The organism is Paenibacillus sp. 3LSP (assembly GCF_032465655.1).
In the GTDB taxonomy this organism is placed as follows: domain Bacteria; phylum Bacillota; class Bacilli; order Paenibacillales; family Paenibacillaceae; genus Fontibacillus; species Fontibacillus barengoltzii.
The window spans coordinates 1-55,756 of record NZ_JAWDJI010000260.1 but is presented as its reverse complement, the minus strand read 5'-3'; the positions used below and the strand labels follow the sequence as shown (position 1 = coordinate 55,756).

General features: G+C 50.9%; 69 protein-coding genes, 2 pseudogenes and 1 other annotated feature (1 of these 72 cut by a window edge). Of the genes and pseudogenes, 60 read left to right on the top strand and 11 right to left on the bottom strand.

Annotated elements, in window-relative coordinates; genetic code table 11:
- The 9 genes and pseudogenes from RW092_RS22760 to RW092_RS22720 form a co-directional block, all read right to left on the bottom strand.
- A protein-coding gene (locus tag RW092_RS22760; protein WP_016313568.1) for an ABC transporter permease crosses the window boundary here: on the bottom strand, positions 1–727 show its 5' portion. 272 nt of this gene lie to the left of the window's left edge; the window shows 727 of its 999 coding nt (coding positions 1–727); it begins with the start codon at positions 725–727; its stop codon lies off the left edge, out of view.
- 97 nt (positions 728–824) lie between these two features.
- A complete protein-coding gene (locus RW092_RS22755) occupies positions 825–2,795 on the bottom strand; it encodes an ABC transporter substrate-binding protein (protein ID WP_316011368.1) in 1,971 nt (656 codons plus the stop codon).
- 464 nt (positions 2,796–3,259) lie between these two features.
- The gene (locus RW092_RS22750; RefSeq protein ID WP_016313570.1) at positions 3,260–4,288 is read right to left on the bottom strand and encodes a LacI family DNA-binding transcriptional regulator; all 1,029 of its coding nucleotides are present in this window, start codon (positions 4,286–4,288) and stop codon (positions 3,260–3,262) included.
- 90 nt (positions 4,289–4,378) lie between these two features.
- The gene (iolB, locus tag RW092_RS22745) at positions 4,379–5,215 is read right to left on the bottom strand and encodes a 5-deoxy-glucuronate isomerase (protein WP_028538047.1); all 837 of its coding nucleotides are present in this window, start codon (positions 5,213–5,215) and stop codon (positions 4,379–4,381) included.
- A gap of 4 nt (positions 5,216–5,219) precedes the next feature.
- Positions 5,220–6,269 carry an inositol 2-dehydrogenase gene (gene iolG, locus RW092_RS22740; protein ID WP_316011367.1) on the bottom strand — a complete coding sequence of 350 codons (1,050 nt, stop codon included), beginning with the start codon at positions 6,267–6,269 and terminating at the stop codon, positions 5,220–5,222.
- A gap of 29 nt (positions 6,270–6,298) precedes the next feature.
- Positions 6,299–7,750, bottom strand: coding sequence for a CoA-acylating methylmalonate-semialdehyde dehydrogenase (locus RW092_RS22735; RefSeq protein ID WP_028538049.1), 1,452 nt, complete (start codon positions 7,748–7,750; stop codon positions 6,299–6,301).
- A gap of 48 nt (positions 7,751–7,798) precedes the next feature.
- Entirely contained in the window at positions 7,799–8,815 is a 1,017-nt protein-coding gene (iolC, locus tag RW092_RS22730; RefSeq protein ID WP_316011366.1) for a 5-dehydro-2-deoxygluconokinase, read from the bottom strand.
- Positions 8,812–9,729, bottom strand: coding sequence for a myo-inosose-2 dehydratase (gene iolE / locus RW092_RS22725; RefSeq protein WP_316011365.1), 918 nt, complete (start codon positions 9,727–9,729; stop codon positions 8,812–8,814). Before iolE ends, iolC begins: the two co-directional genes overlap by 4 nt.
- Before the next feature lie 28 nt (positions 9,730–9,757).
- Positions 9,758–10,663, bottom strand: a pseudogene (locus RW092_RS22720) (thiamine pyrophosphate-dependent enzyme); the annotation flags it as partial.
- On the opposite strand from RW092_RS22720, the pseudogene RW092_RS22715 reads away from it, so the two are divergent.
- From RW092_RS22715 to RW092_RS22435, 57 genes and pseudogenes are all read left to right on the top strand, one after another.
- Positions 10,657–10,896: pseudogene (locus RW092_RS22715) on the top strand (ribonuclease III domain-containing protein); the annotation flags it as partial. The pseudogenes RW092_RS22720 and RW092_RS22715 overlap by 7 nt on opposite strands.
- Before the next feature lie 31 nt (positions 10,897–10,927).
- Entirely contained in the window at positions 10,928–11,680 is a 753-nt protein-coding gene (rlmB, locus tag RW092_RS22710; protein ID WP_127576772.1) for a 23S rRNA (guanosine(2251)-2'-O)-methyltransferase RlmB, read from the top strand.
- 5 nt (positions 11,681–11,685) lie between these two features.
- Positions 11,686–12,207 carry an NYN domain-containing protein gene (locus tag RW092_RS22705; RefSeq protein ID WP_016310701.1) on the top strand — a complete coding sequence of 174 codons (522 nt, stop codon included), beginning with the start codon at positions 11,686–11,688 and terminating at the stop codon, positions 12,205–12,207.
- Positions 12,208–12,365: 158 nt separating this feature from the next.
- Positions 12,366–13,019, top strand: a complete 654-nt coding sequence (gene sigH, locus RW092_RS22700) for an RNA polymerase sporulation sigma factor SigH (RefSeq protein WP_016310702.1) — start codon at positions 12,366–12,368, stop codon at positions 13,017–13,019.
- A 401-nt stretch (positions 13,020–13,420) separates the two neighbouring features.
- The gene (rpmG, locus tag RW092_RS22695) at positions 13,421–13,570 is read left to right on the top strand and encodes a 50S ribosomal protein L33 (RefSeq protein WP_009226622.1); all 150 of its coding nucleotides are present in this window, start codon (positions 13,421–13,423) and stop codon (positions 13,568–13,570) included.
- 21 nt (positions 13,571–13,591) lie between these two features.
- Positions 13,592–13,783 carry a preprotein translocase subunit SecE gene (secE, locus tag RW092_RS22690; RefSeq protein ID WP_009226623.1) on the top strand — a complete coding sequence of 64 codons (192 nt, stop codon included), beginning with the start codon at positions 13,592–13,594 and terminating at the stop codon, positions 13,781–13,783.
- Between the two features lie 23 nt (positions 13,784–13,806).
- Complete coding sequence (gene nusG / locus RW092_RS22685) at positions 13,807–14,340, top strand: transcription termination/antitermination protein NusG (RefSeq protein ID WP_009226624.1); 534 nt, start codon at positions 13,807–13,809, stop codon at positions 14,338–14,340.
- A gap of 90 nt (positions 14,341–14,430) precedes the next feature.
- Positions 14,431–14,856: a 50S ribosomal protein L11 gene (gene rplK / locus RW092_RS22680; protein ID WP_016310704.1), complete on the top strand. Its 426-nt coding sequence runs from the start codon at positions 14,431–14,433 to the stop codon at positions 14,854–14,856.
- A 149-nt stretch (positions 14,857–15,005) separates the two neighbouring features.
- A complete protein-coding gene (gene rplA / locus RW092_RS22675) occupies positions 15,006–15,698 on the top strand; it encodes a 50S ribosomal protein L1 (RefSeq protein ID WP_016310705.1) in 693 nt (230 codons plus the stop codon).
- A gap of 81 nt (positions 15,699–15,779) precedes the next feature.
- Positions 15,780–15,934: a sequence feature (ribosomal protein L10 leader region), on the top strand.
- 44 nt (positions 15,935–15,978) lie between these two features.
- Positions 15,979–16,482 carry a 50S ribosomal protein L10 gene (rplJ, locus tag RW092_RS22670; RefSeq protein ID WP_016310706.1) on the top strand — a complete coding sequence of 168 codons (504 nt, stop codon included), beginning with the start codon at positions 15,979–15,981 and terminating at the stop codon, positions 16,480–16,482.
- A 67-nt stretch (positions 16,483–16,549) separates the two neighbouring features.
- Positions 16,550–16,918: a 50S ribosomal protein L7/L12 gene (rplL, locus tag RW092_RS22665; RefSeq protein ID WP_016310707.1), complete on the top strand. Its 369-nt coding sequence runs from the start codon at positions 16,550–16,552 to the stop codon at positions 16,916–16,918.
- 145 nt (positions 16,919–17,063) lie between these two features.
- On the top strand, positions 17,064–17,663 hold the full coding sequence (locus tag RW092_RS22660) for a class I SAM-dependent methyltransferase (protein ID WP_316011364.1): 600 nt from the start codon (positions 17,064–17,066) through the stop codon (positions 17,661–17,663).
- 331 nt (positions 17,664–17,994) lie between these two features.
- On the top strand, positions 17,995–21,540 hold the full coding sequence (rpoB, locus tag RW092_RS22655; protein ID WP_316011363.1) for a DNA-directed RNA polymerase subunit beta: 3,546 nt from the start codon (positions 17,995–17,997) through the stop codon (positions 21,538–21,540).
- A gap of 45 nt (positions 21,541–21,585) precedes the next feature.
- Positions 21,586–25,200 carry a DNA-directed RNA polymerase subunit beta' gene (gene rpoC, locus RW092_RS22650; RefSeq protein WP_316011362.1) on the top strand — a complete coding sequence of 1,205 codons (3,615 nt, stop codon included), beginning with the start codon at positions 21,586–21,588 and terminating at the stop codon, positions 25,198–25,200.
- A 175-nt stretch (positions 25,201–25,375) separates the two neighbouring features.
- Complete coding sequence (locus tag RW092_RS22645) at positions 25,376–25,627, top strand: ribosomal L7Ae/L30e/S12e/Gadd45 family protein (RefSeq protein WP_028539488.1); 252 nt, start codon at positions 25,376–25,378, stop codon at positions 25,625–25,627.
- A 143-nt stretch (positions 25,628–25,770) separates the two neighbouring features.
- On the top strand, positions 25,771–26,190 hold the full coding sequence (gene rpsL, locus RW092_RS22640) for a 30S ribosomal protein S12 (RefSeq protein ID WP_009226633.1): 420 nt from the start codon (positions 25,771–25,773) through the stop codon (positions 26,188–26,190).
- Between the two features lie 64 nt (positions 26,191–26,254).
- Positions 26,255–26,725 carry a 30S ribosomal protein S7 gene (rpsG, locus tag RW092_RS22635; protein ID WP_009226634.1) on the top strand — a complete coding sequence of 157 codons (471 nt, stop codon included), beginning with the start codon at positions 26,255–26,257 and terminating at the stop codon, positions 26,723–26,725.
- A gap of 47 nt (positions 26,726–26,772) precedes the next feature.
- Positions 26,773–28,851 (top strand): elongation factor G, encoded by a 2,079-nt coding sequence (gene fusA / locus RW092_RS22630; RefSeq protein ID WP_016310712.1) that lies wholly within the window; start codon positions 26,773–26,775, stop codon positions 28,849–28,851.
- Positions 28,852–28,934: 83 nt separating this feature from the next.
- A complete protein-coding gene (gene tuf, locus RW092_RS22625; RefSeq protein ID WP_016310713.1) occupies positions 28,935–30,125 on the top strand; it encodes an elongation factor Tu in 1,191 nt (396 codons plus the stop codon).
- 259 nt (positions 30,126–30,384) lie between these two features.
- Positions 30,385–30,693, top strand: coding sequence for a 30S ribosomal protein S10 (gene rpsJ, locus RW092_RS22620; protein ID WP_009226637.1), 309 nt, complete (start codon positions 30,385–30,387; stop codon positions 30,691–30,693).
- Positions 30,694–30,738: 45 nt separating this feature from the next.
- Positions 30,739–31,362 (top strand): 50S ribosomal protein L3, encoded by a 624-nt coding sequence (gene rplC / locus RW092_RS22615; RefSeq protein WP_016310714.1) that lies wholly within the window; start codon positions 30,739–30,741, stop codon positions 31,360–31,362.
- Positions 31,363–31,390: 28 nt separating this feature from the next.
- Positions 31,391–32,014: a 50S ribosomal protein L4 gene (gene rplD, locus RW092_RS22610; RefSeq protein ID WP_016310715.1), complete on the top strand. Its 624-nt coding sequence runs from the start codon at positions 31,391–31,393 to the stop codon at positions 32,012–32,014.
- Positions 32,014–32,304, top strand: a complete 291-nt coding sequence (gene rplW, locus RW092_RS22605; RefSeq protein WP_016310716.1) for a 50S ribosomal protein L23 — start codon at positions 32,014–32,016, stop codon at positions 32,302–32,304. The genes rplD and rplW overlap by 1 nt, the downstream gene beginning before the upstream one ends.
- A 28-nt stretch (positions 32,305–32,332) precedes the next feature.
- Complete coding sequence (gene rplB / locus RW092_RS22600) at positions 32,333–33,163, top strand: 50S ribosomal protein L2 (protein WP_016310717.1); 831 nt, start codon at positions 32,333–32,335, stop codon at positions 33,161–33,163.
- 74 nt (positions 33,164–33,237) lie between these two features.
- Positions 33,238–33,516, top strand: a complete 279-nt coding sequence (gene rpsS / locus RW092_RS22595) for a 30S ribosomal protein S19 (protein ID WP_009226642.1) — start codon at positions 33,238–33,240, stop codon at positions 33,514–33,516.
- A 38-nt stretch (positions 33,517–33,554) separates the two neighbouring features.
- Entirely contained in the window at positions 33,555–33,887 is a 333-nt protein-coding gene (gene rplV / locus RW092_RS22590; protein ID WP_009226643.1) for a 50S ribosomal protein L22, read from the top strand.
- A 13-nt stretch (positions 33,888–33,900) separates the two neighbouring features.
- Positions 33,901–34,569: a 30S ribosomal protein S3 gene (gene rpsC, locus RW092_RS22585; RefSeq protein ID WP_009226644.1), complete on the top strand. Its 669-nt coding sequence runs from the start codon at positions 33,901–33,903 to the stop codon at positions 34,567–34,569.
- 2 nt (positions 34,570–34,571) lie between these two features.
- Positions 34,572–35,006: a 50S ribosomal protein L16 gene (rplP, locus tag RW092_RS22580; protein ID WP_009226645.1), complete on the top strand. Its 435-nt coding sequence runs from the start codon at positions 34,572–34,574 to the stop codon at positions 35,004–35,006.
- On the top strand, positions 34,996–35,196 hold the full coding sequence (gene rpmC, locus RW092_RS22575) for a 50S ribosomal protein L29 (protein WP_009226646.1): 201 nt from the start codon (positions 34,996–34,998) through the stop codon (positions 35,194–35,196). Before rplP ends, rpmC begins: the two co-directional genes overlap by 11 nt.
- Positions 35,197–35,248: 52 nt before the next feature.
- A complete protein-coding gene (rpsQ, locus tag RW092_RS22570; RefSeq protein ID WP_009226647.1) occupies positions 35,249–35,512 on the top strand; it encodes a 30S ribosomal protein S17 in 264 nt (87 codons plus the stop codon).
- Positions 35,513–35,548: 36 nt separating this feature from the next.
- The gene (rplN, locus tag RW092_RS22565) at positions 35,549–35,917 is read left to right on the top strand and encodes a 50S ribosomal protein L14 (protein WP_009226648.1); all 369 of its coding nucleotides are present in this window, start codon (positions 35,549–35,551) and stop codon (positions 35,915–35,917) included.
- A gap of 52 nt (positions 35,918–35,969) precedes the next feature.
- Entirely contained in the window at positions 35,970–36,323 is a 354-nt protein-coding gene (gene rplX, locus RW092_RS22560) for a 50S ribosomal protein L24 (protein WP_009226649.1), read from the top strand.
- Between the two features lie 33 nt (positions 36,324–36,356).
- The gene (gene rplE, locus RW092_RS22555) at positions 36,357–36,899 is read left to right on the top strand and encodes a 50S ribosomal protein L5 (protein WP_009226650.1); all 543 of its coding nucleotides are present in this window, start codon (positions 36,357–36,359) and stop codon (positions 36,897–36,899) included.
- Between the two features lie 43 nt (positions 36,900–36,942).
- Positions 36,943–37,128, top strand: coding sequence for a type Z 30S ribosomal protein S14 (locus RW092_RS22550; protein ID WP_009226651.1), 186 nt, complete (start codon positions 36,943–36,945; stop codon positions 37,126–37,128).
- Between the two features lie 31 nt (positions 37,129–37,159).
- A complete protein-coding gene (gene rpsH / locus RW092_RS22545) occupies positions 37,160–37,558 on the top strand; it encodes a 30S ribosomal protein S8 (protein WP_009226652.1) in 399 nt (132 codons plus the stop codon).
- A gap of 30 nt (positions 37,559–37,588) precedes the next feature.
- Complete coding sequence (gene rplF, locus RW092_RS22540) at positions 37,589–38,131, top strand: 50S ribosomal protein L6 (RefSeq protein ID WP_009226653.1); 543 nt, start codon at positions 37,589–37,591, stop codon at positions 38,129–38,131.
- A gap of 84 nt (positions 38,132–38,215) precedes the next feature.
- Positions 38,216–38,584, top strand: a complete 369-nt coding sequence (rplR, locus tag RW092_RS22535; RefSeq protein WP_028539490.1) for a 50S ribosomal protein L18 — start codon at positions 38,216–38,218, stop codon at positions 38,582–38,584.
- A gap of 29 nt (positions 38,585–38,613) precedes the next feature.
- Positions 38,614–39,111: a 30S ribosomal protein S5 gene (gene rpsE / locus RW092_RS22530; RefSeq protein WP_009226655.1), complete on the top strand. Its 498-nt coding sequence runs from the start codon at positions 38,614–38,616 to the stop codon at positions 39,109–39,111.
- A gap of 12 nt (positions 39,112–39,123) precedes the next feature.
- Positions 39,124–39,309 carry a 50S ribosomal protein L30 gene (rpmD, locus tag RW092_RS22525; protein WP_009226656.1) on the top strand — a complete coding sequence of 62 codons (186 nt, stop codon included), beginning with the start codon at positions 39,124–39,126 and terminating at the stop codon, positions 39,307–39,309.
- Between the two features lie 53 nt (positions 39,310–39,362).
- The gene (rplO, locus tag RW092_RS22520) at positions 39,363–39,803 is read left to right on the top strand and encodes a 50S ribosomal protein L15 (protein WP_009226657.1); all 441 of its coding nucleotides are present in this window, start codon (positions 39,363–39,365) and stop codon (positions 39,801–39,803) included.
- On the top strand, positions 39,803–41,104 hold the full coding sequence (gene secY, locus RW092_RS22515; RefSeq protein ID WP_316011361.1) for a preprotein translocase subunit SecY: 1,302 nt from the start codon (positions 39,803–39,805) through the stop codon (positions 41,102–41,104). Before rplO ends, secY begins: the two co-directional genes overlap by 1 nt.
- Positions 41,105–41,202: 98 nt before the next feature.
- The gene (locus RW092_RS22510; protein ID WP_016310721.1) at positions 41,203–41,847 is read left to right on the top strand and encodes an adenylate kinase; all 645 of its coding nucleotides are present in this window, start codon (positions 41,203–41,205) and stop codon (positions 41,845–41,847) included.
- A 5-nt stretch (positions 41,848–41,852) separates the two neighbouring features.
- Positions 41,853–42,605 (top strand): type I methionyl aminopeptidase, encoded by a 753-nt coding sequence (map, locus tag RW092_RS22505; RefSeq protein ID WP_316011360.1) that lies wholly within the window; start codon positions 41,853–41,855, stop codon positions 42,603–42,605.
- Between the two features lie 3 nt (positions 42,606–42,608).
- The gene (locus RW092_RS22500; RefSeq protein ID WP_009226661.1) at positions 42,609–42,923 is read left to right on the top strand and encodes a KOW domain-containing RNA-binding protein; all 315 of its coding nucleotides are present in this window, start codon (positions 42,609–42,611) and stop codon (positions 42,921–42,923) included.
- A gap of 2 nt (positions 42,924–42,925) precedes the next feature.
- Positions 42,926–43,141 (top strand): translation initiation factor IF-1, encoded by a 216-nt coding sequence (gene infA, locus RW092_RS22495; RefSeq protein ID WP_007132547.1) that lies wholly within the window; start codon positions 42,926–42,928, stop codon positions 43,139–43,141.
- Positions 43,142–43,306: 165 nt separating this feature from the next.
- Positions 43,307–43,420: a 50S ribosomal protein L36 gene (gene rpmJ, locus RW092_RS22490; protein WP_003333770.1), complete on the top strand. Its 114-nt coding sequence runs from the start codon at positions 43,307–43,309 to the stop codon at positions 43,418–43,420.
- Positions 43,421–43,441: 21 nt separating this feature from the next.
- Positions 43,442–43,810, top strand: coding sequence for a 30S ribosomal protein S13 (gene rpsM / locus RW092_RS22485; protein WP_016310723.1), 369 nt, complete (start codon positions 43,442–43,444; stop codon positions 43,808–43,810).
- Positions 43,811–43,829: 19 nt separating this feature from the next.
- The gene (gene rpsK / locus RW092_RS22480; protein ID WP_009226663.1) at positions 43,830–44,225 is read left to right on the top strand and encodes a 30S ribosomal protein S11; all 396 of its coding nucleotides are present in this window, start codon (positions 43,830–43,832) and stop codon (positions 44,223–44,225) included.
- 133 nt (positions 44,226–44,358) lie between these two features.
- Positions 44,359–45,303, top strand: a complete 945-nt coding sequence (locus RW092_RS22475; RefSeq protein WP_009226664.1) for a DNA-directed RNA polymerase subunit alpha — start codon at positions 44,359–44,361, stop codon at positions 45,301–45,303.
- 37 nt (positions 45,304–45,340) lie between these two features.
- Positions 45,341–45,706: a 50S ribosomal protein L17 gene (gene rplQ, locus RW092_RS22470; RefSeq protein ID WP_009226665.1), complete on the top strand. Its 366-nt coding sequence runs from the start codon at positions 45,341–45,343 to the stop codon at positions 45,704–45,706.
- Between the two features lie 116 nt (positions 45,707–45,822).
- Positions 45,823–46,608, top strand: a complete 786-nt coding sequence (gene truA, locus RW092_RS22465; RefSeq protein ID WP_016310724.1) for a tRNA pseudouridine(38-40) synthase TruA — start codon at positions 45,823–45,825, stop codon at positions 46,606–46,608.
- A 273-nt stretch (positions 46,609–46,881) separates the two neighbouring features.
- Entirely contained in the window at positions 46,882–47,319 is a 438-nt protein-coding gene (rplM, locus tag RW092_RS22460; protein ID WP_009226667.1) for a 50S ribosomal protein L13, read from the top strand.
- Positions 47,320–47,339: 20 nt separating this feature from the next.
- A complete protein-coding gene (gene rpsI / locus RW092_RS22455; RefSeq protein ID WP_009226668.1) occupies positions 47,340–47,732 on the top strand; it encodes a 30S ribosomal protein S9 in 393 nt (130 codons plus the stop codon).
- Between the two features lie 211 nt (positions 47,733–47,943).
- Entirely contained in the window at positions 47,944–48,636 is a 693-nt protein-coding gene (locus tag RW092_RS22450) for a phosphoadenylyl-sulfate reductase (RefSeq protein ID WP_016310725.1), read from the top strand.
- Positions 48,637–48,673: 37 nt separating this feature from the next.
- Positions 48,674–49,846 carry a sulfate adenylyltransferase gene (sat, locus tag RW092_RS22445; RefSeq protein ID WP_316011359.1) on the top strand — a complete coding sequence of 391 codons (1,173 nt, stop codon included), beginning with the start codon at positions 48,674–48,676 and terminating at the stop codon, positions 49,844–49,846.
- A 94-nt stretch (positions 49,847–49,940) separates the two neighbouring features.
- Positions 49,941–50,711 (top strand): N-acetylmuramoyl-L-alanine amidase CwlD, encoded by a 771-nt coding sequence (gene cwlD / locus RW092_RS22440; protein WP_316011358.1) that lies wholly within the window; start codon positions 49,941–49,943, stop codon positions 50,709–50,711.
- 44 nt (positions 50,712–50,755) lie between these two features.
- Positions 50,756–51,871 carry an Mrp/NBP35 family ATP-binding protein gene (locus RW092_RS22435; RefSeq protein WP_016310728.1) on the top strand — a complete coding sequence of 372 codons (1,116 nt, stop codon included), beginning with the start codon at positions 50,756–50,758 and terminating at the stop codon, positions 51,869–51,871.
- Positions 51,872–51,918: 47 nt separating this feature from the next.
- On the opposite strand, the gene gerD is transcribed toward RW092_RS22435, so the two are convergent.
- The gene (gerD, locus tag RW092_RS22430) at positions 51,919–52,689 is read right to left on the bottom strand and encodes a spore germination lipoprotein GerD (RefSeq protein WP_316011357.1); all 771 of its coding nucleotides are present in this window, start codon (positions 52,687–52,689) and stop codon (positions 51,919–51,921) included.
- A 138-nt stretch (positions 52,690–52,827) separates the two neighbouring features.
- On the opposite strand from gerD, the gene RW092_RS22425 reads away from it, so the two are divergent.
- On the top strand, positions 52,828–53,436 hold the full coding sequence (locus RW092_RS22425; RefSeq protein ID WP_016310730.1) for a KinB-signaling pathway activation protein: 609 nt from the start codon (positions 52,828–52,830) through the stop codon (positions 53,434–53,436).
- A gap of 21 nt (positions 53,437–53,457) precedes the next feature.
- Here the strand turns inward: RW092_RS22425 and pdaB are convergent, their stop codons facing one another.
- Positions 53,458–54,267 (bottom strand): polysaccharide deacetylase family sporulation protein PdaB, encoded by an 810-nt coding sequence (pdaB, locus tag RW092_RS22420; RefSeq protein ID WP_085170593.1) that lies wholly within the window; start codon positions 54,265–54,267, stop codon positions 53,458–53,460.
- A 123-nt stretch (positions 54,268–54,390) separates the two neighbouring features.
- On the opposite strand from pdaB, the gene RW092_RS22415 reads away from it, so the two are divergent.
- Together RW092_RS22415 and RW092_RS22410 are read left to right on the top strand one after the other, a co-directional pair.
- Entirely contained in the window at positions 54,391–55,005 is a 615-nt protein-coding gene (locus RW092_RS22415; RefSeq protein WP_085170594.1) for a stage II sporulation protein M, read from the top strand.
- Positions 55,006–55,147: 142 nt separating this feature from the next.
- The gene (locus RW092_RS22410) at positions 55,148–55,378 is read left to right on the top strand and encodes a hypothetical protein (protein ID WP_016310733.1); all 231 of its coding nucleotides are present in this window, start codon (positions 55,148–55,150) and stop codon (positions 55,376–55,378) included.
- Positions 55,379–55,756 lie beyond the last annotated feature (378 nt).

The following is a 55,756-nucleotide window of genomic DNA, read 5'->3' as shown; positions in this document are numbered from 1 at the left end:
TGAACAGGATTTTCAGATTGGATACGCCCTTGGCGCGGGCGGTGACGATGCTCGGCTTGTTCAGCTCATCGAGCATCTGGCCTCTCATGACGCGGATCAAATCCGCGGTATGCGCAATCCCGATGACGATCACAGGGATGATCAAATGCTTCATCAAATCCACCACTTTGTCCATCGACCACGGCGCATTGACGTACTCGGGCGAGAACAGTCCAAGCAGCGGGTCCCCAAACCATTTGTACGAGAAGAACATCAGAATGATAGCCAGCAGGAAGTTGGGAGTCGCCATGCCGATAAAACTGAGACCTGAGAAGAAATAGTCCCCGGCGGAATACTGTTTAACCGCGGTATAAATGCCAATCGGAATCGCAACGATATAGTGAAAAAACAACGTGACAAACGAGACCACCAACGTCAGCCCCATATACTGCTTAATCACGTCTAACACCGGTTTGTTGTAGCTAAAGGAAAAGCCAAAATCACCGTGCAGCACGATTTTTTTGATCCAGACCGCATACTGCTCGTATACGGGTCCGCTAAGCCCCAGATTTTCCCTCATCTCCTCCATTTCCTCCGCCGTCATGTTGTCGCCCGCGGCTGCCATTTGCGCCGCATAGGTGGACACGTAGTCCCCGGGAGGAAGCTGAATAATATAGAAGACGATGAACGAAATCAGGATCACGACCGGAATGGCCAATACAATCCGCTTGAGTATATATTGAAGCATCTGTCATCAGTCCCCTCCAATGCGATTAACGCGTGCCTTCAGGATGGAAGAACGGCACGGGGAGTCCTTCATTCCCCGCCGCCGACTCCCTACCGAGTTACTGCTTCAGGAAAAACTGCGCCGGATGCCCGTGTCCTAAGGAACGGAATTCGTCGGCCCACACTGCTTTCTCCGGAACATTTCGCATCTTGTTGCTGGCGACAACCAGCGCTGGCGTTGGTCCGGCGTAACCGATGACCCACTGATTATCCATATGAACCTTGTAGATTTCATTCGCAATGCGATTGATGTCATCCTTGGAATTGCTAGCCTTGAGCTGTGCCCAAAGATCCAAAATTTTGGCGACATCCCCTTCCGGCTTAAAGCCCTCTTTGCCGCCGGACTCCGTATACAGACCGTAATGACCAAACCACGGTGTGATCACACGCAGCGGCACAAGCGTATCTGGGCGGAACGAGATGTTCACGACAGAAATCGCTTCCGTGTTTATCGGGACCTCGTTGGCATATTTCAGATCGTTATATGCACCGGATTCGACAACCTTCACATTGAACTTGAGTCCCATATCCTCAAAATACTTCTTCAAAAGTTCCAAGAAGGAGTCGGCGTTTGTACTGGATTCGATGTCCGTTAAGGTCAGATCCGAGCCGTCCGGGAACGTGCGGAAGCCGTCCTTGCCGCGTTTTAGGCCGATTTCATCCAGCAACTGGTTCGCGCGCTCGGGATCATACTCCGACCATTTCTGCGCCCAGCCCTCTTGGTATCCGAACACTCCTTCAGGAACGGACGCTTGCACCGGGTCGGCGATGCCGTTCGTCACGATTTCGGTGATCTCGTTGCGATCCACCCCGATCGACAGCGCCTCGCGGAAACGAATATCCCGGAACAGCTCGCGCAGCTTCGGATCTTTCGTCGTCTGATTGAGCTGAATCCCCGCACTCGTCCAGCTGGGTTGGGTCCATTGCAATACGCGGAAATCGCCCTTCTTCTCGTTTTCCTTCAGAATCGTAAAGTCTTTAGCCCCGAAGGTTGCCAGATTGTAGTTGCCAGCCAGCGTACCAAGCAAAATCTGGCTCGGATCCTGAATCTTGGTCACGACAATGCGATCCAAGTAAGGCAGTTGACGACCTTCGGCGTCAGTTTTCCAATAATAGGGGTTACGCTCCATCACGAACTGGTCGCTGTTTGGATCCGTGGCGGCAACCCAAGGGCGCAGCGTTGGAATTTGCGGATGCAGCCAGTAATAGTAGCCGGTGTCGACGAGGAACGCCTTCACATCCTCATAGCCCCACTCCCTGGCGATTTCGGCTGTTTTCGCCTCGCCAACAAACTCTGGAAGGATCGTCTTGTGGAAGTGCGCCGGTGCAAAAAACCACTTATTATCAATCGCAACCCGCTCAAGGAACTGTACATTCGGATACTTGTGCGTCACTGTGAAGGTGTAGTCGTCGACCTTCTTCACTTCTGCGAGCGCTCTTTCGCCTGTGACTGGATCTACCGAGTAATAGGCGTCATAGATCTTTTTGCCAAACGTTTCTTTGGTCAGCATGTGCTCCCAATAAAACAACACATCATCGGCTGTAAATGGCACGCCGTCCGACCATTTCATGCCTTCCCGCAGATGGATCGTAAACACCGTAGAGTCCTCGTTCACTTCGTAGCTCTTCGCTACGTTAGGCTCCACCCCGGTGCCGTCCGCATTGAAGCGGAACAACGCCTCCTCTGTTGGCTGCCCGACAGCCCATTTATCGCCCGGCCCCGTCCAGGCCATCGTCCAGTCTCCACCGTATTGACCAAGTTCCTCCACGACCGGCTCGACCATGATGTCTTCAGCCTTCGGGAGTCTCTCCTCCAGCTTCGGCAGCTTGCCCTCTGCCACGAGTTTCGCGAGCTCGGGAGCTTCCTTGCTGTCCGTGTTGACTCCGCCTGCCACGGGCTTCGACTGTTCGCCCTTCGATGAATTGTTGGACTTCGCTGCATCGGGCGCCGCCGCATTATTCCCGTCGCATCCTGCGAAAATGACAGCTATCGTTAAAAGAAGCGTCCCTAACATTCCGGACTTTTTCACGATTAACCCCTCCATTAATGATTTGGCATCCTGTTCTGCCCTTCTGGCTGTCATTTGGCACTCCAAGTGCCCCGGCCTCACCCCCCCCCGCAAGAATCAGCGGCTTCCCATGGCGCCTATCACCCATGGACACGAGATTTCCGCCCTCCATTTTGTAAGCGCTTAATATTGTTTCGGATGAAAAAGTTGGAAATCTGAAGTTGCAGTTGTATATCGGTCCCATATCTGAAGAGTTTTTTATTCAATTTCTTGCGAAGATGAGTCCTGATTTTTGGCGGTAAGAGCTGTGTTTGGAGGTAGTGCTGGTATCTGGATAGATGCAACGGTGAGTAATGATTACGATGGATTTATATGCGTTGGTTGTGTGGAATTTAGGACAAGGATGACTAAAGCGTTGGTAGGTAAGAACTGCGATACGGTTGCAAAGAAGCGGCATACCTGCGGCACGATGCTGCGAGCCGGCCTTAACAGCCGGCAGCTTCGTGTTGCACAGGTCCCGTAGATTCCCGTTCGATCAGCTTGGGTTCCATCACGATGCGTTGCTTGATGTCCTCGCTCCCTTCGTCCGGCGAAGAGAGAAGCAAGCCAAAGGCCAGTTTCGCCATTTCGTCCGTCGGCTGGGCGATCGTGGTCAGCGTCGGATTCGTGACCGTTGACAAAATCGTGTTGTCGAAGCCGATGATCGACAGCTGCTCCGGGACGCGGACACCGCATTCCCTAGCTGCCTGCAGCGCACCGATCGCCAGCATATCGTTGCAGCAGAAGATCGCTGTCGGCGGATTAGGCCCCGTAAGCAGCGTCGTCGCTGCTCGCTTGCCGTCCATGATCGTGGATTGGCAGGCAACGATCCGCTCGTCGTCCAGCGTCTTTCCGGCCTCGAACAACGCAAACCGGAACCCTCTCACACGCTCCTTACTGCTGCTGAACTTCGTGCTCTCCGACAAGATAGCAACATGCTCATGGCCAAGTTGCAGAAGATGCCCCGCCGCCAGCGAACCGCCCTTAAAGTCGTCCGTCAGCACACGATGCACATTGATATCCGACGCCTCCCGCGCGATCATTACGATCGGAACGGAATTTTCGGACAGTTGCGCAATAATGTTGGCGTTCTCAACGCCGGTGCCGATCAGCAGGCCGTCCACGCTTTTTTGCTCCAGCAGCTTGATGTATTTCTCGATGCGTTCGTCGTTATTATCGGTGCTGCATACAATGACGCTGTACCCTTCCTCATGAGCCATATCTTCCACAGCCCGGGCGATTTCGGAGAAGAACGGGTTCGACACATCCGGGATCAGCAGCCCCAGGGTATACGTCTTCTTCCCCATCAAAGCGGATGCGATGACGCTGGGCTTGTATTGAAGTCGCTCCATTACCTTAAAGATTTCTTCCCGCTTCTTCTTGCCCACGTTGCCTTTGCCGTTAATCACGTTGGAGACCGTCGCAATCGACACGCCCGCTTCTTTGGCAACGTCGTAAATCGTAGTCCCTTTCATAAACAACCTCATTTATTATCGGATAGTAGTCCGAGCGTTACCGCTCTCTATGGAGCTATTATCCGACGATTCATTTGCCTTTGCAAATGTTCAATCGGGTTGAGTCTGGCGCATTCCTGCCGATTCAAGCGTCCATGCGTGTTCCGGATCGTTGCGGATCCTCCAGGTTCGGACGGGACCAGCCATGACGTTGAGGTAATAGACATCGTAACCGGGAGGTGCAGACACCGGATGATAGCCCTTTGGTACGAGCACCGTCTCGCCGTTTCTTATCGCCATCGTTGAATCAAGCGACCGGTCATCCGTGTACACACGTTGAACGGCAAACCCCTGTGGCGGGTTCACCCGATAATAATACGTCTCCTCCAGCAGCGCTTCATCCGGCAAGGCATCCTGGTCATGCTTGTGCGGGGGATAGCTGGACCAATGTCCCGCAGGCGTAAACACCTCAACAACGAGCAAGCTATCCGCAGGCTGCTGTTCCGGCAAAATGTGATGAATATACCGCTGCGTTGCCCCTTCTCCCCGGACTTCGCTGTCCATATCCTCTGGCCCAATCAAACGGGCCGGATGACCGCTCTTCCGATCCGGAGCATGGCAGACCCCCAGCTCCAACTCGGTTACCGCTTCAACTTCGTATCGGTTGCCGCCCGGCACATAGACCGCATACGGAGGAATCCGCTCAAATACGCTCAACCGCTCGCCAACCGACTCCCACCTTGTCTCCGCCGTTGATACATGGGCTTTCCCTTCTATAATCACCAAGCAGTATTCCCGATCCTCTGTACTCCGTTCAATGGTCTCCCCAGGCTTCAGCCGGTACACCTCAAACCCGACATAGCTCCAACCGGCGGATTCCGGCGTCACCGACAGCAGCGGATGCTGGCCCGGCCCTCCCTTCTCAGGACGAACGATTAGATTTGACATCCTCTCATCTCCCTTCGCGTTCAGCATGGACCGATCCAGCAAGATCCAGCTCCGACAGCTTGACGATCCGGCGCTCCTGAAGCGACAGCTTCGCCGCCCGAGCGATCCGTTCCGCCTGCAACCCGTCCTCACCGTCAACTGGAACCGGTGTGCCGCTTAACACGCAGTCAATAAATTGCTGCGTCTCCAAAATGTACGCCTCGTTGTACCGCTCGAGGAAGAAGTACAACGGCTTATCGCTCTGTACGCCTGACGATGTGCTCAACACCACCGTATTGGCGTAGTCGTTGTCAGCAAATGCTGCACCCAGCGATCCAAACGCTTCTGCACGTTGATCGTAACCGTACGCCGCTTGACGGCTGCAGTCGATCACGCCCAGCGCCCCATTGGCGAAGCGCAACGTCACGATCGCCGTATCAACATCGTCGTATTTCGCAAATGCGGGATCAATTAACACCCCGCCTTGCGCGGACACCTCCACCACCTCGCTGCCGGACAAATAGCGCGCCATGTCGAAGTCATGGATCATCATGTCCATGAAAATGCCGCCGGACACTGCGATGTAGGCTTCCGGAGGTGGACTCGGATCGCGGGACGTAATTTTAATAAGATGTACGTCACCGATTGCCCCCGACTCGACATGCTCGCGGACGCGGCGGAAATTGTGATCGAACCGGCGGTTGAAGCCCACCTGCAGCTTCACGCCGGCACGGCGCACCTCCTCCAGCGCCTCCTCCGTCTGACGGATATCCATGCTGATTGGCTTTTCACAAAAAATATGCTTACCGTTTCTTGCAGCGCTCTTGATGAGCGGAACATGGCTGTCTGTGGACGAGCAGATGAATACCGCATCGATGTCGGGATGTTGAATCATCGCGTCGCTGTCGTTCGTGACGAGCGGAATCTCCCTCTCCCGTGCCCACTTCTCCAATTCGGCGTCCGCATACAAGTCGCTGATCGCGATGACCTCTGCTTGCGGCAGTCTTTTGAGATTGTCCGCGTGAATTTTGCCGATTCTCCCGGCGCCGATGACGCCGATTCTTAATTTATCCATGTCGTTCCTCCCACTTAGCTTCAGCTTGGTTACAACCAGCGAGCGGTCACCATTTTTTTGCGCGTATAAAATTCGACCCCGTCTGTGCCGTTCGCATGCAAGTCGCCGTAGAACGACTTCTTGTAACCGGAGAACGGGAAGAACGCCATCGGGGCAGGCACGCCCAAATTAATACCCAGCATCCCGGCGTCAATGGTCTCGCGGAAGGTCCGCACGTTGGCGCCGCTGCTTGTGAACAGACAAGCACCGTTCGCGAACTCCGAGCGGTTGGCGAGTTCGATCGCTTCCTCCAATGTCTTCGCCCGCATGACCGACAAGACCGGCGCAAAAATCTCATCTCGGCCAATCGCCATCTCGCCATTCACCTGATCAAAGATCGTGGGTCCGAGGAAAAAGCCTTCGCCGCTCGCCGCCGCATCTTCACGGCCATCCCGGACGAGCACAGCTCCTTCGGTAATGCCGCTTTCGATGTAGCCAATCGTCCGTTCCTTGTGGGACTGCCGAATGACCGGACCAAGGAGCACACCTTCGTCAAGGCCGTTGCCGATCTTGATCCGATCCGCTGCAGCAGACAGTCTGGCGACAAGTTCGTCCGCGACATCGCCAACGGCAACGACAACGGCACACGCCATGCAGCGCTCGCCCGCAGAGCCAAACGCCGCGCTGATGATCTCCTTGACGGCCAGGTCCAAATCCGCGTCCGGCATGACGATCGTATAGTTTTTGGCCCCAGCCAATGCCTGAACGCGTTTGCCGTGAGCTGCACCGGTCTTGTAGACATATTCCGCCACCGGCTGTGAGCCCACAAACGAGATCGCCTTGACGCCGGGATGCTGCAGCAAACCGTTTACGACATCGTGCGCACCGTGGACGACGTTCAGCACACCCGCCGGCAGGCCGGCCTCATGGAACAGTTCCGCCAGCCGGTTCGCCAGCAGCGGTGTCCGTTCGGACGGCTTGAGTACAAACGTATTGCCGCATGCAATGGCGAGCGGAAACATCCAGCAAGGCACCATCATCGGAAAATTAAACGGTGTGATGCCCCCGACAACTCCAAGCGGATAGCGATACATGCCGGATTCCAGGTTCGAGGCAATATCCGGCAGCTGCTTCCCCATCATCAGCGAAGGTGCGCCTGCGGCGAACTCGACACATTCGATCCCGCGCAACACCTCACCATGCGCCTCGTTAAAGCTCTTGCCATTCTCCTGCGTAATCAGGCGGGCTAATTCCTCCCAATGCTCAACAAGCAGCTGTTGGTACTTAAACAACACCCGTGCGCGGCGCGGAACCGGCGTCCGGCTCCACGTCGCAAACGCTTCGGCTGCAGCGGAAACCGCCTGATCCACCTCTGCCTGCGTAGACAACGGCACCTTCGCCAATACTTCGCCAGTTGCCGGGTTGTAGACATCCTCCGTTACTTCAGATGCGGACTTCACCCATTGTCCGCCGATCCAGTTGTTTAGCGTCGTTGAGTTCATAGCACATGTTCTCCCCGTTTCTATAGGCCAGCCTGCTTGCCTCGCAAGTTAACCGGCTGTAATTTCCCCGCGCTCGCAGCGCTGAATATAGTCCTCCACCGCTTCGGCAGTGGGCATCGCGTCCGAACAGCTGTGACTCGAGATAACAATACTTGCTGCCGCCCCGCCAAAAGCCATGCTCCGAGCAACGTCCCAGCCAGACATCAGTCCGTGGAGGAAGCCGGAAGCATAGGCATCGCCGGCCCCAAACGTCTTGATGACCTTCGCCGGGTACGACGGAGCGCGATGCTCCAGGCCATCCTGGGTATAGGCGATCGACCCTTCCTTGCCATGCTTGATGACGACGAGCTTCGCCCCGCGCTCGAACCACTTGGCAGCGGTGTAGCGGTCACTACGGTCGGCATTCTGCTCGAATCGCTCCATGCTATCGAATTCCTCACGCGTCCCAAGGATAATGTCGCTCTTCTCGGCGACAAGGTGGCAGTATACCGCCGTCTCCTCCGGCGATTTCCAGGTATAAGGCCGATAGTCGATATCAAAAGCGACCGGCGTCCCGTAAGCCCGTGCATATTCCAGAGCGACGAATACCGCCTCCCGGGACGGACTGGCGGCCAGTGCTGTTCCCGAGATCAACAGCGCTTTGCTGTCCGCGATCAGCGACTCGCTCACCTCCAGCGGCCCCAGCTTCAGATCGGCCACATGATCCCGATACATCAGGATGCTGCAATCTGTAGGGCTCTTGATTTCCGTAAAAGCCAGCCCGGTGACAGCGCCGGTGTCATCCGTCGAGACGCCGCTGTCGTCGATGCCGTTCTCCTGCAGGTACGTTCGAATAAATCGCCCCATCTGATCATCAGCCAATTTACCGATGAAGGCGACGCGTCGGCCAAGCCGGCTCATGCCGATGGCGATATTCGCGGGCGAACCTCCGACATATTTGGTGAATGTCACCGTCTCCTCCATCGGACGGTTAATTTCGTTCGCATTCAGGTCAATACATAGCCGTCCAAGCGCCGTAAGGTCAAACCTCCGGTTCTCCGGGAACAGCGAAACTAACGTTGTCATGAAGGCTTCCCTCCTTCAATCGGAATGAGCGAGTGCAGATAGGCAAGTGCCTTCGCTGCATATTCGCGCGGCGGATGCTCTGCAGGATCCTGCTCGCCCTCAAGCATGGCCCAACCGTCGTAACCGCGGCTGACCAGTTCAGCAATGATCGGCCCAAAATCGATGCAACCGTCGCCCGGAACCGTGAATACGCCTTCCCGAATGCAGGTGATGAAGTCGGAACCGGCTTCCTTCAGCTTGCGCAATCTGTCGTCGCGCACGTCCTTCAAATGCACGTAAGCGATGCGATCATAATGTTTGCGAAGCACGTTCAGCGGGTCCGCCCCGCCATACAGCGCGTGCCCGGTATCAAACAGCAGCCATACCGATTCCGGATCGGTCAGCTCCATCAGCTTGTCGATCTCATCAGATCCTTCAATGACCGTGCCGCCATGGTGGTGGTAGGTCAGCTTCAGCCCGTACTCGCGGGCGATCTGGCCAGCGGCATTCAGCCCCTCAACCAAACTGCTCCACCCCGCATCATCCAAAGGAATTACCTGTCGTTCGTTGGGTGTGCGGCGTGGATCAAAATGCAGGGAACCGCCAACTTCGCACGTGCTTATTACCTCGGCTCCCATCTCTTTCAGAAACTTGGCATGCTTCCGGTATGCCTCCAGTTCCTGCTCCCGATAAGCCGGGTCGGAGAAGAGCACCGACTTCCATTGCGAGACCAGCTGGATGCCGCGTTTGGACAACTCCTGCTTCAGCAAGCCGATCTCGGTTGGATATTTTCTCCCCATCTCCGTTCCCGTCAGACCCAGCGCTTGGATATCATCCAGGATTTGTTCATACGTGGTGTCCGCTCCATGCTCCTTGACGTCTTCCCCCACCCAATTAATGGGATGCGCCCCTAAGCGAAAAGAAAAACCACCCATCCTCATCCCTCCCCGTTGCCGGTTTCGATTAATAAGCTCTTGCCTGCCGAATCCGCTCGTTCATGGCTTCGTGGGCCTTCATAACCCGTTCGCCGGTTGAGACCGCAGGGACGCCTACGTTCCACCAGGACTCATAGCCCTCCGTATTGGTGCCAGGCAGCACCGCGATCTCGATCAGCGTCGTCCGCGTCTCTGCCTGGGCCAAGCGAAGCGCCTCGCGCAGTTCCTCCGCGTTCGAAGCTTTGTACGAAGCCGCGCCAAGACTGCGGGCGTGTGCAGCGAAGTCAATCGGAAGCACATCGCCCGTATAGCGGCCTGTGCCAGCCTCCCGATAACGGAATTCATTGCCGAAGCCATCGCTTCCGTGCTCGCGCTGCAGGTTATGAATGCATTGGAAGCCGTGGTTATTAAACAGCAGCACCGTCATTTTCCGGCCTTCCTGCAGGCTGGTGATCAGCTCGGAATGAAGCATTAAATAGCCGCCGTCCCCTACCAGGGCGTAAACCTCCTGCTGCGGTGCTGCCAGCGACACCCCAAAGGCGCCGTTCACTTCATAACCCATACAGGAGAAGCCGTATTCCATATGGTAGGTATCCGGCCGGGACGTCCGCCACAACCACTGCAGGTCACCAGGCAGACTGCCCGATGCGCATACGATAATCGCGTCGTTGCCGATCACTTCGTTGATCACCCCAAGCGCGCGTGTCTGCGCCAGCCCATCTTCGCGTTCCAGCCCATACAACCGGTCGACCTCCCGATCCCACTCGGCCTTGAGCGTTTTGATCTCTGTCTCACCGTAACCCGACGCATACCCCGCTGCCGCCAACATGTCCGCCAGCGCCGGCAACGTTGCCTTCGCATCTCCCGCAAGCGGGATACCATCCAGCTTGACGCCGTCCAGGCGGCTGACGTTCACATTCACAAACAGCGCGTCTGCTGGAGCAGATCGAGCCGCTGCTCACTGAAGAAGAGAAGGACGTTGTCCGCCAAGGGCGCAACGCCAAGTCCGGCACGGTGCCGAAGAACGCCAACGTGCAAGATTACCGACTCGCCACCGCTTTAGAGAGCCTGGTCGGTTACTTATATTACACCGGAGCGCATGATCGCCTCCGCGAGTTGATTGCTCACGGATTTGCCGATTTAGAGGACAATCGGGACCGTGACTAACAAAGTGTCACCATTGCATAGGAGGATTCCGATGGAGGAACAAGAATGGATTGGCGGCAAGCATTCGCTGCTTGAAGCGCTGCATGCCGGCCGCACAATCAATAAAATATGGGTGGCCGAAGGCGCCCAGAAGCATCTTACCCAGCCAATCGTGGCTGAAGCGAAAAAACACGGCATTGTCGTGCAATTTGTGGACAAGCGCAAGCTGGACCAAATGGCGCCCGGCCTGCAGCATCAGGGCGTGGTCGCTCAAGTTGCCCCTTACGCCTACGCGGAAGTGGACGATTTACTGGCCCGTGCGCAGGAACGCGGGGAACCGCCTTTCTTGTTGATTCTGGACGAGATTGAAGACCCGCATAATTTGGGCTCGATTCTCCGGACAGCAGAGTGCACCGGGGTGCATGGAGTTATTATTCCAAAACGCCGCTCGGCATCGGTGACTGCCACCGTGTCGAAAACCTCGGCCGGAGCGGTGGAGTACGTCCCCGTTGCACGGGTAACGAATTTGGTTCAGACCATGGAGCAATTGAAGGAAGCAGGCGTATGGATCGTTGGTACAGACGTAGGTGCAAAAGAAGAGATGTATCGCAGCGGCAACGTGCTGACCGGGCCGGTGGCGATCGTCATCGGCAATGAGAACAAAGGTATGGGGCGCCTCGTTCGGGAAACGTGCGACGTCCTGGTCAAGCTCCCGATGAACGGACGGCTCAATTCCCTGAACGCCTCGGTTGCCGCCGGGGTCATTATGTACGAAGTGCTGCGCAGACGACGCGCTGAAGGATAAAGGCCATGCGCGATGTGCGCGATGTGCTATTGGTGGACGGATACAATATGATCGGCGGCTGGCCTGAGCTGGCGGAACTGTCCAAGCGGGATCTGCAGGCTGCAAGGGACAGGCTGCTTGAGCGGCTCGCCGATTATCAAGCTTTTTCCGGGAGAAAGGTAATCGTCGTCTTTGATGCTTATCGGGTTCCGGGGCTGGGCAAGTCCTATACCCAGAACAAGGTGGAGCTGGTTTTCACGAAAGAGAAGGAAACGGCCGACGAATGCATTGAACGGCTGGTCGGTGAGCTGAGCCACCGTCGCCGGCAAATCTATGTTGCCACAAGCGATATGGTGGAGCAGCACGTGATTTTTGGACAGGGCGCGCTGCGGATATCGGCCAGGGAACTCTTGATTCAGGTAGAGCAAAGCGAGAAGGAAATCCAGGCCAAAATCGCCGAGCGAAGCGCCAATTCCAGCCGCAATACGCTGGATGCCAAGCTAAGCCCAGAGCTGAGACAGTTGTTTGAACGATGGCGCAGGGAATGAAAGGGAATTCTCGAGTTCTACTACCATATACCCTTGACAAAGTTCGACTTTACATCTTTTGGTACTTTTGCGGTTGACGCTAGTATGCACCTTCATATATACTGTTCGTATTACTTGAATGAGTGACGGGGAACCGTGCGTTGCGGCCGGAGGGATTTGTGGTGAGTGTCAAACTCGATACATGGGTAAGGTTTGACTATGAGATCCAAAGTGACGAAGACATTGTCGAGGCGGTTCGAGAAGGCGACAGTGAAGCGTTGGAATACTTGATTAACAAGTATCGGAGCTTCGTGCGCGCTAAGGCGAGGTCTTATTTTCTCATCGGTGCCGACCGCGAAGATATCATACAGGAAGGCATGATCGGACTCTACAAATCGATCCGGGACTTTCGGGGGGATAAGCTTGCTTCGTTCAAAGCGTTCGCGGAGCTGTGCATCACGCGCCAGATCATTACCGCGATCAAGACGGCAACGAGGCAGAAGCATATTCCGCTGAATTCGTACGTTTCCTTGGACAAGCCGATCTACGATGAGGAATCGGATCGAACGTTGCTCGACGTCATTTGCGGCTCTCAGGTGAGCGATCCGGAAGAATTGATCATCAACCAGGAGGAGTTTACCGGCCTGGAGGACAAGATGTCCGAGATCCTCAGTGATTTGGAACGCAAAGTGCTGATGCTCTATTTGGACGGAAGGTCCTATCAGGAGATCGCCGTGGATTTGAATCGCCACGTCAAATCGATCGACAACGCTTTGCAGCGCGTCAAGCGCAAGCTGGAGCGTTATCTGGAAGTTCGCGACGGCAGTATTTGAACTTATATATCTATCCTTATGCTACATACATTCAATAAGCAGACCCAAGGGGGACCTGGTTGCAGGGAACCCTTTTTTTACCGCAAAAAAACGTTTCTTGATCTCCGCCTTCACAGGCGAACAACGCGGATTCGCTTGGTGCATCTGCTTTTTCTTCTTCCCTTTACTGAAGGGATGTCCCCATCGTTTTCTCTCCCCAGGGTTTATCTTCCAAAATCGTGAGCTATACTGTAAATAATCGTAGAGCATTAGCAGGATGCCTCGTTGACACGGGTTGTGCCATATGATAAAGTGTTTTAGGTAGGCCTAATTTTGTGTTTCCCTTTTTTAGGTGGCGAACATTCGATTTTAGGTCAATATAGAGACAGCTCATTAAAGAATGTCTTCGGGAGGTGCACATCATGCGGGTAATAATTACGTTGGCTTGTACGAATTGCAAACAAAGAAACTACACGACAACGAAAAACAAGCGTAACCACCCCGACCGCATGGAGATGAAGAAGTATTGCAAGTTCTGCAACGAGCAAGTTCCTCATCGCGAAACCAGATAGTCCTTGGAGGTGTAGTCGCGCATGAAACGTAGTTTCAAGTCGTTGTTTTCTTTTTTCTCTGAGAGCTGGGCTGAGCTTAAAAAGGTTCGCTGGCCTAATCGTAAAGAGCTGACTAATTATACGCTGATTGTGCTCGGTACAATTACCGTTGTCGCGATTTATTTTTGGGTTCTGGACATCGGCATTTCTGCTGTGATCGAAGCGATAATTTAAGAAGGGTCCCTAGGTGGCTTGATATGGAAAAAAGATGGTACGTCGTTCATACCTACTCTGGGTATGAGAACAAAGTCAAAGCCAATTTGGAAAAACGCGTCGAGTCCATGGGCATGGAAGACAAGATATTCCGCGTTCTTGTTCCGATGGAAGAAGAAGTGGTGAACAAAGACGGTAAGAAGAAGACTGTCATGCGTAAAGTTTACCCCGGTTACGTCTTGGTGGAAATGATCCAAACCGACGATTCTTGGTATGTTGTGCGCAACACGCCGGGAGTCACCGGGTTCGTCGGCTCTACGGGTTCCGGTTCCAAGCCAACGCCGCTGCTCCCTGAAGAAGTGGATCAGATTCTGGCGCATATGGGTATGGAGGAACCGAAGCCGGTCATCGAATTTGAGCTCAAGGAAAATGTGCGTATCAAAGTTGGTCCTTTTGCCAATTTTGTAGGCTCAATTGAGGAAATTCTGACCGACAAGAGCAAGGTTAAGGTTCACGTCAACATGTTTGGACGAGAAACCCCGCTTGAGCTGGATTACTCTCAGGTGGAGAAGATATAATTTTGCAACTTCTAAAGGTTTCTTAGGGTTCAAAGTGGGAGGGGCTGTAAGGCTTCCGTCTACCACTATTAGGGCAAGGAGGTGTTTTACATGGCGAAAAAAGTTATCAAAGTGGTAAAACTGCAAATTCCTGCGGGGAAAGCGAACCCTGCACCTCCGGTAGGTCCGGCGCTGGGTCAAGCAGGTGTCAACATCATGGCATTCTGTAAAGAATTCAACGCGCGTACTGCCGATCAAGCAGGTTTGATCATTCCGGTTGAAATTTCGGTGTTTGAAGACCGTTCGTTTACATTCATCACCAAAACTCCACCGGCTGCCGTTCTGCTTCGTGTTGCAGCGAAGATCGAGAAAGGTTCCGGCGAACCGAACAAGAAGAAAGTGGCTACCGTGAAACGCGACACCGTTCGTCAAATCGCGGAGCAAAAAATGCCTGACCTGAACGCAGCATCCGTTGAAGCGGCTATGCGTATGGTTGAAGGTACAGCCCGCAGCATGGGCATCACGATCCAAGACTAATCTTGGTCGAATGGATGAAATTTCTTAATCTACATTTACGATATTAAATTTCATCCTCGGATGAGGTTCTATAGATGAGCGAAGCTTGTTTATATGGCCCATCAACAGTGGGAGGAATTTCCGCTAATACCACAGAGGAGGACGAATTCATGGCTAAACACGGTAAGAAATACCTGGAAGCCGCTAAGCTGATCGACAGCGAAGCGACGTATGAGCCTTTGGAAGCCGTTGAACTGGTGAAGAAGGCAGCGACTGCAAAATTCGACGAAACCGTAGAAGCTGCAGTTCGTTTGGGCGTAGACCCTCGTAAACAAGACCAAGCCGTTCGTGGTGTTGTTGTTCTGCCGCATGGCACAGGCAAAACCCAACGCGTATTGGTATTCGCCAAAGGCGATAAAGCGAAGGAAGCAGAAGCAGCCGGAGCAGATTTCGTCGGCGATCAAGATATGATCAACAAAATCCAACAAGGCTGGTTCGAGTTCGATGTCTGCGTAGCTACACCGGACATGATGAGCGAAGTTGGTAAACTCGGCCGTCTGCTCGGTGGTAAAGGTCTCATGCCTAACCCGAAAGCAGGTACAGTTACGTTTGACGTAGCTAAAGCCGTTCAAGAAATCAAAGCCGGTAAAATCGAGTACCGTCTGGACAAAGCGGGTCAAATTCATGCGCCAATCGGTAAAGTATCCTTTACTGCTGAACAATTGAATGAGAACCTTAAGGCTCTCATCGACGCATTGAACCGGGCTAAACCGGCCGCTGCAAAGGGCGTATACTTGAAGAATATCGCGATTTCTTCGACCATGGGCCCAAGTGCTCGCGTAAGTACAGCTGCTTACAGATAATACCTCTCGTTCTAAACGGAACGGGGATTGACACCACGGTGTCGCCTTGGTATACTGAAACAGTTGTTTTGAAGTGAGACTTAAATATGAATATGCTTACCGTAGACAGTAGGTGCCGTGAGGCTTAATTTCCTACCGAGGTGTTGTGATAGAACGTCGCTGTACACAGCTCTTGTTGTGTGCGGATGATCCATCAAAGCCTTCGTGATTCTGCGGAGGCTTTTTTCAATGCCTTGCGGAAGTAGCAAGAGGCTCATGAATCTAATAGGAGGTGTGCAGTTTGGCAAACGCAAAAGTCATTCAAGCAAAACAAGAAGCCGTTGAAGCTGTAACGTCCAAATTGCGCGAAAGCGCAACGACCGTCGTTGCGGATTATCGCGGATTGAATGTTGCTCAAGTTACCGAACTCCGCAAACAGCTTCGTGAAGCTGGCGTGGAATTCCAAGTGCTGAAGAACACGCTCATTCGCCGCGCTACGGCTGCTGCGGAATTGACCGAGCTGGACGAAGTGTTGACCGGTCCTACGGCCATCGCGTTCAGTAAGGAAGATGCAGTAGCTCCAGCGAAAATCTTGAGCGAATTCGCCAAGAAGAACGATGCTCTGAAAGTGAAAGGTGGCGTGGTTGAAGGCCGTGTAGTTGGCGTCGACCAAATCAAAGCGCTCGCGGATCTTCCTTCCCGCGAAGGTTTGCTTTCGATGCTCCTCAGCGTACTTCAAGCACCTGTTCGCAACTTCGCACTGGCTGTCAAAGCCGTTGCCGAGAAAGAAGAAGCAAGCGCGTAAGTTAGCCTTGCGGATGCAAGTTATCTGATTCGCAACAAACAAACTATTATATAATGGAGGTTCTACCATGAGTAAAGAAGCAATCTTGGAAGCAATCAAAGGTATGACCGTTCTTGAACTGAACGATCTTGTTAAAGCAATCGAAGAAGAATTCGGCGTAACTGCAGCAGCTCCGGTTGTTGTAGCTGGCGGCGGTGCAGCTGGCGGCGGCGCAGCTGAAGAACAATCCGAATTCGACGTAGTACTGACTAACGCTGGTGCTTCCAAAATCAACGTTATCAAAGTGGTTCGCGAAATCACGGGCCTCGGCTTGAAAGAAGCCAAAGACCTGGTTGACAACGCTCCAAAACCGCTGAAAGAAAAAGTAAGCAAAGAAGAAGCAGAAGGCATCAAAGCAAAACTGGAAGAAGCAGGCGCAACTGTAGAACTGAAATAGTAGCTTGTTTCTCGATCACAAACCCCTTGAACTTGATTCAAGGGGTTTGTTGCCTTTCTCCCCTTACATGAAGTTGTGGTAATGGATATAATAGGGGACAGGTACAGATAGATGACTAGATGCTAATGGAGGGAAACAAGAAATCATGGCGGATCACTACTACGCAAGCCAGCCTACTGCGGCGCATGATCGGAAAACCTGGGATACGGTGCTGCGGGGGCAAAGCTATCGCTTCGTCAGCGATGCCGGCGTTTTTGCCAAGGGAGGCGTTGACTTCGGCAGTCGCACTTTAATTGAAGCTATGGACATTCCGCAAGACGCAGAGGTATTGGACGTAGGCTGCGGCTATGGACCCATTGGACTAGCGGCGGCAAGGCTGGCGGCCAAAGGGCATGTGACTATGATCGATGTGAACTCTCGTGCGGTGGAATTAGCGAAAGAGAATGCGGCGGCGAACGGCGTGAACAACATCACCGTACTGGAGAGCGATTTGTTCTCTGCGTTAGACAATCGGAAGTTCGATGTGGTATTGACCAATCCGCCGATTCGGGCTGGTAAAGCTACGGTGCACGCCATTTTTGAAGGTGCTTATGAACGGTTGCGTTCTGGCGGATCGCTATGGGTGGTAATCCAGAAGAAACAAGGGGCGCCGTCAGCGAAAGAGAAGTTGGAGTCGCTGTTTTCGCGGGTGGAGGAAGTGACGAAGGACAAGGGGTACCGTATTTATCGGGCGGTAAAAGAATAAGGTTGACTTGACAAATCCGATATGTTATTATTATAAAATGTCAGCATTAGGATGCCCTCTGTGGCTTTAGTTTGCTGAAATGTCAATAGTTCTACGGGAACAATGCATAAAAATGTGTCGTTCTACGTATAATATGCACATTTTGGATAAACTAATGATTATGAGGACATCAGAGCAGAAACAGACACGGATAAATGATGCTCTTTTTTCGAAAGCATTCGATAAGGGCTTTTCTTTATTTGTGGATGAATCCGTATGGGTCTATTATAAGGGCACAAACACGGGTTCGCAATGTATTTTTAAGTGAGTAGACATGAGGGGTGAGTTTAAGTTGGCAGGACATCTTGTTCAATATGGTCGACGCACTCGGCGTAGTTATGCGCGAATTAACGAGATACTCGAAGTACCGAACCTGATCGAAATCCAACAGAAATCCTATGAGTGGTTCTTGGAAGAAGGCCTTCGGGAAATGTTCCAAGATATCTCGCCGATTCAGGATTTCACCGGAAATCTGGTGTTGGAGTTTATCGATTACAGCCTGGGCGAACCGAAGTATACGGTGGATGACGCGAAAGAGCGCGACGTTACCTATGCGGCGCCGCTTCGGGTCAAAGTCCGGCTCATTAATAAGGAAACCGGCGAAGTCAAAGAGCAGGAAGTGTTCATGGGAGATTTCCCGCTGATGACCGAAACCGGTACGTTTATTATTAACGGTGCGGAACGGGTTATTGTCAGCCAGTTGGTTCGCTCTCCTAGCGTCTATTTCAGTACGAAAGTGGATAAGAACGGTAAGAAAATGTATACCGCAACCGTTATCCCTAACCGCGGCGCTTGGCTCGAGTTGGAGACGGATGCGAAAGATATTATCTACGTGCGGATCGACCGCACCCGCAAAATTCCGGTAACCGTGTTGCTGCGTGCGCTTGGCTTCGGAACCGATGCGGAAATTCTGGATTTGCTCGGCAACGACGAGTACATCCGCAATACGCTGGATAAAGACAATACGGATTCGACAGAGAAAGCCTTGATCGAGATCTATGAACGTTTGCGTCCGGGTGAACCGCCGACGCTGGAAAATGCGAAGAGCTTGCTGGTAGCGCGCTTCTTCGATCCAAAACGTTACGATCTGGCGAATGTCGGTCGTTATAAAATCAATAAAAAGCTGCACATCAAGAACCGTTTGTTCAACCAACGTCTTGCTGAGACGCTGATTGATACAACGACGGGTGAAATTATCGCCGAAGCGGGTCAAATGGTTGACCGCCGCTTGCTGGATGAAATTTTGCCTTACCTTGAGAACGGCGTGGGCTTCAAGAACTACCATGTAGCCGGCGGCGTCCTTGACGTAGATGATGTGCCCTTGCAAACCATTGATGTATTCTCCCCGATTGAAGACGGTAAAGTGGTTAAGGTGATTGCCAACCGCAATATCGATAAATCGGTGAAACATATTACACCTGCTGATATTATTTCTTCGATCAGCTATTTTATCAATTTGCTGCACGGCATCGGCAGCACGGACGATATTGACCATCTGGGTAACCGTCGTCTGCGCTCCGTGGGTGAGCTTCTGCAGAACCAGTTCCGCATCGGCTTGTCCCGGATGGAACGTGTCGTACGCGAAAGAATGTCGATTCAGGATGCGAACGTAATTACGCCGCAGGCGCTCATTAATATCCGTCCTGTCATTGCATCGATTAAAGAGTTCTTCGGCAGCTCGCAACTGTCTCAGTTCATGGACCAAACGAACCCGCTCGCTGAACTGACGCACAAACGTCGTTTGTCTGCGCTCGGTCCAGGCGGTTTGACTCGGGAACGCGCCGGCATGGAAGTGCGTGACGTTCACCCGTCCCACTATGGCCGGATGTGTCCGATCGAAACGCCGGAAGGTCCGAACATCGGTTTGATCAACTCCTTGTCGACCTTTGCGCGGATCAATGAATATGGCTTCATCGAAGCGCCGTATCGTTGGGTCGATCCGAAGACGGGAACCGTTACGGATCAAGTGGCCTACCTGACGGCCGACGAAGAAGACAACTATGTCATTGCGCAAGCGAACGCGAAGCTGACGCCAGACAACAAATTCGAAGATGAGTTCGTCATCGTTCGTTACAATAAGCAATCGGATAACATCTTGACGATGCCAAGCAGTCGCGTAGACTACATGGATATTTCGCCGAAACAGGTTGTATCCGTCGCTACGGCGCTGATTCCGTTCTTGGAGAACGACGACTCCAACCGTGCGCTCATGGGTTCGAACATGCAGCGTCAAGCGGTGCCGTTGCTTGTTCCTAAAGCTCCGCTTGTCGGTACGGGGATGGAACATAAGGCTGCAAAAGACTCCGGTGTCTGCATCGTGTCGAAATATGACGGGATCATCGAACGGTCGGAAGCGAACCAAATTTGGCTCCGCCGTATCGAAGTCGTAGACGGAAAAGAAGTCAAAGGCGACCTTGTGAAATATAAGTTGCACAAATTTATGCGTTCTAACCAAGGAACCTGCATTAACCAGCGTCCGATCGTCAAACGGGGCGACATCGTTAAGAAAGGTGACATCCTTGCGGACGGTCCTTCGACGGAAATGGGCGAATTGGCATTGGGCCGCAACGTGGTCGTTGCCTTTATGACTTGGGAAGGTTACAACTACGAGGATGCGATCCTGCTGAGCGAGAAGCTGGTGAAGGAAGATGTATATACTTCGATCCATATCGAGGAATACGAATCCGAAGCCCGCGACACGAAGCTCGGACCGGAAGAGATTACTCGCGACATCCCGAACGTCGGCGAAGAAGCGCTGCGTAACCTGGATGAACGCGGTATTATCCGCGTTGGTGCAGAAATTGCTGCCGGCGACATCCTGGTTGGTAAAGTAACACCTAAGGGTGTAACGGAGCTGACCGCAGAAGAACGCTTGCTGCACGCCATCTTTGGTGAGAAAGCTCGCGAAGTTCGTGATACTTCCCTGCGTGTGCCTCACGGTACCGATGGGATTGTTGTTGACGTGAAGGTGTTTACCCGTGAGAACGGCGATGAATTGCCGCCAGGTGTTAACCAACTCGTTCGGGTGTACATTGCACAGAAACGGAAAATCTCCGAAGGCGACAAGATGGCTGGACGCCATGGTAACAAAGGGGTCGTGGCCCGGATTTTGCCGGAAGAAGATATGCCGTTTATGCCAGACGGAACGCCAGTACAGGTTGTCCTGAATCCGCTGGGCGTACCTTCGCGGATGAACATCGGACAGGTGCTGGAGATCCACCTGGGTATGGCTGCCCTTAAGATGGGGATTCACGTGGCAACGCCGGTATTCGACGGAGCCAATGAAGAAGACGTATTTGATACGATGGAAGAAGCGGGCATGCAGCGGAACGGTAAAACGATCCTGTACGATGGCCGCACAGGTGAACCGTTCGAACGTGAAGTTACCGTCGGTGTCATGCACATGATCAAGCTGGCGCACATGGTTGACGATAAGATCCATGCTCGCTCGACGGGTCCTTACTCGCTCGTTACGCAGCAACCGCTGGGTGGTAAAGCTCAGTTCGGTGGTCAGCGTTTCGGGGAGATGGAAGTATGGGCGCTGGAAGCTTATGGTGCTGCTTATACGCTGCAAGAGATTCTTACCGTCAAATCGGATGACGTGGTGGGTCGGGTGAAAACCTACGAATCCATCGTTAAAGGGGAAAACGTGCCTGAACCGGGCGTGCCTGAATCGTTTAAGGTCTTGATCAAAGAGCTGCAAAGCTTGGGTATGGACGTCAAGATCTTGACCGAAAACGAAGAAGAGATCGAGATGAAAGAAATCGACGACGAGGACGATGCGTCGAGCGACAAGCTCAGTCTCAATCTGGAAGGCGCGGAAGTCGGCGTAGAATAGAGCGTTATACAGTCAAATCAGGACTTGGTTAAGGAGGGATGCTCCTTGTTGGACGTCAACAACTTCGAGTTTATGAAAATTGGGCTTGCTTCCCCAGATAAAATTCGTTCTTGGTCCCGCGGAGAAGTAAAGAAACCGGAAACGATCAACTACCGCACGTTGAAGCCAGAGAAGGAAGGGCTGTTCTGCGAAAAGATTTTTGGCCCGACCAAAGACTGGGAATGTCATTGCGGTAAATATAAACGCGTTCGCTACAAAGGCGTTGTCTGCGATCGCTGCGGCGTTGAGGTCACTCGCGCGAAAGTGCGCCGCGAACGGATGGGGCATATCGAGTTGGCAGCTCCGGTATCTCACATTTGGTACTTCAAAGGGATCCCGAGCCGGATGGGCCTTGCGCTCGACATGTCTCCGCGTTCCCTGGAAGAGATCATTTATTTTGCATCTTATGTCGTAACCGATCCAGGCGAAACGCCGCTGGAGAAAAAGCAGCTTTTGTCCGAGAAAGAATATCGCAGCTACCGTGAGAAATACGGATACGGATTCCAAGCCGGTATGGGTGCGGAAGCCGTGAAGAAGCTGCTTCAGGATCTCGATATCGACAAAGAGCTGGAGTTCCTGAAAGAAGAATTGCGCACGGCTCAAGGTCAACGCCGCAACCGTGCAATCAAACGTTTGGAAGTCATCGAAGCGTTCAAAAGCTCCGGCAACCAGCCGGAGTGGATGATCCTCGACGTGCTTCCGGTTATTCCGCCGGAATTGCGTCCGATGGTTCAACTCGATGGCGGCCGTTTCGCGACGTCCGACTTGAACGATCTGTACCGCCGCGTCATCAACCGGAACAACCGGTTGAAACGTCTGCTTGACCTTGGCGCGCCGGACATCATCGTACAGAACGAGAAACGGATGCTACAGGAAGCCGTTGACGCCTTGATCGACAACGGTCGCCGCGGTCGTCCCGTAACAGGTCCGGGTAACCGTCCGCTGAAATCTTTGAGCCACATGCTCAAAGGGAAACAAGGTCGTTTCCGGCAGAACCTGCTCGGTAAACGGGTTGACTACTCCGGTCGTTCCGTTATCGTCGTAGGTCCATATTTGAAAATGTACCAATGCGGTTTGCCAAAAGAAATGGCGCTGGAACTGTTCAAGCCTTTCGTTATGAAAGAACTGGTTAACAAAGGTCTGGCCCATAACATTAAGAGTGCAAAACGCAAAGTAGAACGTGTAAGCCCAGAAGTTTGGGATGTTCTTGAGGAAGTTATTAAAGAGCATCCGGTTCTGTTGAACCGTGCTCCTACGCTTCACCGTCTCGGGATTCAGGCGTTCGAACCGATCCTGGTGGAAGGTCGCGCCATCCGTCTGCATCCGCTCGTATGTACGGCGTACAACGCGGACTTCGACGGTGACCAGATGGCCGTGCACGTACCGTTGTCCGCGGAAGCTCAGGCGGAAGCCCGCATCCTGATGCTGGCGTCCGGTAACATCCTGAACCCGAAAGATGGTAAACCGGTCGTTACGCCTTCGCAGGATATGGTCCTCGGCTCCTACTATCTGACCATGGATAACAAGGAAGCCAAAGGCTCCGGTATGATCCTGGGTTCGGTTAACGAAGCTGTATCGGCTTATCAACGCGGCACCGCTTCGTTGCATGCACGGGTAGCCATTCCGGCAAGAGCGCTGGGTAAAACCAGCTTTACGGAAGCACAGCAAAACGCTCTGCTGATTACGACCGTAGGTAAAATCATTTTCAACGAGATTTTCCCTGCCAGCTTCCCATATATTAATGAACCAACACGTACGAACTTGTTCCAAGGCACTCCGGATCATTACTTTATTTATGACAAGGGTGCCAATGTGGTGGAACGGATCATGGCTGCACCGCAAGTTGGCGGTGTGGGCAAGGAGTACCTCGGCGAAATCATCGGCCGCTGCTTCGAAATCTACCAAACGACGGAAACCTCCGTTATTCTGGACAGAATCAAGCAAACTGGCTTTACTTACTCCACGCGTGCCGGCGTAAGTATTGCGGTGGCGGACGTTATCGTTCCGAAGGAAAAGCAAGAAATTCTTCGCGAATCCGAGGAGAAGGTACGGGTTGTTACCAACCAATACCGCCGCGGTCTGATCACCAACGAAGAACGTTACGACCGCGTTATCGATATTTGGTCCAAGTGTAAGGATCAAATTACCGACATCCTGATGAAGTCGATGGATCGTTACAATTCCATCATGATGATGGTTGACTCTAAAGCACGGGGTAACAAATCGCAGATCACCCAGCTGGGCGGTATGCGGGGCCTGATGGCGAACCCGGCGGGCCGGATCATCGAATTGCCGATCAAATCGAACTTCCGCGAAGGCCTTACGGTCTTGGAATACTTCATTTCGACGCACGGTGCCCGGAAAGGTCTGGCGGATACCGCGTTGCGGACTGCAGACTCCGGTTACTTGACCCGTCGTCTCGTCGACGTGGCCCAAGACGTCATCGTACGCGAAGAGGATTGTGGTACAGATAAAGGCTTTACCGTTGGCGTTATCCAAGACGGTAAAGAAGTGATCGAAAATCTGTACGACCGGATTGAAGGCCGTTATTCGTTCGAAACGGTGCGCCATCCGGAAACCGGCGAGATCATCATTCACCGGAACGAGCTGATCGATTCCGACAAAGCGCATGAAATCGTCAACGCAGGTATTACGAAGCTGCAAATTCGCTCCGTTCTCAGCTGCCGCGCTCGTCATGGCGTGTGCAAGAAGTGCTACGGACGCAACCTGGCTACGGGTAAACACGTGGAGATCGGGGAAGCTGTTGGTATCATCGCAGCTCAATCGATCGGTGAACCAGGGACCCAGCTCACCATGCGTACGTTCCATACCGGGGGCGTTGCGGGCGACGATATTACCCAAGGTCTTCCGCGGATTCAGGAGCTCTTCGAAGCCCGGAATCCGAAAGGTCAAGCAACGATCAGTGAGATTGACGGCGTAATCAAAGAAATCCGCGAAGCGAAGGACCGTCGCGAAATCGAGGTTCAAGGCGAAGCGGAAACGAAAGTATACTCCGTCACTTACGGTTCTCGTCTACGCGTTAGCGAAGGCGACGAGATCGAGGCCGGCGATGAACTGACGGATGGTTCCATCGACCCGAAAGAAATTTTGCGCATCAAAGGGATTCGCGGTGTACAGAACTACATTCTGCAGGAAGTACAACGCGTATACCGGAACCAAGGCGTAGAAATCAACGACAAGCACGTTGAGGTCATGATTCGCCAGATGCTGCGCAAGATTCGGATCGTGGATGCCGGCGATACACCACTTCTGCCAGGATCATTCGTTGACCTGCATGAGTATGAAACGGCCAACAAAGAAGCAATTCTGTCTGGCAAAGAGCCGGCAGTGGCTAAACCAGTCCTGCTCGGGATTACGAAAGCGTCGCTGGAAACCGACTCCTTCTTGTCCGCGGCTTCCTTCCAGGAAACTACGCGGGTGCTTACCGACGCTGCCATCAAAGGCAAAGTCGACAAGCTGCTCGGCTTGAAAGAGAATGTCATTATCGGTAAGTTGATTCCGGCCGGTACCGGCATGAGTCGCTACCGTAACATTCAATTCGAAGAGCCGGAACAAGATGAAGTTACGGAAGAAAGCTTGGAACCTGTTTCGGTCGAATAACGACGAAGGTTAAGATAAGCCGGCGCGCCCCTGAAGCGAGTTTGATCCGGGGTGCGCCGGACTTATTTTTCTATGAAAATTCCGCTGAATATTTCGCTTGACACCAACTATAGCGGAGTGATACTATATCATAGTGCGTGAGTACGGATAACCCTGTGCTTTGGAGGACGTTATGATGTCTAATGATAAAGGACTACGGGACGCACCGATTAAAGTCGGCACCAAGCAGACGATGCGAATGGTTGAACTTGGACGGGCCGAGGAAGTTTATGTTGCTGAGAATGCAGATCCACGCCTTACGTCAAGGATCGTCGCCTTATGCAACCAACATGCCGTGAAAGTCACCTTTGTAGATACAATGGCGAATCTCGGCAAGGCTTGTGGGATTGAAGTAGGAGCGGCGATGGCTGTGATCGTAAAGTCATAGTTGATCGAAAATGTTTTTGCTAATGAGGGGAACTCTTTGGCAAAAACATTTCCTTTGTTCTTTTATGAGCCGCCTGGGTCTGTGGGCTTAAACAAGTGGTTTGTAAATGGAATTTGAACTCTGAGGAAGGGGGTGGCAACAACATGCCAACAATTAACCAATTAGTACGTAAAGGACGCCAAGATAAGGTGTACAAATCCAAATCGCCAGCGTTGCAAAGAGGGTTTAACGCTCTGAAACGTGAAGCTACGGATTTGAGCTCTCCGCAAAAACGCGGCGTCTGCACTCGTGTAGGTACGATGACTCCGAAGAAACCGAACTCCGCGCTTCGTAAATATGCCCGTGTTCGCTTGACGAACCGTGTAGAGGTGACGGCTTACATCCCGGGTATCGGACACAACCTGCAAGAGCACAGCGTTGTACTGATTCGCGGCGGCCGGGTAAAAGACCTTCCGGGTGTCCGTTATCATATCGTGCGCGGTGCCTTGGATACGGCTGGCGTTAACAACCGTATGCAAGCTCGTTCCAAATACGGCGCGAAACGTCCGAAAGCGAAGAAATAAGATCGCTTAAGTTTGGAGACAACAGCTAAGGATTGAATTTTTACTGAAAGGGGGATAACAAACTATGCCACGCAAAGGTCCAGTTGCTAAGAGAGATGTGTTGCCAGATCCGGTGTATAACAGCAAATTGGTTACTCGCTTGATCAACCGCATCATGCTCGACGGTAAACGCGGCGTTGCTCAAAGCATCCTTTACAATGCGTTCGACATCATCCGTGAACGTACGGGGAATGACCCGATGGAAGTATTTGAAGCAGCGATCAAAAATATTATGCCTGTACTGGAAGTTAAAGCTCGTCGTGTCGGCGGTGCAAACTACCAAGTTCCGATCGAGGTTAAACCAGAGAGACGTACATCCTTGGGATTACGTTGGCTCGTAAACTACTCCCGCACTCGCGGTGAGAAGACAATGGAAGAGCGTTTGGCTGCCGAGATCATCGACGCATCCAACAACACAGGCGCTTCCGTTAAGAAACGTGAAGATACGCATAAAATGGCGGAAGCGAACAAAGCGTTCGCGCACTACCGTTGGTAGGATAACGCCCGTATTTCAAAATTTATATTTTGAAGGGAGACAGATTCATGGCAAGAGAGTTCTCCTTGAAAAATACACGTAATATCGGGATCATGGCGCATATTGACGCCGGTAAGACAACCACGACGGAACGGATCTTGTTCTACACAGGTCGTACGCACAAAATCGGGGAAGTTCACGAAGGTGCGGCAACGATGGACTGGATGGAACAAGAGCAGGAGCGCGGAATCACGATTACATCCGCTGCGACGACCGCTCAATGGAAAGGTCACCGCGTAAATATCATCGATACCCCGGGACACGTCGACTTCACTGTTGAAGTCGAACGTTCCCTGCGTGTATTGGACGGGGCTGTAGGCGTGTTTAGTGCGAAGGAAGGCGTTGAGCCGCAGTCTGAAACCGTATGGAGACAGGCTGACCGCTATGGTGTTCCTCGGATCGCCTACGTCAACAAAATGGATATCATCGGTGCGGACTTCCTGAACGTCGTTAAGGATATGCGCGATCGTCTGCAAGCGAATGCAGTTGCTATCCAACTGCCAATCGGTGCAGAAAATGATTTTGTCGGGATCATCGACATTGTCGCTCAAAAAGCGTATATGTACAGAGACGATCTGGGACAACAAATCGATGAAGTAGAAATCCCTGCTGAATACGCTGCACAAGTTGAAGAGCTTCGTGCGGAGTTGGTAGAGAAAGTTGCTGAACTGGACGAAGAATTGACGATGAAATACCTCGAAGGCGAGGAAATCACCGTTGAAGAACTGAAAGCAGCGCTTCGTAAGGGCGTATGTGAAGTTAAAATCTTCCCAGTTATCTGCGGTTCTTCCTACCGTAATAAAGGGGTTCAGCTGATGCTGGATGCCGTTATCGACTACTTGCCAGCTCCAGTTGATGTGCCAAGCATCAAAGGTCATCTGGAAGATGGTACAGAAGTTGAACGTCACTCTTCTGACGAAGAGCCGTTCGCGGCATTGGCATTTAAAATCATGACCGACCCTTACGTGGGTAAACTGACGTTCTTCCGCGTATACTCCGGTATTCTGCAATCCGGTTCTTACGTGTTGAATGCAACGAAAGGTAAACGCGAACGGATCGGCCGGATCCTGCAAATGCATGCGAACCACCGTCAAGAGATCAACGAAGTCTATGCTGGTGACATCGCAGCTGCTGTAGGTTTGAAAGACACCGGGACAGGTGATACACTGTGTGATGAGAAGGCACCGGTTATTCTTGAATCGATGAACTTCCCAGAACCAGTTATCGAAATCGCGGTTGAACCGAAGACGAAAGCCGACCAAGACAAAATGGGCGTTGCACTTGCGAAGCTGACTGAAGAAGACCCAACGCTTCGTGCACATACAGATGAAGAAACGGGACAAACGATCCTTGCAGGTATGGGTGAGCTTCACCTGGATATCATCATCGATCGGATGCGCCGTGAATTCAAAGTAGACACGAACGTAGGTAAACCTCAGGTTGCTTATCGTGAAACGTTCCGTGTTCCGGCTCGCGTTGAAGGTAAGTTCGTACGTCAGTCCGGTGGTCGTGGTCAATACGGTCACGTCTGGGTTGAATTCGAACCGCTCGAACCAGGTACAGGTAACCAATTCGACAGCAAAATCGTCGGTGGTGCTGTTCCTAAAGAATACATCGGACCTGCTCAACAAGGTATCGAAGAAGCAATGCAGAACGGTGTTCTTGCAGGCTTCCCGGTTGTTGACGTAAAAGCGACGATCGTCGATGGTTCCTACCATGACGTCGACTCCAGTGAAATGGCGTTTAAGATCGCTGGTTCGATGGCTCTGAAAGCAGCAAAAGACAAATGTCAACCTGTTCTGCTTGAGCCAATCATGAAAGTTGAAGTAACGGTGCCTGAGGAGTACATGGGTGACGTTATGGGTATGCTGAACTCTCGCCGTGGCCGTATCGAAGGTATGGATTCCCGTGGTGGTGCGCAAATTATCCGTGCGAAAGTGCCTCTCTCCGAAATGTTCGGTTACTCGACGACCCTGCGCTCCGGTACACAAGGACGCGGCGTGTTCTCGATGGAACTCTCCCACTATGAAGAAGTTCCGAAGAACATCGCTGAAGAAATCGTGTCCAAGCATAAAGGGGCCGAATAATTTAATGTAATTGCCGGTCGAAGGGCTTGTTCCTTTGATCGGTCACACATAACAATCCATATTTTAAGGAGGAACTGTTTAAAATGGCAAAGGCTAAATACGAACGTACAAAACCGCACGTTAATATCGGTACGATTGGTCACGTCGACCATGGTAAAACAACTCTGACTGCAGCCATCACGACTGTATTGTCCAAAAAATACGGCGGTGCTGCTGTAGCTTTCGATCAAATCGACAAAGCTCCAGAAGAACGCGAACGCGGTATCACCATCTCGACGGCACACGTTGAGTACGAAACAAACAACCGCCACTACGCACACGTTGACTGCCCAGGGCACGCCGACTATGTTAAAAACATGATCACTGGTGCTGCTCAAATGGACGGCGCAATCCTGGTTGTATCCGCAGCTGACGGCCCAATGCCGCAAACTCGCGAACACATCCTGCTGTCCCGTAACGTAGGCGTTCCTTACATCGTTGTATTCTTGAACAAATGCGACATGGTAGAGGACGAAGAGTTGCTTGAACTGGTTGAAATGGAAGTTCGCGACCTGCTGAACGAATACGAGTTCCCAGGCGATGACACTCCAATCATCCGCGGTTCCGCTCGTGAAGCTCTGCAAAACCCAGACGGCGAATGGGCTCAAAAAATCGTTGAAATGTTCGAAATCATCGACGAGTACATTCCGCTGCCTGAACGCCCAATCGACAAACCGTTCCTGATGCCAGTCGAGGACGTATTCTCGATCACTGGTCGTGGTACAGTTGCTACTGGCCGTGTAGAACGCGGTACGGTTAAAGTCGGCGATGAAGTTGAAATCGTGGGTATCGTTGAAGAAACGAAAAAATCCGTCGTTACCGGCGTTGAAATGTTCCGTAAATTGCTCGACTCCGCTCAAGCGGGCGACAACATCGGTGCACTGCTTCGCGGTATTGACCGTAAAGAAATCGAACGCGGTCAAGTATTGGCTAAACCAGCTTCCGTTAACCCGCATACTGAGTTCACCGCTCAAGTATACGTATTGACGAAAGAAGAAGGCGGACGCCATAAGCCGTTCTTCTCCGGCTACCGTCCTCAGTTCTACTTCCGTACAACGGACGTAACTGGCATCATCAACCTGCCAGAAGGAACTGAAATGGTTATGCCTGGCGACAACATCGAAGTTACCGTTCAACTGATCTCCCCGATCGCGATCGAAGAAGGTACTCGCTTCTCCATTCGTGAAGGCGGCCGTACAGTTGGATCCGGTGCCGTTGTTTCCATCAACAAATAATTAGGCTTAACCGCCTGATCGAAGGAGCTGCTCTCCGATTTCGGAGCGCAGCTCTTTTACTTTATTTAGGGAATGAAAAATTACGAATTATACTTGCATTCCGCCTACCTTTTCTATATAATAGTGAATGTTGTTCTGTGACGTTGCGATGATGTGGGAGGTTACTGACACACCCGGCCCCTTTGCCATGGGAGGGTGGCCAGAAAATTTCCACGGAGTATGTCCGATACTAAATTGGGCGATAGAAGGAGGGACTAAAATGGCAAAGCAAAAAATTCGTATTCGTTTGAAAGCTTACGACCACAGAATTCTTGATCAATCCGCAGAGAAAATCGTTGAAACGGCAAAACGTTCGGGTGCAGGCGTATCCGGGCCAATCCCGTTGCCAACTGAGAAACAAGTGATTACTATTCTCCGTGCGGTGCACAAGTACAAGGATTCCCGGGAACAATTCGAACAACGTACGCATAAGCGTCTGATCGACATTGTGAACCCGACTCCACAAACTGTGGATGCCTTGATGCGCTTGGACCTGCCGTCCGGTGTAGATATCGAAATTAAATTGTAATACCTACTATTGTAAGGTAACCAGGAAAGGAAAAGAGGTGTCAACATGAAAGGTATCTTAGGGAAGAAACTTGGTATGACTCAAGTGTTTACTCCGGAAGGGAATGTCATTCCTGTAACGGTTATTGAGGCTAGCTCTAACGTAGTTCTGCAGAAGAAAGACCTGGAGAACGACGGTTACGAAGCGATTCAGCTTGGCTACTCCGATAAGAAGGAAGCTAGAGCGAATAAGCCTGAAGTTGGGCATGCAAAGAAAGCAGGCACAACGCCTAAGCGCTACGTTCGCGAAATTCGCGGTGTTGATTTGGCAGGATACGAGGTTGGCCAAGAGGTCAAAGTCGATATTTTTGCTGAAGGCGAATTTGTTGACGTAACAGGGATTTCGAAAGGTAAAGGGTTCCAAGGCGTAATCAAACGTTGGGGACAAAGCCGCGGCCCAATGGCTCACGGTTCCCGTTACCATCGTAGACCTGGTTCCATGGGTTCCATCGCAGCTAACCGTGTATTCAAAGGTAAAAACCTGCCTGGACATATGGGACATGAAACTGTAACGATTCAAAATCTTGAAGTTGTTAAAGTCGATGCAGAACGCAACGTCTTGCTCGTGAAAGGTTCGATTCCTGGACCGAAAAACAGCTTCGTTAAAGTAAAACAAACTATTAAGAAATAATTAACCCTCAGGAAAGGAGGAACAACAAATGCCAAAAGTAGCACTTTTCAATATTAGCGGTAGCCAAGTGGGCGAAGTAGAATTGAACGATGCCGTATTCGGAATTGAGCCGAACACTCATGTTCTTCATGAAGCTGTTGTAATGCAGCGTGCTTCCCTGCGTTTCGGTACGCACAAAGTTAAAGGACGCTCCGAAGTTCGTGGCGGCGGCCGTAAACCTTGGAAACAAAAAGGTACAGGTCGTGCGCGCCAAGGTTCGATCCGCGCTCCTCAATGGAAAGGCGGCGGTACGGTATTCGGACCAACTCCGCGCAGCTATTCCTACAAACTGCCTAAGAAAGTTCGTCGTTTGGCGATCAAATCGGCGCTTTCGTCGAAAGTGATCGATCAGGACATCATCGTATTGGATGCACTTGCGATGAACGCTCCGAAAACGAAAGAATTTGCAGCGATCTTGAACAACCTGAAAGTGGAACGTAAAGCTCTGGTTGTAGCTCCTAGCTATGACGACAACATTGCGCTTTCCGCTCGTAACATTCCAGGCGTGAAGTTCGTGGCAGCAGACGGCATTAATGTTCTTGACGTGCTGACGCACGACAAACTGATCATTACGAAAGAAGCAGTTCAGAAGGTAGAGGAGGTGCTCGCGTAATGAAGGATCCTCGCGATATTATCAAACGCCCGGTGATTACGGAACGTTCCACGGAATATATGAACGACCTGAAATATGTCTTTGAAGTAGACATTCGCGCGAACAAAACGGAAATCAAACAAGCTGTTGAGTCCATTTTCGGCGTGAAGGTGAAGAACGTAAACACCCTGCGTGTTCCCGGGAAGCTGAAACGTTACGGACGCTACTCCGGATACACTCCAGAATGGAAAAAAGCGTTTGTTACATTAACACCTGAAAGCAAGCCGCTCCAATTTTTTGAATCGGTATAAAATCGCTTAAAGTAAGGAGGGAAATCTCGTGCCAATCAAAAAGTACAAACCGACTTCCCCGGCTAGACGTGCGATGAGCGTGTCGACCTTCGAAGAAATTACGACGGATCAGCCGGAGAAATCTTTGCTTGCGCCGCTGAGCAAAACTGCCGGCCGCAACAACCAAGGTAAAATCACTGTTCGTCACCATGGCGGCGGACATAAACGTAAATATCGGATCATCGACTTCAAACGGAACAAAGATGGAATTCCAGGCCGCGTTGCTACGATCGAATACGATCCAAACCGGACTTCGAACATCGCTTTGATCCACTATGCCGATGGTGAGAAACGCTATATCATCGCTCCTAAAGGCTTGAAAGTGGGCGACGTGATCGAATCTGGCGCAGGTTCCGACATCAAAATCGGTAATGCATTGCCGCTGGAAAACATCCCGGTAGGTACCGTGATCCACAACATCGAGCTGAAACCAGGTAAAGGCGGACAACTTGTTCGTGCTGCTGGTACAGAAGCTCAATTGCTCGGTAAAGAGGACAAATACGTAACGATCCGCCTGTCTTCCGGCGAAGTTCGTAAAGTTCTGAAAGTTTGCCGCGCAACGATCGGTTCCGTAGGTAACGGTGACCACGAGCTCGTAAAAATCGGTAAAGCCGGACGCAGCCGTTGGCTGGGCAAACGTCCAGAAGTCCGCGGTGTCGTCATGAACCCGAACGATCACCCACACGGTGGTGGTGAAGGTCGCGCTCCGATCGGCCGTAAATCTCCGTTGTCTCCTTGGGGCAAACCAACCCTTGGTTACAAAACGCGTAAAAAAGGCAAAGCTTCTGATAAATATATCGTTCGCCGTCGCACGAAGTAATCCGCATCCTGCGGATCACTTCGCGGCATGAACGAAGCGTAACTTGCAGCGCATTGTGAAGGGAGGATAAATGAATGAGTCGCAGTCTGAAAAAGGGACCTTTTGTCGACGGGTACCTGCTTAAGAAAGTGGAAGAAGCGAGCGCTTCGAACAAGAAGGTCGTGATCAAAACTTGGTCCCGTCGCTCCACGATCTATCCGCAATTCATTGGTCATACGTTTGGTGTCTATGACGGCCGCAAGCACGTACCGGTGTACGTAACCGAGGATATGGTCGGACATAAACTGGGCGAATTTGCTCCAACCCGGACCTACAAAGGTCATACGGATGACGATAAGAAAACGAGACGTTAATAACGATAAGTTCTTCGTTTGAGAGGAGGTAATACTACATGGAAGCTAAAGCACATGCAAGATCGATTCGTATTGCTCCCCGCAAAGCTCAACTCGTGGTTGATCTGATCCGCGGTAAGCAAGTTGGCGACGCGATTGCAATTCTGCGCCATACGCCAAAAGCAGCATCCCCGATCGTGGAGAAGCTGTTGAACTCGGCGATTGCCAATGCTGAACATAACTATTCTATGGATGTAAATAAATTGGTGATTACGCAAGCCTACGTTAACCAAGGCCCGACGATGAAACGTTTCCGTCCGCGGGCAATGGGACGTGCTAGCCGGATCAACAAACGCACCAGCCACATTACTTTGGTGGTATCCGAAAAATAAGGAGGGAAAACGTGTGGGCCAAAAGGTAAATCCGGTCGGATTACGAGTAGGGATTATCCGTGATTGGGAATCCAAATGGTACGCAGGCAAAGATTTCGGTGATCTTTTGCTGGAAGACGTAAAAATTCGTGAACACCTGAAAAATAAACTCAAAGACTCCGCGGTATCTCGGATTGAGATCGAGAGAGCGGCAAATCGTGTGAACGTGACGATCCACACTGCTAAACCGGGCATGGTTATCGGTAAAGGCGGTTCGGAAGTTGAAAACCTGCGCGGTGAAATTACGAAAATCGCAGGCGGCAAAAAGGTTCACATCAACATTTCTGAAATCAAACACCCTGATCTTGACGCAATCTTGGTTGCTGAAAGCATTGCACAACAATTGGAACGTCGTGTTTCTTTCCGTCGTGCGTTGAAACAAGCAATTCAAAGAACGATGCGTTCGGGAGCGAAAGGGATTAAAACGGCAGTCAGCGGTCGTCTCGGCGGTGCTGAAATTGCTCGTACGGAAGGCTACAGTGAAGGAACTGTTCCACTTCATACGCTCCGCGCCGACATCGATTACGGTACGGCAGAAGCGCATACGACTTATGGCCGCATCGGCGTAAAAGTATGGATTTATCGTGGAGAGGTTCTTCCTACGGCTAAGAAACAACAAGCTGCTCAGGAAGGAGGCAACTAATCATGTTGGTACCAAAACGCGTAAAACACCGCAAGCAACAACGCGGTAATATGAGAGGCCAAGCAAAAGGCGGTACCGAACTGAACTTCGGTGAATACGGCCTGCAGGCTCTGGAGCCGACTTGGATCACGAACCGTCAAATCGAAGCAGCGCGTATCGCGATGACTCGTTACATCAAACGTGGCGGTAAAGTATGGATTAAGATTTTCCCTGACAAGCCGATTACTCAGAAGCCTCTTGAAGTCCGGATGGGTAGCGGTAAAGGTAACGTAGAAAAATGGGTCGCAGTTGTGAAGCCGGGCAAAATCATGTTTGAGCTTGCCGGGGTATCGGAGGAAGTTGCACGCGAAGCTATGCGTCTTGCTGCCCACAAACTGCCGATCAAAACGAAGTTTGTGAAACGTGAAGAATTGGGTGGTGAAGCAAATGAAAGCTAATGAACTTCGCAACTTAACCACTGCAGAAATCGAACAAAAAATCGCAGGTTTTAAAGAAGAACTCTTTAACCTCCGTTTTCAGTTGGCTACCGGCCAACTCGATAATCCGACTCGGATCCGCGATGTGCGTAAGGAAATAGCTCGTGCTAAAACCGTTATCCGTGAAAGAGAACTTGGGATTACTAGTTAAGAAGCGCTGAGCGAATCTAGCAAAGCGCCTAAGTCCAGGAAGGAGGCAAACCATGAGCGAACGTAACAGCCGTAAAGTGCAAATTGGTAAAGTTGTCAGCGACAAGATGGACAAAACGATCGTTGTAGCTGTTGAAACTTACAAGAAGCATGACTTGTACCATAAGCGCATTAAATACACGAAGAAATTTAAAGCGCATGATGAGAACAACACCGCGAAAATCGGTGACATCGTTAAAATCGCCGAAACTCGCCCGCTGTCCAAAGACAAACGCTGGAGACTCGTTGAAGTCGTTGAAGAAGCGGTTATCATTTAATAGCACGGTAGCTTAGACCGAAAGGAGGAAATATCCATGATTCAACCATTTACACGTTTGCAGGTTGCTGACAACTCCGGCGCGAAGGAACTGATGTGTATCCGCGTTTTGGGCGGTACGGGTCGTCGTACGGCACAAATCGGAGATCTGATCGTTTGCTCCGTCAAACAAGCAACACCAGGCGGCGTTGTCAAAAAAGGGGATGTCGTTAGAGCGGTAGTCGTTCGTACGAAACGTTCCGTTCGTCGTAAAGACGGTTCCTACATCGCATTCGACGAAAACGCAGCAGTTGTTGTTAAAGAAGATAAGAGCCCGCGCGGAACGCGTATCTTCGGACCTGTTGCCCGTGAACTTCGCGACAAGGACTTTATGAAGATCGTTTCCTTGGCTCCGGAAGTTATCTAAGAACACCCCATAACCCAACGGGGAGCCCGATTTAACAGGAGGTGTAAACCAAGTGCCTAGACTGAAGAAGATTCTTGAATCTCATAACAATAAGCTGCACGTCAAAAAAGACGACACGGTGATCGTGATTTCCGGTAAAGACAAAGGCAAAAAAGGCCGCGTCATCGCCGCATATCCTCGTGAGAACCGCGTGCTTGTGGAAGGCGTGAACATGGTTAAGAAACATCAAAAACCTAACCAACTGAACCCACAAGGCGGCATCATCGAGAAGGAAGCTCCGATTCACGTTTCGAACGTTATGCACGTTGATCCGAAGAGCGGAAAAGTAACCCGTATCGGTTACAAAGTATTGGACAACGGCAAAAAAGTTCGCGTAGCGAAGAGATCTGGAGAAGTAATCGACTAATCGAGAAACGTTAAGAAAGGAGGTCCATGATTCATGGCAGCAAGATTGAAAGAACGCTTTTTGAACGAAGTAACACCTGCTTTGATTCAAAAATTCAACTATACAACGGTAATGCAAGTGCCGAAGATCGAGAAAGTGGTTATCAACATGGGTGTTGGTGACGCTGTAGCGAACTCCAAAGTACTTGATTCCGCAGTGAACGATATGCAACTGATCGCTGGCCAAAAGCCAGTTATCACTCGCGCGAAGAAATCCATCGCTGGTTTCAAACTGCGTGAGAACATGCCGATCGGTGTGAAGGTAACTCTTCGCGGTGACCGCATGTATCATTTCCTTGACAAACTGTTTAACGTAACGCTTCCGCGTGTCCGTGACTTCCACGGGGTATCGACGAAAGCATTTGACGGTCGCGGTAACTATACGCTGGGCCTGAAAGAGCAACTGATCTTCCCTGAGATCGAATACGATCAAGTGGATAAAGTACGCGGTATGGATATCGTCATCGTAACGACGGCGAAAACTGACGAAGAATCCCGCGAGCTCTTGAGCGGGCTCGGTATGCCGTTTGCTAAGTAATTCGTCTATTTTCTCCGAAACTATTTAGGAGGTGTCAGGCTAAGTGGCTAAAACTTCGATGAAAGTTAAACAACAACGTACACCTAAATTTAAAGTTCGGGCTTATACCCGTTGTGAACGTTGTGGTCGCCCACATTCGGTATTGCAAAAGTACAAAATTTGCAGAATTTGCTTCCGTGAATTAGCTTATAAAGGCCAGATTCCTGGCGTGAAAAAAGCAAGCTGGTAATTAATCAACAACGGGAAGGAGGTTTACACGTATGACTATGTCAGATCCAATTGCAGATATGCTTACTCGTATTCGTAACGCCAACACGGTGCGTCACGAGACGGTTGAACTGCCTGCGTCCACGATCAAGAAACAAATCGCTGAGATCTTGAAGCGTGAAGGTTTCATCCGTGACGCTGAATATATCGATGATAACAAACAAGGGATCATCCGTATTTTCCTGAAATACGGCCCGAACAACGAACGCGTTATCTCTGGACTTAAGAGAATCAGTAAACCAGGCCTTCGCGTGTACACGAAAAGCAACGAAATTCCTCGTGTCCTCGGCGGCTTGGGTATCGCGATTATCTCCACTTCCAAAGGTGTCATGACTGACAAGGAAGCTCGTCAGTCCAAAGCCGGCGGCGAAGTCCTCTGCTACGTTTGGTAATTTACGTCTTATAACAAGGAGGTGCAATAAATGTCTCGTATTGGTCGCAAACCAATCACAGTACCAAGTGGTGTGGATGTCACACTTGATAATAGCGTCATTACAGTTAAAGGTCCGAAAGGGACTTTGACTCGTGAGCTTCACAAGGACATCAAGGTAACGGTTGAAGGTAACGTCATTACCGTTGAGCGTCCTTCTGATAATAAATTACATCGTTCCCTGCATGGCACGACCCGCTCCGTTGTCAGCAACATGGTCAGCGGGGTAACGGAAGGTTTCTCCAAATCGCTCGAGCTGGTTGGTGTCGGTTACCGCGCAAGCTTGTCCGGCAAGAAACTGGTTCTGAACGTGGGTTACTCCCATCCGGTAGAAATCACACCGGAAGAGGGCATCGAATTCGAAGTACCTTCGAATACGAAGATCATCGTTAAAGGGATCAATAAAGAACGCGTAGGCGAATATGCCGCTAAAATTCGTTCTGTCCGTGAGCCTGAGCCATACAAAGGCAAAGGGATCAAGTATGAAGGCGAACGCATTATTCGTAAGGAAGGTAAAGCCGGTAAGAAGAAATAAGTTTCTTCTTCTCGTGCCTAGCCTTCTGGCGTCTTGAAACGAAATGTCCGATAGCGGTAAACCGAAGGGAGTGAAATGGAAGTCATGATTACAAAAGCTGATAAGAACAAAGCACGTCTGAAAAGACATCTGCGTGTACGTAAGAAAGTCCAAGGAACGGCAGCTCGTCCAAGACTGAACGTATACCGTTCTTCCAAACATATCTACGCTCAACTGATCGACGACGTAGCAGGCGTAACGGTAGCTAGTGCTTCGACCGTCGATAAAGAACTGAGCGGTTCGATCGGTAACGGCGGCAACGTGGAATCCGCTCGTAAAGTGGGCGAATTGATCGCAAAACGCGCACAAGCGAAAGGATATAAGAGCGTTGTTTTTGACCGTGGAGGATATCTGTACCATGGACGGATTCAGGCGCTGGCTGACGCAGCCCGCGAAGCAGGCCTGGAATTCTAAAAAATCATCACTAAAAGGAGGTTAACGACTTGCGTGTAGATCCGAACACTTTAGAACTGACAGAAAGAGTTGTAAACATTAACCGCGTAGCTAAAGTAGTTAAAGGCGGACGCCGTTTCAGCTTCAGTGCACTCGTGGTTGTCGGCGACGGCAAAGGCTGGGTTGGCGCTGGGATCGGTAAAGCAGGCGAAGTACCTGACGCGATCCGTAAAGGCATTGAAGATGCGAAGAAAAATCTTGTGCATGTTCCGCTCGTAGGTACTACGATCCCTCACCAAGTAATCGGGCATTTCGGAGCTGGCCGCGTTCTGTTGAAACCGGCATCCGAAGGTACCGGGGTTATCGCCGGCGGTCCAGTTCGTGCGGTTCTTGAACTGGCTGGCGTAGGCGACATTTTGACTAAATCTTTGGGTTCTTCGAATTCCATCAACATGGTCAACGCGACTTTGGAGGGCTTGTCCCGTCTGAAACGTGCTGAGGATGTTGCGAAATTGCGCGGTAAAACCGTCGAAGAACTTCTCGGTTAAGGAGGGAATCTCATGGCTAAACTGCAAATTACCCTCGTGCGTAGTTTGATCGGTCGTCCGGAGAACCAACGTACTACCGTGAAAACCTTGGGTCTTCGCAAAATTAACCAATCCGTTGTTCACAACGATAACCCAGCCATTCGCGGCATGGTGAATCAAGTGAGCCACCTGGTTTCGGTTAAAGAAATCGAAGGCTAAGGATAGCGTAAGCTTATTAATTGCCAACAATAAATAAGGAGGTGCAACGAACGATGAAGTTACATGAGCTTTCCCCAGCTCCTGGTTCCCGCCACACGCGCAAACGTGTCGGCCGCGGTACAGGCAGCGGTATGGGTAAAACATCTACTCGCGGTCACAAAGGTCAAAACGCTCGTTCCGGCGGTGGTGTGCGTCCGGGCTTCGAAGGCGGTCAAAACCCGCTGTATCGTCGCTTGCCAAAACGCGGGTTCATCAATCCGACGCGGAAAGAGTATGCGATTGTGAACATCGAAGATTTGAACAACTTTGCGGCGGATACGGAAGTAACTCCTGAGCTGTTGTTTGAACAAGGAATCGTGAAAGACGCGAAGAGCGGCATCAAGATTCTCGGCAACGGTGAAGTTACTGTCAAACTGACAGTTAAAGCGAATAAGTTCTCCCAATCTGCGGTAGAGAAAATCGAGGCTGCCGGCGGTAAAACCGAGGTGATCTAATGTTTAAAACCATTAAGAACATATGGCATGTTCAAGACCTTCGCAACCGCATCTTGTTTACGTTGTTTATCTTCCTCATTTACCGGATCGGTTCCTTCGTTCCGGTTCCGGGCGTTAATAAAGAGGTCTTTGAGGCGACAAACAACGCAGCAGGAAACAACTTGTTAGGGCTCTTGAACACCTTCTCGGGCGGCGCCCTGAAGAACTTCTCGATCTTTGCCCTCGGGATCATGCCTTATATCACGGCTTCCATCATCGTACAGCTCTTGTCGATGGACGTCATTCCGAAATTTGCGGAATGGGCTAAGCAAGGGGAACACGGTAAGAAGAAAATGGCCCAAGTGACCCGTTACGGAACGGTCATTTTGGCCCTTATTCAGGCGTTTGCTACGTCGATTGGCTTTAACCGTTTGTACAATACGGATATGGTGCCGAATGCAACTTTTGGTGACTATCTCGTCATCGCCATCGTGTTGACAGCCGGTACTTCTTTCCTGATGTGGTTAGGTGAGCAGATTACCGAAAGAGGGATTGGTAACGGGATCTCGCTGATTATCTTTGCCGGGATCGTTGCCTCCATCCCTACGCACATTACGACGATTGCGCAATCGGATTTTATCCTTGAAGGCCAGCCTTTCATCAATGTGGTGAAATCCATCGCGATTCTCTTGGTGTGCATCTTGATCGTCATCGGTGTTATCTACGTACAACAAGCGATCCGGAAAATCCCGGTCCAATACGCAAAGCGTGTGGTAGGTAACAAAATGTATGGCGGACAGAATACGCATATTCCGCTCAAGATCAACGCTGCCGGCGTCATTCCGGTCATTTTTGCAGTTTCCTTGCTGCAATTCCCGGTCGTGATCGCCAGCTTCTGGTCGCCGTACGCATGGGCGCAGTGGATTACGACCCATTTGTCTACCAACCGTCCGCTTGGGATGGTGCTTTATGTGATCATGATCATCGGCTTTACGTTCTTCTATACGTTCGTGCAGATGAACCCGCAGCAGATGGCTGAGAACATGAAGAAAAACGGCGGCTACATTCCAGGGATCCGTCCTGGTAAAGCGACGGAAACCTATTTGACTCGGGTGTTAACCCGTTTGACGATGACCGGTGCGCTTTTCCTTGCTGCCATCTCCATTCTCCCTATGGGATTGGGGGCTATCGCAGGGTTGCCAAGCACGGTCTTGATCGGCGGTACATCGATCCTCATCGTGATCGGCGTTGCGCTGGATACGATGAAGACGATTGAAGGCCAATTGATCAAACGTCACTATAAAGGTTTTATCAATAAATAGTCGGTAGGTACCAGGAACAGAGGACGTGCAAACGTCCTTGCCTGGCACCTAACTGAGCTATTTCTTGTTGTAGAGAAGTGTTGGAGGGAGTGAGAAACATGAACCTACTATTCATGGGGCCTCCCGGAGCAGGAAAAGGAACACAAGCCGAGACAATCGTTAACGAATTCGGTATTCCTCATATCTCTACCGGCGACGCATTTCGCCTGGCAATCAAACAGGGAACACCTGTGGGGATGAAAGCGAAGGAATATATGGATCAGGGACTGCTCGTGCCTGATGATGTGACAGTGGGGATCGTTCGCGAACGCTTGCAGCAGCCCGATTGCGAAAAAGGTTTCTTATTGGACGGTTTTCCAAGAACCCTTTCGCAAGCGGAATCGCTGGATGAGCTGCTTGATAGCATGGGTCGCAAGCTGGACCACGTCATCAACCTGAAAGTGGACCGGAACAAGCTGCTGGCGCGGCTGACGGGACGCCGGATTTGCAAATCCTGCGGCGCCACTTATCATGTGATCTTTAATCCTCCGGGGCAGGAAGGTGTTTGTGATAAATGCGGCGGCGAGTTATACCAACGCTCGGATGATAACGAAGAGAGCGTAGGAACTCGTTTGGACGAATATATCAACAAAACCGCACCGCTTCTGAAGTTCTATGAAGATAAAGGCCTGTTGCGTCAGGTAGATGGTGAACAGGAAATCGATGCGGTTTCGAAGGAAATCGTGTCACTACTGCGAGGTTAGGTGTAATGATCATTTGTAAATCCGAAACGGAACTAGGCTTTATGCGAGAAGCTGGGCGGATCGTCGCGGAAACGCACAGGCTCATGGCCCAAGCGATTGAGCCTGGAATTACGACGGGAGAACTCGATCAACTCGCCGATAAATACATTCGCAGTCAGGGCGCCGTGCCGTCCTTTAAAGGTTACAACGGTTTTCCTTACAGCATTTGCGCTTCGGTCAACGAAGAATTGGTACACGGATTTCCCGGCAAACGCAAATTGAACGAAGGCGATATCATTACATTGGATATCGGCGCGGAGTACCGTGGTTTCCATGGGGACTCGGCGTGGACGTATCCGGTAGGTCAAATTTCGGAGGAAGCCAAGCGACTCTTGGAGGTCACCGAAGGTTCCTTGTATGCGGGCCTTGCGCTCGTTAAACCGGATGTTCGATTGTACACGATCTCGCATGCAATTCAGCAATTCATCGAAGCTGCCGGTTTTTCCGTCGTTCGGGAATATGTGGGTCATGGCATTGGCGCGAGCTTACATGAAGAACCGCAAATTCCGAATTATGGTTTGCCCGACCGGGGCCCGCGGCTTAAGCCGGGGATGGTCCTGGCGATCGAACCGATGGTTAACATGGGGAAGCGATATGTTAAAACGCTGGAAGACAACTGGACAGTGGTTACGGTGGATGGCTCGTTGTGCGCTCACTTTGAGCATACGGTAGCTGTTACACCGGACGGGATGGAAATTTTCACGAAGCTGGATGCGTAGGTGATGAACGTGAAAGAGCGCTCAGCGCCGCAAATCGGTCAGTTGGTGAAAGTTCTCAAAGGCAGGGATGCCGGTGCGATTTATGTGATTGTCGGGATTCTGGACGACAAATTCGTCTGGATCGCGGACGGAAACAAACGGAAGTTTGATGGACCCAAACGTAAAAATGCCCAGCATCTTGAACTACTGCCCATAGTTAGCAGCGAGGTTGTTCATAGTTTGCAGGAAAGCGGACGGGTGACGAACGGGAAACTGCGGCATGCAGTTCTTGCTTATCAGAAGTCCGCCAATTCTATGGCTGAAGAGAAAGGAGACTGACTGTGGCTAAAGAAGATGTCATTGAAGTCGAAGGTACGGTCATTGAACCGTTGCCGAATGCAACCTTTAGAGTAGAGTTGGAGAATGGTCATCAAATTCTCGCTCACGTTTCCGGTAAGTTGCGGATGCACTTTATCCGCATTTTGACGGGAGACAAAGTGGTCGTTCAGCTTTCGCCATATGATTTGACGAAAGGCCGGATCACTTACCGCAAATAGACTATACCCATTACGGTAAAGTTGTGGTACAATATTCAGGTTGAGTTGTTTCAGAGAGTAGTTTATGATTAGAATGCGTGCGATTGGATTTTTGCTTTCGCAAAATAAGAACGTATGCTTTCGATCCCAGTTTTACTTCTGTAAAACTTTTAGGAGGTAATCAGCATGAAGGTAAGACCTTCTGTAAAGCCGATTTGCGAAAAATGCAAAGTCATTCGTCGCAAAGGCAATGTCATGGTGATTTGCGAAAATCCGAAACACAAACAAAAACAAGGTTAATTGAAGGGGGTGTAGCGTAAAATGGCACGTATTGCTGGTGTGGATTTGCCACGTGATAAACGCGTTGAGATCGCCTTAACTTACATTTTCGGAATCGGTAAAACGACTTCCCAGAAAATCCTGAAAGAAACAGGCATCAATCCGGACACTCGTGTTCGTGATTTGACGGAAGATGAGGTTAGCAAACTACGCGAAACGATCGACAAAACGGTCAAGGTTGAAGGTGACCTGCGTCGTGAAATTTCCTTAAATATTAAACGTTTGATCGAAATTGGCTGCTACCGCGGAGTGCGTCATCGTCGCGGCTTGCCGGTTCGCGGACAACGTACGAAAACGAATGCCCGTACTCGTAAGGGTCCTCGTCGTACTGTAGCGAACAAGAAGAAATAAGAAGGGGGGATAACAGACAATGGCTAAACCAAAGAAAGTCGTACGTACGAAACGTCGTGACCGGAAAAATATTGAATCTGGCGTGGCTCATATCCGCTCCACATTCAATAACACGATTGTCACCATTACGGATCCACACGGTAACGCGATTTCCTGGGCGAGCTCCGGCGGTCTTGGATTCAAAGGTTCCCGTAAGTCGACTCCGTTTGCTGCGCAAATGGCTGCTGAATCTGCTGCCAAAGCTGCGATGGAACATGGCATGAAAACCGTTGAGGTTATGGTTAAAGGCCCTGGCGCCGGCCGTGAGGCCGCTATCCGCTCCTTGCAAGCGGCAGGCCTTGAAGTCAACATGATTAAAGACGTTACTCCAATTCCTCATAACGGCTGCCGTCCTCCAAAACGCCGCCGCGTTTAATGAAGCCGCGCTGAAGCCGTGGTATAACACCAGCGTCAATTGGGAACAATGGATGTTTAGGCATACTACGTTGGAAAACTTCAGCACCTTAGGCAGATTGAAAGGAACGACGTTTTGAAGGAGGGGTACTTTCGTGATAGAAATCGAAAAGCCAAAAATCGAGACCGTAGAAGTTAACGATGAAGGCACCTATGGGAAATTTGTAGTAGAACCACTTGAACGTGGGTATGGCACCACACTGGGCAACTCGCTTCGCCGGATTTTGCTCTCTTCTCTGCCGGGTGCTGCGGTAACCTCGGTCCAAATCGATGGAGTTCTGCATGAATTCGCGACCGTACCGGGCGTTATGGAGGACGTTACGGAGATCATCCTGAACCTGAAAGCACTCTCGCTGAAAATTCATTCGGATGAGGAGAAGATCCTCGAAATCGATGCGGAAGGCGAAGGCGTTGTTACGGCAGGGGATATCCGTGCGGACAGCGATGTGGAAATTTTGAATACGGATCTGCATATTGCAACGCTTGAACCGGGTTCAAGACTCCACATGCGCATCTACGCAGGCCGCGGACGTGGTTACGTTCAGGCAGATCGAAATAAACGAGATGATCAACCGATCGGTGTCATTCCCGTCGATTCGATCTATACCCCGATTACACGGGTCAATTACGTGGTTGAGAATACCCGGGTTGGCCAAGTGACCAACTACGACAAGCTTACGCTTGAAGTGTGGACCGATGGCAGTATCAGACCTGAAGAAGCGGTAAGCCTCGGCGCGAAAATTTTGACCGAGCATCTCTTCTTGTTCGTAGGCCTTACGGACGAAGCGAAAGACGCGGAAATCATGGTCGAGAAGGAAGAAGACAAGAAAGAAAAAGTGCTTGAAATGACGATTGAAGAGCTTGATCTCTCCGTTCGTTCCTATAACTGCCTCAAACGTGCCGGTATCAATACGGTACAAGAGCTTACGACGAAAACTGAAGAAGACATGATGAAGGTACGTAACCTGGGTCGCAAGTCTTTGGAAGAAGTTCAAGAGAAGCTCCAAGAGTTAGGTTTGGGATTGCGCACTGAAGAATAAGTTGACTTGAATCGTTTTAGCGAAGGAGGGAAAACTCATGGCATACCAAAAGTTGGGCCGCGATTCCAGCGCACGTAAAGCATTGTTCCGTGACCTGGTAACCGACCTGTTCTTATACGAACGCATCCAAACGACGGAAGCGAAAGCGAAAGAAGTTCGTTCGATCGCTGAGAAGCTGATCACCAAGGCAAAACGTGGTGACCTGCATGCCCGTCGTCAAGTGGCAGCTTACGTTCGTCGCGAATCGATCGACGGCGAGCAGGATGCAATCCAAAAGCTGTTCACCGAACTGGCAACTCGTTATTCCAGCCGTCCAGGCGGATACACTCGTATCCTGAAGCTGGGACCTCGCCGCGGCGACGCTGCTCCTATGGTTTATCTGGAACTGGTAGATCGCGCGTAATTCGGGGGTTCCCCATTTCTTGCGTGTAAAACTCTCTGTCGGCTCGCCTTACGGCTAAGCTTTCGGAGAGTTTTTTTATTGAACTGAAGGTGTGGCCTTGAGAAAGGAAGGAACCGATGCGCAACTTGCTGATGACCGTCAGCTATGACGGAACCAACTATTTCGGCTTTCAGACCCAACCGGGCGGAAATACGGTTCAGGATCATATCGAGGGAGCCATCCGCCATTTAACGGGAGAAACGGTGAAAATTCATGGCTCGGGTCGAACCGATGCCGGGGTGCATGCGAGACAGCAGCCTTTTCATTTTCACACCGATTCGCGAATTCCTGTGGAACGTTGGTGTTTGGCGCTTAACGCGCGGCTCCCTTCTGATATCCGCGTGTTGACGGCTCGGGAGGTCCCTCTGACCTTCCATTCACGGCATTCGGCCAAACGGAAAACCTACCGCTACTCCATTAATACCAACCGATTCCCGGATGTGTTCCAACGGAACTATCAGTTTCATCATCCAGGACAGCTTAATGTGGAGGCCATGCAGGCATGCCTGCCTTATCTGATGGGAACCCACGACTTTACTTCGTTCGCCTCGCGTCAGTCCACGAAGCTAAGTCACGTTCGTACCATATATGATGCCCGCATCGAGGTGGATTCATCAGCGAAAATTCCTGGAGCAACGGGGCAGGGGATTGTCCATTTTTATGTCACGGGGAGCGGATTTCTGCAACATATGGTCCGGATCATCGTGGGCACCTTGATCGAGGTCGGTGAAGGTAAACGGACGCCTGAATCGATCCAAGCGATTCTGGAGGCGAAGGATCGGACAGCCGCAGGCCCAACGGCGGAGAGTAAAGGGCTGATGCTCTGGAGCGTAGAATACGAAGAAGAAGATTTGAACGACTGAAATGGTGGGGTTTGGAAGCTTGATTTTTTCGGGATAACCTTTGAAAAAGGCTTGCGTATTAACTGGGCTTCCTGTAAAATAAAAGTTGTGTTTTCTTGATGGCTATCCCACAGCCCCCAGTCAAGAAAGCCGCTTAAACAAGAATTATATGCTTGCTAAACATGAATGAAACGATCGAAGATAAATCTGCTGACGTAGGTCAAGCGACCCGAAGAGCATGATCGTGTTCAGCAGGATGAACCATTTCGGACGAATTTGAAGGAGGATCTTTACATGCGTACCACTTATATGGCGAAGCCAGGCGAAGTAGAGCGCAAATGGCACATCATCGATGCCGAAGGCAAAACGCTGGGCCGCTTGGCTAGCGAAGCTGCTGCTCTTATCCGCGGTAAACACAAACCACAATTTACTCCACATGTTGACTGCGGTGACTTTGTGATCGTCATCAACGCGGAGAAAATCGCCCTGACCGGCAAAAAGCTCGATAACAAAAAATATTATCGTCATTCCCTGCATCCGGGCGGTTTGAAAGTGACCGTTGCTAAGGATTTGCTGAGAACGAAACCTGAACGTGTAATTGAATCCGCCGTTCACGGCATGCTGCCTAAAACTCGTCTTGGCGAGAAAATGAAGCTGAGACTGAAAGCTTATGCGGGCACTGAGCATCCACATGCGGCACAAAAACCTGAAGTTTACGAACTTCGCGGATAATTAAAAGGGAGGACAGTTTCATGGCACAAGTACAATACTATGGGACAGGTCGTCGTAAACATTCGGTAGCTCGTGTTCGCCTTGTACCGGGTGAAGGACGCATTGTCATCAATAAACGCGACATCAACGATTATTTTGGTCTGGAAACGCTGAAGCTGATCGTAAAACAACCGCTGACTTTGACGGAAACGCTGGGTAACTACGACGTGATCGTCATCGCTCATGGCGGCGGTATCTCCGGTCAAGCTGGCGCAATCCGTCACGGGATTTCCCGTGCTCTGCTCAAAGCAGATCCGGAACTGCGTCCTGCATTGAAGAAAGCAGGCTTCTTGACGCGTGACCCACGGATGAAGGAACGGAAGAAATACGGCCTCAAAGCAGCTCGCCGTGCTCCTCAGTTCTCGAAACGTTAATCTTTATATTGCTTACGAAAGTCCCTTTCCGTTTTGGAAAGGGGCTTTTTTTGCGTTTAAATTTACGGATACCACCGGACTTTTTTTCATTTTGGAATTTTTAGTATTGACTTCTAGAGGGAATACCTTATACTTTTAAATATAATTCAAATCAGATTAGTTGGAATAATTGCAAGTCTTGATTAACCAGATGCGGGAGGTCTGAAGAACAGTGAATTTATTGGAAAAAGAGCAACTGATTGCGGCCAAGGCCGAGGAATTTGAGTCGTTATCCCCCCAAGAAATCCTCGCCTGGGCGGTAGAGACATTTCCGAATATCACCTTTGCTTGTAGCTTTGGGGCTGAGGATGTTGTACTGGTCGATATGCTGCAGCAAATCAGCCCGTCTACCGACATTTTTTACTTAGACACGGATTTTCATTTTAAAGAGACTTATGAGACCCGGGACGCGATTGCGGCCAAATATGGGTTGGAATTTGTACGAATTTCCCCTCTGCTAACACCAGAAGAACAGACGCAGAAGTATGGGGAGGAGCTGTGGAAGGCAGATCCTAACGCTTGCTGCAACCTGCGTAAGGTTGAGCCGCTGACACGGGTGTTAGGCCGTTACGATGCATGGATTACCGGGATTCGCCGCGACCAGGCACCAACCCGAGCCAATGCGAAGAAAATTGAATACGACACCAAGTTTGGTCTGGTGAAATTTAATCCGATCGCTAACTGGACTTCGGATGATGTATGGAACTACATTCGCGAGCATCAGCTCATTTATAATCCTTTGCATGACCGCAATTATCCTAGCATTGGCTGTGAACATTGTACCCGTCCGGTAATGCCAGGCGAAGATCCACGGGCAGGGCGTTGGTCCGGTACGGAAAAAACAGAATGCGGTTTGCACCAATAATCACGGCATTGAAATAACGGAATTGGGGGAGATACGGGTGACGTCAATATTACCGCATGGTGGAAGTCTGATTAACCGGGTGGTAACTGGATCTGAACGGGACAGTCTCTTGGAAAAGGCAAAGTGCCTTCCATCCATTCAAATCAATAACTGGACGATTTCGGACTTGGACCTCATTGGGGTGGGGGCCTTTTCACCCTTAACCGGGTTTATGAACGAAGCCGATTATCGGTCGGTCGTCGATCGTATGCGGCTGGCTGACGGGACGGTCTGGAGTATTCCGATTACTCTCTCTGTCGCACGAGAACAAGCGGAAAGTCTGGAAGTAGGAGAACAGGTCGCGTTGATTGGTGAGCAGGACGGCGTTGTTTACGGTCTGCTTGAGATAGGCAGCGTCTATTCTGTAGATCAGGCAGAGGAAGCGCGTAAAGTGTTCAAAACCGATGATCCTGCGCATCCTGGAGTGAAGAAGCTGCTGGAACGTTCGCCATACTACGTTGGGGGTTCGATTCAAGTGTTGAACCGACCGGAACCGGCGCGGTTTAAGGAGTTTTATTTTGACCCAGCTGAGACGCGGCGGATCTTTGCCGAGAAGGGGTGGAGAACCGTTGTAGGGTTCCAGACCCGCAATCCGGTTCACCGGGCGCATGAATATATTCAGAAGAGTGCGATGGAAATCGTGGATGCGCTATTCCTTAATCCGCTGGTCGGCGAGACCAAATCCGACGATGTACCAGCCGATGTTCGGATGAAGAGCTATTTAACGCTGCTGAAACACTATTATCCGGCAAATCGTGCTTTTCTAGGGGTGTTCCCGGCAGCGATGCGTTATGCTGGACCACGTGAAGCGATTTTTCATGCGATGGTGCGCAAAAACTACGGATGCACGCATTTTATCGTGGGTCGTGACCATGCCGGGGTTGGCGATTACTACGGAACGTATGAGGCCCAAGAGATCTTCTCGAACTTCACCTCGGAGGAGTTGGGCATCACGCCGCTGTTCTTTGAACATAGCTTTTTTTGCACGAAATGCGGGAATATGGCTTCCAGCAAGACCTGTCCACATCCGAAAGAAGATCACTTAACCTTGTCCGGAACGAAGGTACGCGGTTTGCTGCGCGATGGGGTTTGTCCGCCGCCGGAATTTACCCGGCCGGAGGTTGCGGAGGTCCTGATCGAAGGAATGAAGCAGCAGGTGCAACCCACTTAAATCACAGGTTAGCCTAATCCGATAAGAGTCATATTTGTCCACCTTGTCCCATATCATGAGTAATGTCATGAAGGGAGAAAGGTGGCTTTTTTTTATGCGCGATCGAGATAAGGTGACGTTATGGATTACTCTGAACCACATCAAAATAGCGCTGATCGGCGTAGGTCTGGCTGCCGTGATCCTGGGGTTGGCCTTTTACCGGGTGCCGGCGCAGAAAGCCTGGAATTATTGGAGTCTGCCGCTGGCGGGGCAGGTGATTGCCCTGGATGCTGGGCATGGCGGACCCGATGGGGGAGCCAGCAGTAAGCAGGGGTTGATCGAGAAAGACATCAATCTCGCCGTCTCTTTGTACCTGCGCGATTATTTGCAGCAGGCGGGTGCGGTGGTTGTCATGACCCGCGAGGAGGACAAGGACTTGGCCGCGGCCGACACGAGGGGCTACAGTAAACGGAAGACCGAGGATTTAATGACACGGGTTCGCTTTATTGAGGAACAGCAGGCCGATCTGCTCGTGAGTATACACATGAACAGCATTCCTTCGCCGCGCTGGCGAGGCGCACAAACGTTCTATTATCCCAATCATGCAGATAACGCCAACTTGGCTGCGCTCGTACAGGAAGAGCTTCGACGGAATCTGGAGAACACCGATCGGGTAGCGAATCGTGCGGATAAGAAAGTGTATTTGCTTGAAGTGATGAAGATCCCGGCCGTTCTGGTGGAGGTCGGGTTCCTATCGAACCCGGAGGAAGCGGGGCTGCTTGGCACGGAATCGTACCAGCGAAAAGTAGCTGCTTCCATTTATCAGGGGATCTTGCGATATTATTCTGGAGAAAAGGTACAAACCCCGGCAGAGGATGTCAGGTAATGATATAATAGACCTAACTATCTGATGAAGTCGAGGTGCTGTCAGTGATTACAAAAGAACAGCTTCAGGCAACGTTACGCCCGGTTGCAGAACCAACCACAGGTCTCAGTCTAGTCGACCTCCAGTGGATTCGCGATATTATGATCAAGGAAGACCGCGTCTCATTAACCGTTGTTGGCTTTGAGAAAGGCAGTGCGGCACAGGTGGAAGCCGAGCGAGAGATCCGCTTTCGCTTATCCGAAGCAGGGGTGAAGGATGTGCACCTTCGCTTCCGAGAAGCTTCGGAGCAGGAGCGTGAGGCAGCGTTTAGCGCGGCTCGTCGACCTTCGGACTCATCCCATGGCGAAGGCAACGAACTGAAGGGGCATGGAGCAGGTCTGGAAGGACTGCCGATTCTTGACCCAAGATCTGGCGTGCAATTTATTGCTGTAGCCAGCGGTAAGGGCGGAGTGGGCAAATCTACCGTCACGGTGAATTTGGCGGCGGCCCTGGCGCGTCTAGGCAAGAAGGTGGGCTTAATTGACGCCGACATCTACGGCTTTAGTGTTCCCGATATGATGGGGATTGAAGAGGCGCCGGTGGTGGAGAACGGTCAAATCCTGCCCGTAGAACGCTTTGGCGTTAAGGTGATGTCGATGGGCTTCTTTATTCAGGACAATAACCCGGTCATTTGGCGGGGACCGATGCTGGGGAAAATGCTTCGGCAATTTTTCAGTGATGTTCAGTGGGGCGATTTGGATTATATGCTGCTTGATTTTCCGCCGGGTACAGGGGATATCGCCCTTGACGTGCACCAGATGATTCCGCAAAGCAAGGAGATCATCGTCACTACCCCGCATGCTACTGCTGCTTTTGTTGCTGCCCGGGCAGGGGCCATGGCGCTGCGCACGGAACATGAAGTGCTGGGCGTCGTCGAAAATATGGCTTACTACGAGTGCTCCAAATGCGGCGAGAAGGATTATGTCTTCGGACGCGGCGGCGGTGCTCGGTTGGCAGAGTCCTTACATACGGAATTGCTGGCACAATTCCCGCTGGGGGCGCCGGATAACCATCCTTCCGAGCCGGACTTTTCTCCGTCAGTGTACAAAGCAGAGACCCCGGTGGGTCAGCTGTATGACGAACTGGCGCAGCGCATCGTGTTGAAATGTAAAAAAGACTGATCCCTATAGGGTCAGTCTTTTTTTGTGGAGCATTGATTGCTATCAGCTTATGAAGCTCCACCGCTGCCTCCGCCTTCTTTGCTTTGTCCGCCTTCATCGCCGCCGTCGTCGCCACCTTTGCCTCCGTCATCCTTAGGCTCTTTTTCGACCTTAGGCTGCAGTTGCTCTTGAACAACGGTTTTTAACAGCTCAAGCACTTCCATTTTGAACAATGGACTTTGCATGGCCTCCTGCATAACCGTCATGGATTGCTTGCGGTAGTCCGGCGTCTTGGTTAAATCAAGGAACATCTTCATGACTTCCGGCGATTTCAGGATGTCACTGATCGCTTTCTGATACGTTGGGTCCTTGATCAGCTGCATATGGAGCTCTTTGCTTTGGGCGTTAATCGCCTTCGCAAAATCTCCGGCAAACTGCGGATCGGTCATGATCTTCTCAATTTCCTTTTTGTATTCTGGGGAAGTGATCGTCTCCTTGACCGCCATACGCACCTCATTGGCGGTTTGGGACGGGAGAATCATCTTCACCCCAAACGATCCGCTTCCGCCGGATCCACCTGAACCGGAACCAGAGTCAGATCCGGACTCCGAACCGGATTCTGAGCCGCCGCTCTCGCTGCTTGGCGGAGAGCTTAATGCTTCATATATAGCTTTTTTACCTTCGTCGGTCTTAAGAATATCGATGACCATCGACTTCGTCTCTTTATATCCCCCACCCTGGGAAGAGGAGGAGGAGCTTTGTTCAGAACCGCAGGCTGCAAGCGGAAGAGTGAATGTACATAAGAAGCATAAAATCCAACGGGTACCCCGCCATTTCATGGTTCCCTTCCTCCTTATCATCATTGCTGAAGTTAGTATGCGGCTTAGAAACGGAAATATCCCAACGAAAAGCTTAAAAACAATGGTTTTTTACCGGGATCGTTGGTAAAATATTTCGTTAGTGGAGGTGGAAGGGGCTTGAACTTAAAAAAGTGGCTTTACTTATTTGGGACAACCTTAGCCGTAGGAGCGGCGGGGTCGCTGATTGTCGGCCTGTTGTTGCAATGGGCCGATACCCTGCAATATAAAGGTTTGACCGATATTCTGGTCAATGTCGGGATTTTACTTGGCGTGGGCATTATGGTTAGCGTGTATTCCCAAATGGGCTTTTTTGCATATTTAATGATCAATTATATGGGGAACGGGGTCTTCTCCAGAAGAACGTGGCAATATATCCAGTTGGTCTTAACTGCCTTGGCGTTGCTGGAGCTCATGTTCTTCCGCATTTTCGTAGGCGGTGAGAAGAACGGGTATTCTGACATCGTCCTTGGCATTGTCATTCTTATTGTGGCTGTGGGAACTGCGTTTTATAAGGCGAAATTGACGAATGCAACTGCCTGGATTCCCACGTTGTTCTTTATGATTGCGGTTACGATTGTAGAGACCGTTGGCGTATTGAAGATTGGGGTCAATTCCGCGACGGCCTGGATTGTTGCGCCACTAGTCGCATGTAATGCATATCAGATCTTAATTCTACAGCGCGTACTGAATTCAGGATCGACAGAAATACCAAAAAGCCCAGCCTAAACTGGGCTTTTTTGCTACAGTTTACAATCCAATTGCGTACTCAAGCTGCTTCTTCAGCCACGCTTGATCACGGACTTCGTTGCCTTGAACGCTGGCTTCCTGCAGCAGGTCCGTTACGGTCACAAACTCATAGCCTTTCTTGCGGAGCTCATCGATGATAATCGGCAACGCTTCATGCGTTTGCTTCACCGAATCGCTGGCGTGAAGGAGAACGATATCCCCGGGATGGGCTTTTTTAACGACGCGGTCAACGATGGTTTGAACTCCTTTGTTCATCCAATCCTGAGAGTCCGTATCCCATTGAATGACTTGGTAGCCTTGACTTGCCGCAATTCTAAGCACGCGCTTATCGAAGTCACCGTTTGGAAGCCGCAGCAGCTTAGGAGGTTGGCCTGTTACTTCGGTCAAAATCGTATGTGCGGTTGAAATCTGACGGGCGATTTCCTCGTCGCTCAGGCTGCTGTAATTCGTATGCTTATGCCCGTGGCTTCCAATTTCATAACCTTCCTTCTGAATTGCTTTGACGATGTCTGGATGGGTCTTGCTCCAAGGCGAAGACAGGAAGAAGGTGGCTTTCTGCACATTCTTCTCCTTCAGCACGTTGAGAATCGGCTCGGCCCGCGTATCGCCCCAACTGATATCGAAGGTAAGGGCTATGACTTTTTTGTTCGTGGACACGCTATAAATAGCCGACGGAGCGCTTTCCTCTGAGAATACCGTGACATGGCCCTGCTCCACGTAAATGACGCCGGCAGCAAAGAGGGCCGCAGCGAAGACAAAGAAAAAGCGTTTGATTTTCTTTCCGTTAAGGACATAGAAGAAGTTGTTCATGAACCTTTAAGCCCCTCTCGTTATCAGAATGAAATGATCTGAACTGATCCGCTTGTACAAATGTATGCTTGTTCCACAGCTTTATGACGCTTGGCCGATCATAATTTGAAGGAGATTGATGCAATGTTCTCGATTCGGAAGTTTATCCGCGACTTACGTAAATATAAGAAAGCCATGCTGCTATCGATTTTGATTTTTGCAGCGGGACTAGTTCTGGGGGCAGCAAATGCAGACACGTTAACCCGCCTGGTAATGCCTAATCTCGAACAGCTTAGCCGGATCAGCCGGGATTTGGCACAGTCGGAGCATCCGGAGTGGAACTTCTTCCTGTTTATCTTTTTTAATAATGTGACTAAAAGTCTCGGTGTGATGTTGCTAGGCGCCATTCTTGGGATTTTACCGGCTTTCTTCTTGTTGATGAACGGTTTGGCTTTAGGATTTGTGGTGGCGGCGGCTGGCGGTCGAGGTGAGAATTTAGTGGATTTGATCGTTCGTGGTCTGCTTCCTCATGGGATCATTGAAATTCCTGCGATTCTGATTGCCGCAGGGTTTGGGATGCAATTCGGCTATTTGGCGGTAAAGAGCTTAGGAGAGGCTGGTTCCAGAGATGCCTCGGAGCGTACGGTGGATTGGAGAGGCTTTCTTGTTTCTGCCGGGCGGGGGGCGATCTGGATTGTTGTTATGCTGCTGGTCGCTGCGGTGATTGAGAGCACGTTAACTTTTTATCTCGTTGGTTGAGCGGCAAGTCAGGTCTTTGAAAATTAAAGTGATTAATGATTTTCGCATGCATTCATAAATTTCCCAAAAAGTGAGCATAACATTAAAGCATCTATAAATAGATCGATATCTTAAAACATGGATCGAACAAGGAGTGTTATGCATGCTGGGAATGTTGTTCACTGATAAGGAATGCAAGGAACTGGATTATGTGCTGCGAAAAGAATTGGATGAAATGCTGCTCGATCTGAACGATACGCGACTCGATCAAGATATTCGTCAGGCGATCGCTAACCGCTATAAAACGATTTTCCGGATGTATGCTCGCTTTGCTCCCTCCAAGGAATTATCGAAATATGCCCGGCGGGCTCGTTTTCCACAAGCAAAAGAATAGGTTAAGAAATAGTTGACGGCGGGGCTAATCTTATGGTAAATTAGCAATCGTCCTTGTTTTGCATGGACAAGCAGTGAAGGACAGGAAAACATTAGCAAGAAAAAAAGTTCAAAAAAACTCTTGCAAAAACCTGACTGACTGTGATATATTATAAAAGTCGCCGCTGAAACAAAGCGATGACGAAAAACGAAGTTGATCTTTGAAAACTGAACAACGAGTGAGTAATAAATCGAGATTAAAGGATGAATTTCAAACCGGTGTACTTCGGCCTTGAAATTCGATCCGATCTCGTCAGTTTTTTCTAAATGAGCAAGTCAAACACTACTTTATTGGAGAGTTTGATCCTGGCTCAGGACGAACGCTGGCGGCGTGCCTAAT

Coding starts and splice junctions, on each gene's coding strand:
- pdaB (WP_085170593.1), bottom strand. CDS start 54,267: ATGAACAACTTCTTCTATGTCCTTAACGGAAAGAAAATCAAACGCTTT.
- iolC (WP_316011366.1), bottom strand. CDS start 8,815: ATGACAACGTTAGTTTCGCTGTTCCCGGAGAACCGGAGGTTTGACCTT.
- nusG (WP_009226624.1), top strand. CDS start 13,807: ATGGAAAAAAGATGGTACGTCGTTCATACCTACTCTGGGTATGAGAAC.
- rplV (WP_009226643.1), top strand. CDS start 33,555: ATGGAAGCTAAAGCACATGCAAGATCGATTCGTATTGCTCCCCGCAAA.
- rplA (WP_016310705.1), top strand. CDS start 15,006: ATGGCTAAACACGGTAAGAAATACCTGGAAGCCGCTAAGCTGATCGAC.
- rplW (WP_016310716.1), top strand. CDS start 32,014: ATGAAGGATCCTCGCGATATTATCAAACGCCCGGTGATTACGGAACGT.
- RW092_RS22705 (WP_016310701.1), top strand. CDS start 11,686: ATGCGCGATGTGCGCGATGTGCTATTGGTGGACGGATACAATATGATC.
- rplF (WP_009226653.1), top strand. CDS start 37,589: ATGTCTCGTATTGGTCGCAAACCAATCACAGTACCAAGTGGTGTGGAT.
- rplN (WP_009226648.1), top strand. CDS start 35,549: ATGATTCAACCATTTACACGTTTGCAGGTTGCTGACAACTCCGGCGCG.
- RW092_RS22500 (WP_009226661.1), top strand. CDS start 42,609: ATGAACGTGAAAGAGCGCTCAGCGCCGCAAATCGGTCAGTTGGTGAAA.
- secY (WP_316011361.1), top strand. CDS start 39,803: ATGTTTAAAACCATTAAGAACATATGGCATGTTCAAGACCTTCGCAAC.
- rplQ (WP_009226665.1), top strand. CDS start 45,341: ATGGCATACCAAAAGTTGGGCCGCGATTCCAGCGCACGTAAAGCATTG.
- RW092_RS22410 (WP_016310733.1), top strand. CDS start 55,148: ATGCTGGGAATGTTGTTCACTGATAAGGAATGCAAGGAACTGGATTAT.
- rpmD (WP_009226656.1), top strand. CDS start 39,124: ATGGCTAAACTGCAAATTACCCTCGTGCGTAGTTTGATCGGTCGTCCG.
- rpsQ (WP_009226647.1), top strand. CDS start 35,249: ATGAGCGAACGTAACAGCCGTAAAGTGCAAATTGGTAAAGTTGTCAGC.
- truA (WP_016310724.1), top strand. CDS start 45,823: ATGCGCAACTTGCTGATGACCGTCAGCTATGACGGAACCAACTATTTC.
- RW092_RS22415 (WP_085170594.1), top strand. CDS start 54,391: ATGTTCTCGATTCGGAAGTTTATCCGCGACTTACGTAAATATAAGAAA.
- rplE (WP_009226650.1), top strand. CDS start 36,357: ATGGCAGCAAGATTGAAAGAACGCTTTTTGAACGAAGTAACACCTGCT.
- cwlD (WP_316011358.1), top strand. CDS start 49,941: ATGCGCGATCGAGATAAGGTGACGTTATGGATTACTCTGAACCACATC.
- rpmC (WP_009226646.1), top strand. CDS start 34,996: ATGAAAGCTAATGAACTTCGCAACTTAACCACTGCAGAAATCGAACAA.
- rpsI (WP_009226668.1), top strand. CDS start 47,340: ATGGCACAAGTACAATACTATGGGACAGGTCGTCGTAAACATTCGGTA.
- secE (WP_009226623.1), top strand. CDS start 13,592: ATGAAACGTAGTTTCAAGTCGTTGTTTTCTTTTTTCTCTGAGAGCTGG.
- iolE (WP_316011365.1), bottom strand. CDS start 9,729: ATGGGTGGTTTTTCTTTTCGCTTAGGGGCGCATCCCATTAATTGGGTG.
- RW092_RS22750 (WP_016313570.1), bottom strand. CDS start 4,288: ATGAAAGGGACTACGATTTACGACGTTGCCAAAGAAGCGGGCGTGTCG.
- rplK (WP_016310704.1), top strand. CDS start 14,431: ATGGCGAAAAAAGTTATCAAAGTGGTAAAACTGCAAATTCCTGCGGGG.
- map (WP_316011360.1), top strand. CDS start 41,853: ATGATCATTTGTAAATCCGAAACGGAACTAGGCTTTATGCGAGAAGCT.
- rplM (WP_009226667.1), top strand. CDS start 46,882: ATGCGTACCACTTATATGGCGAAGCCAGGCGAAGTAGAGCGCAAATGG.
- rplP (WP_009226645.1), top strand. CDS start 34,572: ATGTTGGTACCAAAACGCGTAAAACACCGCAAGCAACAACGCGGTAAT.
- RW092_RS22735 (WP_028538049.1), bottom strand. CDS start 7,750: ATGAACTCAACGACGCTAAACAACTGGATCGGCGGACAATGGGTGAAG.
- rpmJ (WP_003333770.1), top strand. CDS start 43,307: ATGAAGGTAAGACCTTCTGTAAAGCCGATTTGCGAAAAATGCAAAGTC.
- rpsH (WP_009226652.1), top strand. CDS start 37,160: ATGACTATGTCAGATCCAATTGCAGATATGCTTACTCGTATTCGTAAC.
- rpsM (WP_016310723.1), top strand. CDS start 43,442: ATGGCACGTATTGCTGGTGTGGATTTGCCACGTGATAAACGCGTTGAG.
- rlmB (WP_127576772.1), top strand. CDS start 10,928: ATGGAGGAACAAGAATGGATTGGCGGCAAGCATTCGCTGCTTGAAGCG.
- RW092_RS22510 (WP_016310721.1), top strand. CDS start 41,203: ATGAACCTACTATTCATGGGGCCTCCCGGAGCAGGAAAAGGAACACAA.
- rplR (WP_028539490.1), top strand. CDS start 38,216: ATGATTACAAAAGCTGATAAGAACAAAGCACGTCTGAAAAGACATCTG.
- iolB (WP_028538047.1), bottom strand. CDS start 5,215: ATGTCAAATCTAATCGTTCGTCCTGAGAAGGGAGGGCCGGGCCAGCAT.
- rpsS (WP_009226642.1), top strand. CDS start 33,238: ATGAGTCGCAGTCTGAAAAAGGGACCTTTTGTCGACGGGTACCTGCTT.
- fusA (WP_016310712.1), top strand. CDS start 26,773: ATGGCAAGAGAGTTCTCCTTGAAAAATACACGTAATATCGGGATCATG.
- rpsL (WP_009226633.1), top strand. CDS start 25,771: ATGCCAACAATTAACCAATTAGTACGTAAAGGACGCCAAGATAAGGTG.
- rplD (WP_016310715.1), top strand. CDS start 31,391: ATGCCAAAAGTAGCACTTTTCAATATTAGCGGTAGCCAAGTGGGCGAA.
- rplO (WP_009226657.1), top strand. CDS start 39,363: ATGAAGTTACATGAGCTTTCCCCAGCTCCTGGTTCCCGCCACACGCGC.
- iolG (WP_316011367.1), bottom strand. CDS start 6,269: ATGGATAAATTAAGAATCGGCGTCATCGGCGCCGGGAGAATCGGCAAA.
- rpmG (WP_009226622.1), top strand. CDS start 13,421: ATGCGGGTAATAATTACGTTGGCTTGTACGAATTGCAAACAAAGAAAC.
- gerD (WP_316011357.1), bottom strand. CDS start 52,689: ATGAAATGGCGGGGTACCCGTTGGATTTTATGCTTCTTATGTACATTC.
- rplL (WP_016310707.1), top strand. CDS start 16,550: ATGAGTAAAGAAGCAATCTTGGAAGCAATCAAAGGTATGACCGTTCTT.
- rplC (WP_016310714.1), top strand. CDS start 30,739: ATGAAAGGTATCTTAGGGAAGAAACTTGGTATGACTCAAGTGTTTACT.
- rpsG (WP_009226634.1), top strand. CDS start 26,255: ATGCCACGCAAAGGTCCAGTTGCTAAGAGAGATGTGTTGCCAGATCCG.
- rpsJ (WP_009226637.1), top strand. CDS start 30,385: ATGGCAAAGCAAAAAATTCGTATTCGTTTGAAAGCTTACGACCACAGA.
- rpsK (WP_009226663.1), top strand. CDS start 43,830: ATGGCTAAACCAAAGAAAGTCGTACGTACGAAACGTCGTGACCGGAAA.
- tuf (WP_016310713.1), top strand. CDS start 28,935: ATGGCAAAGGCTAAATACGAACGTACAAAACCGCACGTTAATATCGGT.
- RW092_RS22645 (WP_028539488.1), top strand. CDS start 25,376: ATGTCTAATGATAAAGGACTACGGGACGCACCGATTAAAGTCGGCACC.
- RW092_RS22660 (WP_316011364.1), top strand. CDS start 17,064: ATGGCGGATCACTACTACGCAAGCCAGCCTACTGCGGCGCATGATCGG.